Raw genomic sequence first — 54970 nt, forward strand, 5'->3', positions numbered from 1 at the left:
CGTCTGGCTCTCGGGCCATGGGCCGTTCGTCGCCACCATAGGCACGGGGGTCGCAGCCGCGATCCTGTCCTCGGTGATGAACAACATGCCGAGCGTGCTGGTTGGCGCGCTGTCGATCCAGCAGGCCCCGGACCTGTCGCCGCTGATGCGCGAGCTCATGGTCTACGCCAACGTCATCGGCTGCGACCTCGGCCCGAAGTTCACGCCCATCGGGAGTCTGGCGACCCTGCTGTGGCTGCATGTGCTCGACACCAAGGGCCAGCGCATCACCTGGGGCCAGTACATGCGGGTCGGCCTCGTCATCACGCCGCCGGTGCTACTCGTCACCCTGGCGGCCCTGGCGTTGTGGCTACCCATGATCGGGGCCCGGTAGCACGGCGATGACCCCGCCGCACCGCTGGCCAATGACCTCGGCCCTGGGCGTGATCCAAATCCTGACCTGGGGCTCATCGTTCTACCTCCTGTCGGTTCTGGCCACCCCGATGTCGAGGGATACGGGATGGCCCCTCGGCTGGGTCATCGGGGGCCTATCCCTCGGCCTCCTCGTCGCGGGCCTCGTCTCGCCGCGGGTGGGAGCCTTCATCGGGGAGCATGGCGGCCGGCCGATGCTGGCCTTCGCCGCCATCGCCCTGGCGCTGGGCCTCACGGGCCTTGCCCTGGCCCCGTACGTTACGGCTTACTTGGCGGCTTGGCTCCTCATCGGCCTCGGCATGGGCACCGGACTGTACGATCCCGCCTTCGCCACCCTCGGCCGGCTCTACGGTGCCGAGGCGAGGTCCGCCATCACGACGCTGACCCTGTGGGGCGGCTTCGCCAGCACGGTGTGCTGGCCGCTTTCCGCCTTCCTGCTCGAGCAGGTCGGCTGGCGCGGCACCTGCCTCGCCTATGCGGCGCTCCACCTTACGGTCACACTCCCCCTCGTGCTCGTCGTGATCCCGTCCCCTCCGCCGCCTACGGCTCGACGGCTTAAGGGATCAAACGCAAGCGCTCGGCTGGATGGGCGGGAGCGACGCGCCTTCCTCCTCATGGCCGGGGTGCTGACCCTCGGCGGCACGGTGATGGCCATGGTCTCGGTGCACCTCATCACCCTGCTACAGGCCCGTGGCGTGGCTCTCACCTCGGCCGTGGCCTACGGGGCGCTGATCGGACCCTCCCAGGTCGGCGCCCGCATCATCGAGATGGCCGGCAAGGGACGGCATCACCCCCTCTGGACCCTGACCGCCGCCATGGTCCTGGTGATCCTGGGGATCGCGATGCTGACGGCCGGCCTACCCTTGGTCGGGCTGGCGCTGGTCCTCTACGGGGCCGGGAACGGGATCTACTCGATTGCACGTGGTACGGTGCCCCTGGCCCTGTTCGGTCCCGAACGATACGCCGCGCTCGTCGGTCGCCTCGCCCGTCCGGGGCTGGTGGCGCAGGCGCTTGCACCCTCCGTCGGAGCCGTGGTCCTGACCCACGCGGGCGCGGACGCGACCTAGGCCCTGCTCAGCGTGCTCGCCGTGGCGAACGTCGCGCTCGCCCTATCGCTCTGGCGCGTCCGGCCGCGAAGCCAGGGAGCCGGCGGCCGCCTTCGACGGTCGCCGTGATCCAGTCCCGATCCGATCTTGCCTCCGACCCGTCGCGAGCCTACTGACGCTTAAACGATTCCATAACGGTTTAAGTGTCGTGCAAGAGAAACAAGCGCTCGACGGCTTCGCGGCCATCGCGCAGGAGACCCGCCTGCGCATCATCCGCCTGCTGGTCACGGCCGGGGCGAAGGGCATGGCGGCTGGTGCCATCACCGAGGCCATCGCAGGTGCCTCGGCGCCGCGCATCTCGTTCCACCTTAGCCACCTGGAGAACGCCGGCCTCGTCGAGAGCCGCCGCGAAGGTCGCTCGATCATCTACAGTGCGATCTTCCCGGCCCTGTCCGACCTCGTCGCCTTCCTCATGCGCGATTGCTGCGAGGGTCACTGCGAGGTCTGCGACCGCGCCATCGACCTGTTCGCCAAATGCACGGGCCGGCCCCAGCGGGTCGAGCAAGCCCCCAAGATCGCCTGCGAGGAAGCATGACCACCTTGCGCGACATCCTCGAAGGCCGGCAGATCCCGATCTACTTCGCCGCCATCGGCCTGGCCGTCGTCGTTGCGCTGATGGTCCCCGGAACCACGGCCCTGGACGTCGGGATCAACCCGGCCCTGGCGTTGATGCTGTTCGTCACCTTCCTCCAGGTACCCCTGCCCGAGTTGGGGAAAGCCTTTACGCGGGTCCGTTTCCTGGCGGCGCTCCTCGCCACGAACTTCGTCGCGCTGCCGATCCTGGTGGCCTGCCTGATCCAGTTCCTGCCCGCCAATCCGATGCTGCGGCTGGGCGTGCTCATGGTCCTGCTCACGCCGTGCATCGACTACGTCGTCACCTTCGCCCACCTCGGCCGCGCGGACGCCAAGGTGCTGCTGGCCTCCACCCCGGCGCTGCTGATCGCGCAGATGCTGCTGCTGCCGGTCTACCTCAACGTCTTCCTCGGCGAGGACGCCGCCAGGTTCGTCCAGGTCGGTCCGTTCGTGCACGCCTTCGTCTGGCTCATCGCGGTTCCCCTCGGACTTGCTGCGGCCGTGCAGATCTGGGCCGGACACAGCCGCGCCGGCCACCGGATCGCCACCGGGCTCGGACTTCTGCCGGTGCCGTCGACGGCCCTCGTCCTGTTCGTGGTGATCGCGTCCGTCCTGCCCCAACTCGGGCCGGCCCTAGACGACGCCCTGCGGGTGGTCCCCGTCTACGTCGCCTTCGCCGTGGCTGCCCCGCTGCTGGGTTGGGCGGTCGGGCGCGCGTTCCGCCTGGATGCCCCCACCGTCCGCACGCTGGCCTTCAGCGCCGCCACCCGAAACTCTATGGTGGTCCTGCCGCTGGCCTTCGCCGTTCCAGGCGCCGTCCCGCTCCTGCCCGCCGTCATCGTCACACAGACGCTGATCGAGCTCCTGAGCGAACTCGTTTACGTCCGCCTCGTGCCCAGGCTCGGCCCAACGGCGGCGTCGCCGGTCCCGGCCGTCTAAGTCGCCCCCGATGAGACGGCAGAGCGTACCCGTGATCCCGCATCGCCACCGTCTCGTGGTGATCTCGGCCCTTGGCTCGATCCAAATCCTGACCGGGGGGGCCTCGTTCTACCTGCTGTGTGTGCTCGCCAACCTGATATCGGAGTATACGGGGTGGCCTCTGAGATGGGTCATCGGGGGCCTGTCCCTCGGCTTCCTCGTCGCGGGTTTGCTATCTCCGCGGGTGGGGCTTTCGTCAGGTAGTGCCTATCCCTTCCGCGCCGACACGCGATGTGGCATCGTCCGTTCGTGACCTTTTGGCTCGCCCTTCGCAGGCTGCTCCCGCTCCTGGCGGTGATCGGCCTCGCCCTTGCGCCGGTGACCGCATCCGCGGCCGCCGCAGGCATGCGCGCGCCGACGGCCGTTCAGGGGCACGCCATGGCGATGCCCGACGAAGCCATGGCCGACATGGCCGGGATGGCCATGGACGAGATGCCGTGCTGTCCCAAGGAGCGGCCGGATATGCCCGACTGCTCCAAGGGCTGCCCCCTGATGGCGCTTTGCCTGGCGAAGGTCGCCACCGGGCTGCCGGTCGCCGTCGGACTTCCGGGCCGCGTCGGCGGCGTCGAGGGGCCGACCTGGGGCGTCACCGCCTCCTTCGACAGCCTGTCGCAAGGGCCGCCCACCGAGCCTCCCCGAGCCTGAACCCGATGCCGCCGGCGCCTGCGCCGGCAGATCCCGCGCGCCTGAAGGCCCGGGTCCCATCGTTTTCAGGAGATCATCGACCGTGTCCAACACATCGTTTTCGCGCGCGCTCACGGCTGCGCTGCTCGGCCTCGCCCTGACCGCCGCGGCCCGGGCCGACACCAAGGACTACGAGTTCCAACTGGTGAAGGACGAGGCCAAGCAGGGCGAGGCCATCCTCGACGTCCGCCTCGTTGACAAGCGCACGTCCAAGCCTGTGCCGAACGCCGTCATCTTCGCCAAGCGCATCGACATGGCGCCTGACAGCATGGAGGAGATGACCTCCAAGATCGAGCAGCTGCCGTCGCCGGAGCCGGGTCTCTACCGGTTCAAGGTGAAGCTGACGATGGCTGGCAGCTGGCGCCTCTCGCTCGGGGCCAAGGTCCAAGGCGAGACCGGCACCGTCGAGAACAAGCTGGTGTTCAAGGCCACCAAGTGAGCCGGAGAGCATGGCTGGCCGGGACCCTCGCCGCGCTCGCGGCGGGGGTTTTGGGGTATGGCGCGGGGCATGAGGGCAGCCCCGTGCCGGCGCTCGTCCAGCAGGCGCGGACCGGGTTCGTCCACTGGCTGCCGGGTGCCGAGACAAGGTCCGCTGTGCCCGCTCGGGTCCCGACCAAGGCGACCGGTCCCGTGGTCTACTACCGGGACCCGGACGGGAAGCCGGACTACTCCGCCGAGCCCAAGCGCACAGCGGACGGTCGAGACTATCGCGCCGTCCACGCAAGCGAGGACGTGCGCTTCGACGAACCCGACGAGCCCAAGGCGATGCCCGACCCCGGGCACGGCGACATGGCCATGGGTCAGACCACGATGCCGGCGACAGGTGCCCGAAAGGTGCGCTTCTACCGCAACCCGATGGGTTTGCCGGACACCTCGCCGATTCCGAAGAAAGATTCGATGGGGATGGACTACCTTCCCGTCTACTGGGGCGAGGACACCGACGACGGCACCGTGAGGATCTCGCCCGGCAAGCTCCAACGCACCGGGGTCCGGACGGCAATCGTCGAGCGACGGGTCCTGTCGATGCCGGTGCGCGCGCCCGGCGCCATCGAGGAGGACGAGCGCCGGATCTCGGTCATCGCGATGCGTACCGACGCCTTCATCGAGAAGGTCGAGCCCGTCACCACCGGCGACCACGTGCATAAGGGCCAGCCACTCCTCCGCCTGTTCTCGCCGGAGATGAACGCGGCCGCCGCGCAGTACCTTACCGGCATCGGCTACGAGGGCGCCCGCCGGCGCCTGGAGAACCTCGGCATCCCGCCCGAGGTCATCGACGAGATCGAGCGATCCCGGAAGGTGCCTTCCACCATCACGTGGTCGGCGCCCCGCGACGGGGTCGTGGTCGAGCGCAACGTCTCCGACGGCATGCGCGCCAAGTCCGGCGACACCCTCTTCAAGCTCGTCGACCATTCCAGGGTCTGGGTCCTGGCCGACGTGACCGAACGCGACTTGGCGGCCGTGGCGGAGGGCCAGACGGCGACCGTGCGCGCCCGGACGTTCCCGGACCGCGTCTTCACCGGCGCGGTGACCCGGATCTACCCGCACCTCGCCATGGCGACCCGGACCGCCCGCCTGCGGATCGAGTTGCCGAACCCGAACGGCGACCTGCGCCCGGGTATGTTCGCCGACGTGACGATCGCCACCGGCAGCGACAGGCCGGTGGTGGCGGTGCCCGACGACGCGGTCATCGACACCGGCATCAGGCAAGTCGTCCTGCTCGACAGGGGCGAGGGTCGCTTCGAACCGCGGCCGGTCAGGCTCGGCACCCGCGGCGACGGCTACGTCGAGATCCGCGACGGCATCGTCGCCGGGGACCGCGTGGTGACCTCGGCCAACTTCCTCATCGACGCCGAGAGCAACCTGAAGGCGGCCCTCCAAGGTCTTTCCGAGCCGAAGCCCGATCCCGGCCCGCAGGCCGCCGTCGAGGGGAAGGCGCCATGATCGCCCGCCTCATCGCCTGGTCGGCGAAGAATCTAGTGCTGGTGCTGATCGGGACCGTCTTCGCGGTGGGAGCCGGGCTCTACGCCCTGAGGACCCTGCCGCTCGACGCGATCCCGGACCTCTCGGACGTCCAGACCATCGTCTACACCGAGTACCCCGGGCAGGCGCCCCAGGTCATCGAGGACCAGGTCACCTACCCGCTGACCACCGCGATGCTGACGGTGCCCCGGTCGAAGGTCGTGCGCGGCTTCTCGTTCTTCGGGGTCTCGTTCGTCTACGTCATCTTCGAGGACGGCACCGACCCGTACTGGGCCCGGAGCCGGGTGCTCGAATACCTGAACACCGTGGCCAGGCGCCTGCCGGCCGGCGTGACCCCGAACCTGGGACCCGACGCGACCGGGGTCGGCTGGGTCTACCAGTACGTGGTGGTCGCCAAGGAACGCACGCTGGCCGAGCTCCGCTCGCTTCAGGACTGGGTCGTCCGCTTCGGGGCGTCGCGTGCCGAGGGCGTGGCCGAGGTCGCGGGCGTCGGCGGCTTCGTGAAGCAGTACAACGTGGTCGTCGATCCCAACCGGTTGCGGGCGCAGGGCATCACCCTGTCCAAGCTCCGGGAGGCCATCCGGGCGAGCAACGCCGACGCCGGCGGCCGTACCGTCGAGCTCTCCGAGTTCGAGTTCGTCGTCCGTGGCCGCGGCTACCTCAAGAGCGTCGCCGACATCGAGAGCATCGTCCTGAGGACGGAGGCGGGCACACCCCTGCGGGTGAAGGACGTGGCTCGGGTAGAGCTCGGTCCCGACGAGCGCCGCGGCATCACCGAGATGAACGGCGACGGCGAGGTCGCCGGCGGGATCGTCCTGCAACGGTTCGGTGCCAACGCCCTGAACGTCATCGAGAACGTGAAGGCCCGGCTTTCCGATGTCGCCGCCAGCCTGCCCAAGGGCACGGAGATCCTGCCGGTCTACGACCGCTCGCACCTCATCGAGGCGGCCATCGAGACCCTCAAGGGCACGCTGATCGAGGAAAGCGTCATCGTCGCCCTCGTCTGCGTCGTGTTCCTGCTTCACGTCCGCAGCGCGCTGGTCGCGATCCTGATGCTGCCGGTCGGCATCCTGATGGCGTTCGCGGGCATGAAGGCCCTCGGGCTCGGGGCCAACATCATGAGCCTGGGCGGCATCGCCATCGCGGTGGGCGCCATGATCGACGCCGCCATCGTGATGATCGAGAACGCCCACAAGCACCTGGAGCGGGCGGACCCCGGCAAGCGCCGGGTCGAGATCCTAATCGAGGCCGCAAGCGAGGTTGGGCCGTCGCTGTTCTTCTCGCTCCTCATCATCACGGTGAGCTTCCTGCCGATCTTCACGCTGGAGAGCCAGGAGGGCCGCCTGTTCGGTCCGCTGGCCTTCACCAAGACCTTCGCGATGGCCGCGGCGGCAGTCCTGTCCCTGACACTCGTCCCGGCGCTGATGGTCCTGTTCGTCCGCGGCCGGATCATCCCCGAGCACCGCAACCCGGTGAACAGGCTCCTGATCTGGATCTACCGCCCTCTCATCGCCGGCGTCCTGCGGGCGCGTGTGCTGACGATCCTGCTGGCCTTGGTCGTCCTGGCGGTGACGGCGTGGCCGGCGAGCCGGCTCGGCTCGGAGTTCATGCCCGACCTCGACGAGGGGACTTTGATGTACATGCCCACCACCCTGCCGGGCATTTCGGTGACCAAGGCCGGCGACCTGCTGGCGACCCAGGACAGGATCATCAAGTCGTTCCCCGAGGTCGCCTCGGTCTACGGCAAGGCCGGACGGGCCAACACCGCGACCGATCCGGCGCCGAGCGAGATGTTCGAGACCATCGTCAACCTGAAGCCGAAGGTGGATTGGCGTCCCGGGGTCACGACGGCGAGCCTGAAGGCCGAGATGGACGCCGCGCTCCAGTTCCCCGGGGTCTCGAACGCCTGGACCCAGCCGATCCGCGCCCGCATCGACATGCTCTCCACCGGCATCCGCACGCCGGTCGGGATCAAGGTGCTCGGGACGGACCTGACCGAGATGGAAAAGGTCGCCCGCCAGGTCGAGGCGGTGGTGAAGGTGGTGCCGGGCACGTCGAGCGCCTACGCCGAGCGCGTCCAGGGCGGCTACTTCCTCGACATCACCCCCAACCGCGAGGCGCTTGGCCGGTACGGGCTGACGGTCGGGGACGTGCAGGACGTGATCGGGATGGCGCTCGGCGGCGAGAGCGTCACCAACACCGTCGAGGGCAGGGAGCGCTACACCGTCAACGTGCGCTACCCCCGGGCCTTTCGGTCCGACCCGCGATCCATCGCCTCCGAGGTCCAGGTGCCGATCCCGGGCGGGGGGACCGTGCCGCTCGGCGAGGTCGCCAAGGTGCAGTTGAACCGCGGCCCGACGCAGATCCGGACGGAGAACGGGCAACTCGCGGTCTTCATTTACGTCGACGTCGCCGGTCGCGACCTCGGGGGCTACGTTGCTGAGGCTAGAGCGGCGGTGACCAACGAGGTCAGGCTTCCCCAGGGTACCCTCGTGCAGTGGAGCGGGCAGGTGGAGTACCTCGACCGGGCGACCGCCCGGCTCAAGATCGTGGTGCCCCTGACGCTGCTGATCGTGTTCCTGCTGCTCTACCTGAACTTCCGTAGGCTGACCGAGACGCTCATCGTCATGCTGTCGTTGCCCTTCGCCCTCGTCGGCGGGGTCTGGCTGATGTGGTGGATGGGCTTCAATCTGTCGGTGGCCGTGGCGGTGGGCTTCATCGCGCTGGCAGGCGTGGCCGCCGAGACCGGGGTGATCATGCTGGTTTACCTCGACCACGCGCTGGCCGAGATCCGGGCCGAGCGCGATAGGGCCGGGCTGACGTTCACCAGGGCCGACCTGCGGCGGGCGATCATGGTCGGCGCGGTCGAGCGGGTGCGCCCGAAGATGATGACGGTGGTGGCGATCATGGCCGGGCTCCTGCCGATCCTGTGGAGCACCGGCTCGGGCTCCGAGGTCATGCAACGGATCGCCGTGCCGATGATCGGCGGCATGGTCTCCTCGACCCTGCTGACCCTCCTGGTGATCCCGGCGGTCTACGGCTTCGTGAAAGGGTGGGGGCTGCCGCGGTCCGAACCGAATACCATCGACCCCGAGGCCCGACTTGTAACGTTATGAACAATCTGACGGATTGAAACCATGCCCTGGGCCGACTCCCGGCCCCTTGCCGACACTCCGAAGGTCCGCTCCCAGGCTGTCGAGGCAGAGGCCAACGACCGGGTTGGGTGGCAAGCAGCTTGGCTGCTTTCAGTCGCAAGACGTTCTAAAGCGGACCAAGGATGAATCACCGTCTCCGGACGGTCGGTCCAACTCATCTCAGGGTCGAATTTTGTTAAAGCCGGATGCCGAATTCATCAGAGGCGATGCCACCGGCGCGAAAGTGCTCTGCCTCGGGAGACAGCGTGATTCACGATTGCAAAGCCCCGGTCACGCGACGTCTCGTGCTGGTCCGGCATGGCCAGAGCGTAGCCAACCGATCCGGCCTGTTCACGGGATTGCTGGACTCGCCCTTGACCGAGCAGGGCCGGATGGAAGCCGAGGCAGCCGGCCGGCGTTTGGCCGAGCGCCGCTGGCGCTTTTCTGTTGCCTTCACCTCGACGCTGACGCGGGCCGTCGTGAGCGGCCGGCTTATCCTCGATGCGCTCGGGCAACCCGGATTAATCCCCCAACGCTTCGCCGCGCTCGACGAGCGAGACTACGGCGACCTCAGCGGGCTCGACAAGACCACCGCCGATGCGCGCTGGGGGGCGGTGCGGATTGAGACCTGGCGCCGCTCCTACGCTGATGCGCCGCCGAATGGTGAGAGCCTGCGCGACACTGTCGCGCGCATCGTGCCCTGCTACCTCCGATCCATCCTACCGGCGGTCATGGGCGGGGACGTGCTGGTCGTCGCCCACGGTAATTGCCTGCGGGCGCTTGTGATGGCGCTCGAAGACCTCAACCCGGCGGAGGTCGAGCACCTCGAACTCGCGACGGGCTCCGTCAGGATCTATGAGTTTGCCGCGGACACGACGATCAAGGCACGCTGGATTGACGGGTGAATGCGCTTGTCGGCCCCCCAGAATGGATCTCCGCAAGCCGCGAAGGGGCCCCTTTTCATCTATTCCGTTGATGGGAAACATCTGATCATTCCGTTGGAGTGAATGAAAGGGACATGGGATTCTCTGGCATCACATCGGAGCCATCCATGTCCATGCCCAGACTTTTCTCCCACCCTCGATCGATGGGCGCCTTGGCCGGCACGAAAGCCATCCTTCCGGGACTGGGCCTCTGCGTGGCGGTCACCGCCGCAGCGGTCGGCTTCGAGGCCGTCGAGGCGCATCTGTTCGGTCGCGCCTGGCTCGAAGCCCTGGTGCTGGCGATCCTGCTCGGCAGCGCGATCCGCACGGCCTGGACCCCGTCGCAACGTTTCTTTCCCGGCATCGCCTTCGGGGCCAAGACCGTACTGGAGATCGCGGTTGTTCTTCTCGGGGCCTCGCTCAGCCTCGCGACGATCTTGGCGGCCGGTCCGGGTCTGCTCTTCGGCATCGCGGGCGTCGTCACGGTGGCGATCCTGTCGAGTTACGGCATCGGTCGGGCGCTCGGGCTGCACCCGCGCATGGCGATCCTCGTCGCCTGCGGTAACTCGATCTGCGGCAACTCGGCCATCGCCGCCACGGCGCCGGTGATTGGTGCCGACGGCGAGGACGTCGCCGCCTCCATCGCCTTCACCGCGGTTCTAGGCGTGCTGGTGGTGCTCGGGCTGCCGCTACTGGTGCCCCTGCTCGGTCTCTCGCCGATGCAGTACGGGGTGCTCGCCGGCCTCACCGTCTACGCTGTTCCGCAGGTTCTCGCCGCCACCGCGCCGGTCGCGGCACTCAGCGTCCAGGTCGGAACCCTGGTGAAGCTCGTCCGGGTGCTGATGCTCGGCCCGGTCGTCCTGGTGCTCTCGCTCGGCGCGAGCCGGCTGGGCGAGAAGACCGACGAGGCCGCCCCCGGCGTCACAGCCGGCGACCGCCCGGCCCGCGCCAGCCTCGCGATCCACCGCCTGGTGCCGTGGTTCATCCTCGCATTCCTCGCGCTCGCGGGACTTCGCTCGGCCGGGCTGATCCCGCAGGTCGCGCTCGCGCCGATGTCGGAGACCGCCAACGTGCTGACCGTGGTCTCGATGGCGGCGCTCGGCCTCGGGGTCGACGTGCGCAGCGTCGCCAAGGCCGGGGCGCGGGTGACGCTGGCGGTAGTCGCCTCGCTCCTCGCGCTCGGCGCCGTCAGCCTCGGCCTGATCCACGTGCTGGGCCTTGTCTGATCCGGGTGTGGATCCGGCTCCACCACCGATCCAGGTTTTCATCCGGCGCGATGCCCCGAAGAAATCCGGATTAAGCGGGAGATTGAAAATTCTCGAATCATCGCACCGGGAGATCGTTCGCATCGCGAAAGACCGTTGGAGGGAATAAATCGCTTTCCGTAGCATCTCCCTTGTCGCGAGGAATCGCCACGAGGCCCGATGCGCTCGAACGCATCGACGCCGACATTCTTCAAGGGGAGAGACCATGCACGGATTGGACAGACCGACGAACCGCCGCCTCGTCCTGGGTGGACTCGGGCTCGGCAGCCTCGGCGCCGCGTTGCCGGCCTGGGCCGCGGGCTCGGTGAAGCTGCCGCTGCCCGGCGGCCCGGACGAGCGGGCGCTGACCACCGCCTTTCCGGGCAAGGGCGAGATGATCCTCCAGCGCACCCATCCGCCGCTGCTGGAGACGCCGTTCTCGGTGTTCGACGCGGGCGTGTTCACCCCCAACGACCGCTTCTACGTGCGCTGGCACTGGGCCTCGATCCCGACCGAGGTCGATGCCGGCACCTTCCGGCTCAAGGTCCACGGCCATGTGGAGAAGGAACTCTCGCTCTCCCTCGATGCCATCGCCGGCCTGCCGCGCTTCGAGATCGCCGCGGTCAACCAGTGCTCGGGCAATTCACGCGGGCTGTTCGAGCCGCGGGTGCCCGGCGCGCAATGGGCCAACGGCTCAATGGGCAACGCCCGCTGGACCGGGGTGCGCCTCAAGGACGTGCTCGAAAAGGCCGGGGTGAAGGCCGGTGCCGTGCAGGTGCGCTTCAACGGCCTCGACGAGCCCGTGGTCGACGACGCGCCGGACTTCAAGAAGTCCCTCGATCTCGACCACGCCAACAATGGTGAGGTGATGATCGCCTACGCGATGAACGGCGAGCAGCTCCCGCTGCTCAACGGTTTCCCGCTCCGGCTCGTGGTGCCGGGCTGGTACTCAACCTACTGGGTCAAGATGCTGTCCGACATCGAGGTGCTGGACAAGCCCGACGAACAATATTGGATGAAGACCGCCTACCGTATTCCCGACGTGCCGGGTGCTAACATCAAGCCCGGGCAGACAGGGTTCAAGACAGTGCCGATTAACAGGATGGTGCCGCGCTCGTTCGTCACCAACCTGACCGACGGCGCCAAGGTGGCGGCCGGAACGCCGGTGGCCATCCGCGGCATCGCGTTCGGCGGCGATTGTGGGGTGAAGGCGGTCGAGTTCTCCGGCGACGGCGGGGCGACGTGGTTCCCGGCGCAACTCGGTGCCGACGAGGGCCCCTACAGCTTCCGCCGCTTCGACGGCAGCCTGCCGGCGCTGGCCGCCGGGACCCACACGGTCAGGGTCCGCTGCACCAATACCAAGGGCGTCGCGCAAGGCATGGACCGGGTCTGGAACGCCAACGGCTTCATGCAGAACGGCATCGAGACCGTGTCCTTCCAGGCCGCTTGAGGAGAACAGCCATGAACACAATTCGCCCTGCGGCCCTCATCGCCGCGCTCATCCTGTCTCCCCTGGTGGCGCTCGCGGCGCCTGCTCCCGAGCCGATGCGCTTCAGTTCGCAATCGATCGAATTTCCGACGTCCGACCGGATCTTTCCGGACGGGCCGGGAGCCGAGGCGGTCAATAACAATTGCCTCGCCTGCCACTCGGCCGGGATGGTGCTGACCCAGCCCAAGCTCACGAAGGCGCAGTGGACCGAGACCGTGAACAAGATGGTCCACGTCTACAAAGCGCCGGTCGATCAGGCCGATGTGCAGACCATCGTCGATTACCTCACGGCGTTGAAGCCCACGCCCTGAACCCTCGAATCCCGAGGCCGCCGTGCTTTTTTCGCCGGCCTCGGGGAATAGACCGCCCTCGCTGGCATCTCCCTAAGGCGATGCACGGCCTGACCGGTCCCGCACGACGCAATCCGATTTCGAACTCGCCCGCACGGCCGGCCCCAGGCCGTCGAACGAGGGCGCATGCCCGAGAGACACGCTTCATGACCCACGTCCGTACCAGCCTCCGCGCCCTCCTCGCCGGAGCTGCCTTGCTCCTCACCCAGAACCAACCTGGATTCGCCGCCGGCTTCGACGGCGCAATCAAGAACAACGCGCTCGCCCTGAACGCCGCCGGCACGGTCGCCGCGGTGTCGAACAGCGAGGAGAGCGCCGTCATCGTCTACGACGTCGCCAAGGGCACGGTGCTCCGCCGCCTCGACGGCTTCGTCACGCCGCGCAACATCGTGTTCGCGCCGGACGGCGCCCGCTTCTACGTCTCCGACAGCGGCACGGGCCGGATCACGGTCTACGAGACCGGCACCGGCAAAGAAGCCGGCGTTCTTGCCGCGGGCCCCGGTGCGTTCGGCACGGTGCTCTCGGCCGACGGGACAAAGCTCTACGTCAACAACGAGGCCGCGAGCACGCTGACCGTGTTCGACACCAAGACCATGCTCGCAGTCGCCGTGATCCCCGGCTTTGCGCAGCCGCGCCAAGGCGTGAAGCTGTCGCCGGACGGCAAGACCGTGTTCGTGACGAACTTCCTCGGCGACAAGATCACGTTGGTCGACACCGCCACCAACAAGATCACCAGCGAGATCGCCGGGTTCGACAAGCTGCGCGCCATCTCGATCACCAAGGACGGCAAGACGCTGTTTGCCGCCAACAGCGGCCGCAACACCGTCAGTGTGGTCGATGTCGCCGCCCGCAAGGTCACGTCAGAAGTCGCGGTGGGCAAGGACCCCTACGGTGCCGCGCTGACCCCGGACGGGCGCTTCGTCTATTCGGGCAACCTCAAGGACAACTCGCTCTCGGTGATCGACACCGACACGCTCAAGGTCGTCGCCACGGTGACCGGGCTGAACGAGCCGCGCCAGGCGATCGCATTCTCCAGTGACAACGCCCACGCGTACGTCCTCAACCGCGACCTCAGCGTGGCCGTGGTCGACCGCGCGAAGAACGCGGTGGTTTCGACGATGAAGCCGTGAAGCGTCGCGCGCCGGGTGCCTTTCGGCGCCCGGCGCGTTCTCGATCTCGACACGTCGCGAACGCAGGACAAAGACCCCATGCTCGGCCTGTTCCAGCGCAAGGACCGCCTCATCGTCCACGGAAAGACGCCCTACAACGCCGAGCCGCCGCTCGATCGCCTGCGGGCCGCCTTCCTGACTGATCAAGCCGACTTCTACGTCCGCAGCCACGGCGACATCCCGGACCTCGACGCCGACGGCTACCGCCTGACCGTCGACGGGATGGTCGCGACGCCCCTCGACCTCTCCCTCGCCGATCTCAAAGAACGCTTCGCGCCCGTCACCGTGACGGCGGTGATGCAATGCGCCGGCAACCGCCGGGCCGACATGCTGGCGGTGGCCCCGGTCTCCGGCGACCCGTGGGCGCCCGGCGCCATCGGTAATGCGGAATGGACCGGCGTGCGGCTCGCCGACGTGCTGCGCGCGGCCGGCATCAAAGCGGATGATGAGCGCCACGTCGCCTTCGAGAGCCACGACCGGATCGCGGACACGGACACGCGCTTCGGCGCCTCGATCCCGCTCGCCAAGGCGCTGGCGCCCGAGACGCTGCTTGCCTTCGCGATGAACGGCGAGCCTCTCGCCCCCGAGCACGGCCATCCGTTACGCGTGGTGGTGCCGGGCTTTGCCGGCATCCGCAGCCCGAAATGGCTCGCCCGGATCACGGTGCAGGACCGGCCCTCCGACAACCCGATGCAGGCCGACGACTACAAGCTGTTTCCGCCCGACGTGACGGCCGAGACCGCCGACCCGGCCCACGGCATCACCATCGAGGCGATGCCGTTGAACAGCGCGATCTGCGAGCCCGCCCGCGGCGCTGCGTTGAAGGCCGGCCGGCACGCGATCCGCGGCTACGCCATCGCCAGCGACCGCGCGGTCGCCCGCGTCGACGTCTCGACGGATGGCGGCCGCAGCTGGGCGCAAGCCCGGATCGAGCGCGATGCCGACGCGCCCTACGCCTGGACGTTCTGGGAGATCGAGCGCGAACTGACCGCGGGCGAGCACGAGCTCGCGGTGCGGGCCTGGGATTCCGCCGGCCAGACCCAGCCGGCCGCCCCCGACGACACCTGGAACTACAAGGGTTACCTCAGCGCCGCCTGGCACCGGGTGCGAGTGACGGTGGCCTGACCCTCACGCCCAGAGCAGGGCGGTGGCCGCGAGGCCGGAGATCGCGATGAGCAGGGCCGCAATCCCGACGGTGAGGAGGCGCGGCATCATCGGGATCTCGGAATGGGCGAGCCGTGCCCGGATCGCCCGGTCCCGCCACACGGCGCCGGCGAATGAGGCGAGCGCGCAGCCGATCAGCGTCAGCGACAATACCTTCAGCGGCCAGACCGCGAGCACCTCCCGCAGGAAGCGCTGCGCGGCGAGGCCGACGCCTAGGAACGCGAGCCCGGTGCGAAGCCACGCCACGAAGGTGCGTTCGGCCGCTAGAACCGTCCGATCCTCGGCGAGTCTCACCCGGGGATCGTCGGGGGGCACGGGTTTCGCGAGCTCGCTCATCCGGCATTCGCTGTCGCGATCAGGTCGAGAAGCGCGTCGGCGGCCCGGCTGCGGTAGCGCTCCTTGTGGCGCAGCACCCGGAACGGCCGGCTCGGTAAGTCGAACGCCGCCCGGACCAGGGTCCCGGCCCGAAGCGCGGCGGCGACCACGGTCTCGGACAGGACGGCGGCCCCGCCCCCGGCCTCGACGGCGGCGCGGACCGCCTCGTTAGAGGGCAGTTCGAGCGTGACCCGAAGCTGGGCGGCTGCGAGGCCGGCCGCACCCAGGGCCGCCTCGAAGGCCGAGCGGGTTCCCGATCCCGCCTCGCGCAGCACCCAATCGACCCCGGCGAGGTTTTCGGGTTCGAGGTGGGTCGCCTCGGCGAAGGCATGGCCAGGGGCGACCACGAGGACCAGTTGGTCCTGCGCGATGGTCGTGCTCGCGAGCGTCGGGTCGTCCAGCGCCCCCTCGACAAAGCCGAGTTCGGCCTGCCCCGCGCGCACCGCGTCGGCGGCGTCGGTGGTGTTGCCCACCGCCAACCGGATGGCGATCTCAGGGTAGGCCCGGCGGAAGGCGACGAGGTGGCGCGGCAGCCAGTCGCTGGCGATGGTCTGGCTGGCATAGAGGGCCAGCGTCCCGCGTCGCATGCCACTGAGGTCGGCGAGCACCAGTTCGGCGGCCTCGGCCCGGGCGAGTACGGCGCGGGCCTCGACGAGGAACACGCGTCCCGCCTCGGTCAGCTCGATCCCGCGGCCGACCCGGTGAAACAGCTTGGTGGCGTGCCGCCCCTCGATGTTGGCGATCGCCGTGCTGACTGCCGACTGGACGAGGTTCAGCGCCTCTGCAGCCCGGGTCACGTGCTGCCGCTCCGCCACGGCCACGAAGATGCGGAGTTGGTCGAGGGTCATGGTTGCCGCGGCGGAACCGGCAATCCACGGACCTGCGCGTCAACCGCCTGCGCGACGGTCAACAGCCGCGCCTCGTCGGTGCGACCCGTCACGACGTAGGACATGCCGCCATCGACCCAGGAGAAGGCAGCGACATCGCCCTCGCGGGCGAAGCGGAACACCGTGCGGCCATCCGCATCGCCCACGCGGCTGTAGAGCGTCAGCCGGGTGCCGTGATCGTCATCGTACATCAGCATCGCGGCGGATTCGGAACCCGCCGGCAGCAGCCGGCCGCCCATCAGGCGGAAGCCGTAGGCCGTGAGGTCGGGGGTGGTCACCGCCCGGCCGAGGCGCTTCGAGAGCCACGTCACGAGGTGCGGCTTCTCGTCGGCGCGCACCTCCACCGGATGCACCGCCTCGACCACGTAGGTGCGGAAGGCCGCCACTGCGTCGTCGGTCGCCGGCTCGGTTCGCGCGAGCGTGACCGTGGGTACCTGCCGCACGGCATGGCCGAACCAGCCGGCGGCACCGCCGACCGCGAGGCAGAGCACGGCCGCAGCCGCGACCGGAAGCCAGCGCCCGGTTATCGGGCGATGTCGCGAGCGGATATTGGCGACCCTGAGCCGCGCCGGGATCGCCTCCTCGGCGATCGGCGCGAGGCGGGCACGCAAGCGCTCGCGCAAGGCGCGATCCGCCGAGACCTCGGCCGCCCGCGCGGGATTTCCCCTGAGCCATGCCTCGACCAGCGCCTGCCGCTCCGGTTCCAGACGACCGTCGATCAGGCCGTGCAGGTCGTCCTCGCCGACCGGGCGCGGATCCCCGCTCATTTTACCCTCCTCAACAAGCCGGTTCGGCCGGTTTCCAGAAAACTTCGCATCCGCTCCCGGGCTCGGCTTAACCGCGACATCACCGTGCCGAGCGGTACTCCGAGCACCTGGGCCGCTTCCGCATAAGACAGATCCTCAACCGCGACGAGCAGCAGCACCGAGCGCTGCTCCTCGGGCAGCGCATCGAGCCCGGTGAGCACGTCACGGGCTCCCATAGCGGTCTCGGGGTCGGCACCCGGATCAGGCACCTGCTCCAAAGCCTCCGCGCCGAGATCGACGCCGCGCCGGCCCCGGCGTCGAACAGTGCCGAGGAACAGGTTGCGCTCGATCGTGAACAGCCAGGCCCGCAGGTCGCCGTCGCGGCGGCGTCCGGACCAGCCGGACAACGCCCGCTCCAAAGTGTCCTGGACGAGGTCGTCCGCCGCTTCGCGGTCCCGTAACAGCGCGACGGCGTAGCGCCGCAACGCTGGGATCTGCGGTTCGATGAGGGCAGCGATCTCGTCCACGAGGCTTTACCGATCAGGGCTTGGCGATGTGCCATGCACCGTTGAGGAATCCGTCGCCGGTGATGTCGCCGGGCTTCGTATCCTTGGCGAAGGTGTAGAGCGGCTTGCCCTTATAGGCCCACTGCATCGTGCCGTCGTCCCGCGTCACCATCGTCCAGTCGCCACTAGCAGCCGAGCCGGGCGCCGCCATCAGGGCGGGCCAGTTGGCGGCGCAGGGGCCGTTGCACATCGACTTGCCGCCCATGTCCTTGTCGAAGGTGTAGAGGGTCATGCTCTTGGCATCGACGAGCGCCGGCCCCTTGGCAGTCTCGGCCGTCATCGCAGGCGCAGCGGCCTGGGCGGCGACGGCGGAGAAGGCGAAGGCCGCAAAGGCGGCGCGGATCAGCATGGTGCGCATGAGTGAGGTCTCCGGCGGTCGACCATGACCGCATTGGGAGAGATGCCGAACGGGCGCGTCTATTCCACTGACATTTGGAAAAGATCGATCACATCGGCAGGGCCGCGAATTCGTCCCCGGCCAGGGAATAAAACCGTTTCCCCGGCATCTCTCCCCTCGACAACGAACAGGGAGGACGGCTCATGCGCGGAGCATTGGGATTTGCGCTCACGGCCGCCGTGATGGCCGGCGGCCTCGTCGGCGGCCGGATGATGATGCCCCCGACGCTGGCCGCTGCCGAGCCGCCGGCCGTCGTCTCCGCGTCCTTCGACGCGGTGATGGCGCAGTCGATGACGCGGATGCATGCCGACATGATGGTCCCGCCCTCGGGCGATCCGGACCGCGACTTCGCCGCGATGATGATCCCGCACCACGAGGGCGCGATCGCGATGGCCCAGGCGGAGCTGCTCTACGGCAAGGATCCGGTCCTGCGCCGCCTCGCGCAGGGGATCATCGTCGAACAGGGCCAGGAGATCGCGGTGATGCGCCGGGCGCTCGCCGATCTCCCTCCCGCGCCGGATTCGTCCGCCGCAGCCGCCCACCTTCACCACCATGGCACGGCCCCTGCCGCCGAGATGCCTTCGGAGATCTGCCGATGAAGACCGCCCTCACCCTCCTCGCGCTCGCGCTGCTCTCCGGCTCGGCTCTCGCCGGGCAGGCCCCGGGCGCAGCCTCCGCACCGGACGTGCCGGTCAGCGGCAGGGACCGGTTCTACACCTCGGACCAGTTCTCCAACACGGTCTCGGTGGTCGATCCCGCCGCCAACGTCCTGCTCGGCGTGATCCGGCTCGGCGACCCGACGCCGATGAACCTGAGCCCGCTCTATCGCGGCCAGCTCCTCGTCCACGGCATGGGCTTCTCGCCCGACCACAGGACGCTGCTCGCGGTCTCGATCGGTTCGAACTCCGTGAGCTTCATCGACACGGCGACCAACACGGTCCGCCACACGGCCTATGTCGGCCGCGCGCCGCACGAGGCCTTCTTCACGCCGGACGGCCGGGAGGCCTGGGTGAGCGTGCGCGGCGAGGACTACATCGCCGTACTCGATGCCGCGACCGCCAAGGAGACGCGCCGGATCACCGTGCCGAACGGGCCCGGCATGACGATCTTCTCGCCGGACGGCGCCTACGGCTATGTCTGCTCCAGCTTCAGCCCCGAGACGGTGGTGATCGACACGAAGACCCACACCATCGTCGGGCGCGTGAAGCAGGAGAGCCCGTTCTGCCCCGACATCGCCGCGACACCGGACGGCAAGCAGGTGTGGTTGACCCTCAAGGATGTCGGCCGGACCCAGGTGTTCTCTGCGACGCCGCCCTTCGCGCCGCTGAAGACCATCGAGACCGGGCCGATCACCAACCACGTCAACATCGTCTCGACCAAGGCCGGCCAGTTCGCCTACGTGACGATCGGCGGCCTGAACCAGGTCAAGGTGTTCCGCACCGACGACTTCACCCAGGTCGCCACCATCCCGACCGGCGCCCTGCCGCACGGGCTCTGGCCCTCGGGCGACGGCAGCCGCGTCTATGTCGGCCTAGAGAACGCCGACAAGGCGGCGGTGATCGACACCGCATCGAACACCGTGATCGCCGAGGTTCCGATCGGCCAGGGGCCGCAGGGCGTGGCCTACGTCCCGAACGCCGTGCCGGAGGGGGACGGAAAGCAGAACCTCCAGCCGCTGGGCGCAGCCGGCAAGACCAGCGCGCTGACGCTCGCAGGCACCGATGGCAAGCCGGCGACGCAGGTGACCCTGTTCGACCAGGGCGTGCTGCAGACCCTGCAGGCCGCGGTCACGGGACTGGCGCCGAAGACGCCGTTCGTCCTGGCGCTCGCCGCCGATCCGAAGGGGGCCGCCGGCCTGGAGCCGCTCGCCGCCTTCATGACCAACCCGGCCGGCGCGGCCATCGTCAACGCCATCGGCCCGATCCGCCAGATCACCCGCACGGATGCCGGCGCGAGCCGGCGCTACCTCGTGGTGGTCTCGGGCAAGCCCGGTGAACTCGGCGGCGTCGTCCAGATGCAGACTGTGGATTGAACGGGCGGCCTCACGAGCGCGGGAAGCGGGAATCCGAGAGCATGCGTTCGCAGCGCGCGTCCGACTGCAACGTCTGCTTTCGAGGCCGCCGTTAGATTGCTCCTATGACCTAGTTGGGTCGGATACGGCACGTCCGCTCCAGCGCGAAAAGCCAAGGTCCGCTCCCCCTTCATCCCGGACGTTTGTGGCGGTACACAGCGTCAGATTTTCAACACTAGCGCTGCAAAGCGGGATGACGCTGGTCAACCTGTTACGCCCTCTTCGCCTGATAAAAGTTGAGTTTTGGAAGTACGGACCGCGCTTGGACTGCGAGGGCTCCTGTGTCAGGTCCCCGCCATCACGTCGCGACACCTGAGCCCGGGTGTCGTCGGATACGATAAGGGGCCCCGAAGGGCCCCTGCAGATCACATGCGATGGTGGCGATGGCCATGCCCGTGGCGCATCATGTGGCCACGGTGGTGATGATGGTGCCGCAGCATGTGCCCACGATGATGGTGATGGCGCATGCCATGGCCGCGATGACCGTGCATACCGTCCATCCGGACCTCAGTCACGGCGGTCGGGGCATCGACGGCGCCGATCATGCCGGGGGCGGCCGAGGCGGGGGCGACCGCAGCCGCACCCAGGGTTGCCAGGATGGCGGCGGCGAAAAGGGACTTTCTCATGGGCTTCCTCACGTCGTTGTCGGCAATGCGTCGAAAACGACGGCACCCGAGCCTTGGGAACGGCTCCGCTTCCAAGACCGTTCCGCGGGGTACGTTCTCCTCCCGCTCGCGTGCCTAACGGTACATTCGAATTCCACTGCGCTGGCCGGCCCGACCTTCGACTCAGCTGGCAATATCACCGAACGGCCTTCACCCAGCCCTGACCGGCCAACGATGATGCAGGTCGTCGATGACGAAGGCGTGGGCGTGATGGTGGCCTCCATGCAGGTGCGGGTGCCGGACGTCGAGGTCCGCGTGGGCATGCTCGATCACGTCGGGATCGTCCACCGGCCATAGTCGGGCAGCCGCGGCGACGCCTACAAGCGTCACGCCCCCGAGGATCGCCAGCGTGGCGGGCATCCCCATGGACGGGCCGAGCCAGCCGGCCAACGGATAGGTGAGCAACCACGCGGCATGGGACAGGGCGAATTGGGCGGCGAAGACGGCCGGCCGGTTCTCCGGGGTCGCCGAGCGGCGCAGGAGTCTGCCGGTGGGGGTCTGCACGGCGGAGTAGGCGACGCCGAGCACCAACCAGGTCCCGAGGAAAAGCGGCCAGCCGATGGTCCCACCCCAGGTCATGGCGGCGACACCCAGGAGAACCGCGCCGAGCAGGGCTGCCGCCGGGATCATCACGGCCCGGTCGGAGAGCCGGTCGAGGAGGCGGGGCAGCGTCAGGGCGGCGATCATGGAGCCGCCCCCGAACAGCCCGAGGGCGAGGGCCACGTCGGTCTGGGGGCGTCCTAGAAGGCCCTGCACGATCACCACGGTGTTGACGATGACCATGGCGCCGGCCGCGGCGACCGCAAGGTTCAGGGCGAGCAACCCGCGCAGGCGCGGCGTCGCGAGGTAGATCCGAAGGCCGCGCGTCGTCCGGTCGTAGACGCCGCCATGCGGGTCGGACCGGGTGGCGGTCGGCAAGGTCACGGACACCACCAGAGCCGCCGAGCACAGGAAGCCGACGACCGTGCCGCCGAACAGCGCGTTGTAGGGCACCACGGTCAGGAGAAGGGCCGCCAAGGTCGGGCTGAGCAGGTTCTCCAGGTCGTAGGCGAGGCGCGAGAGCGAGAGGGCCCGGGTGTAGTTCCGTTCGTCCGGCAGGATGTCCGGGATGGTGGCCTGGAAGGTCGGGGTGAACGCCGCCGAAGCCGATTGCAGGACGAAGATCAGGGCGTAGACCTGCCAGACCTGATCGACGAAGGGCAGCGTCAGGGCGATGGCGGCGCGGACAAGGTCCGTGCCCGCCAGGAAGGCGCGTCGTGGCAACCGGCTCGTGAAAGCCTGGGCCACCGGGGCGACGTGGACATAGGCGATCATCTTGATGGCCAGCGCCGTGCCCAGCACCATGCCGGCGCGGTCACCGGCGATCCGGAATGCCAGTAGCCCGAGGGCGACCGTGAGCAGGCCCGTGCCGAGCAGGGCGATGACCTGGGCCGCGAACAGATGGCGATAGGTGCGATGGGTGAGGACGCTCAGCATCGGGTCCTCAAAGGTACTTCGCCAGCGCCTTGAACTCGGCCAATGCCTCGGTCGCCCCCTTCGCGCCGTTCTCCATCCCGTGCCCGAGGCAGTGCTCCATGTGGTCCTGGATCAGGATGCGCTTGGCGTTGGTGATCGCGCTCTCGACCGCATGGAGTTGCTGGGCGAGGTCCACGCAGGGTCGTCCCTCCTCGATCATGGAAATGACGCCGGCGAGGTGACCGTGGGCTCGCTTGAGGCGCTTGACGATATCCGGATGCGAGGCGTGTTCCATCCGACGATCCTGTCCCCCTGGAGGGGATATTCCAAACGTCCGGGCACGTCTGCCGGGGCCTTCATCGCATCGTGGCGAGCCAGCCGAACAGCACCAGGACCCCGGCGATCAGGATCGTGGCCATCAGGAACGCACGTCCGGCGGCCTTGCGGATATGCGGCCTCACCTTGCGCCGTCGTCCGCCTCCGCCTCCCCAGGTCTCCATCCGGCGACCAAGCTTCTTGCCCGTCACGGCACCGGAAACCGATTCCGACGGACACGGCGATGAACGGTGGACCGTTCCTCCCCTTGCATCGTCGGCATGCTCATTGGACGCCTGCGCCGATCAGGTCCGCCACATGGGCGTCGGCGGAATGGCCGGTGGCGGCGCGGTGGCTTTCCGAGCAGGCCGCATAGCCCGGGCCGGAGGCCGACATCACCAATTCCCGGGTACCGTCCGGCATCGCGCGCGTCGCCAGGACAGTTCGGCCCAAGGGCCATTCGAGTGACCCGGTGACGGGCCCCGGCCGCGGCTCGCCGTAGCGGCGAACCCCCTCGCGCCGGACGGCGTCGCGGGCGGTGGCGTGGGCCGCGTCGTCGAGCGGTCGCCCGACCCAGACGACCTGCTGGAGACCCTCATTCCGGCAGATTACCAGCACCACCTCGGCCGTATCGGGACCGGAGGCGAGGGGTCGGTCGTGCAAGTAGTACAGCCCGGTCAGGTTGGCCTCGCGGTCGACCATCGAGGGCTTGTCGATCCGGTCGACAGGACCCCACGCCAATCCGAATGGCCCCTCTCCGACGGATGGGTCAGCCATGGCCGCTCCGCTCCACGCCAGCAACGCCATCGCAAGCGGTGAACGGACGCGACGTCGCTTCATGTCGCCTGCCCGCCCATCAACGCCGACCCTTCGGACTGGTCGGGCCTTCATGAGGCGAGGGAACGCCCTGTCCCTCCTCGCAGTGGACGGCTTCGTCCTCCAGCGGATTACGCGGCTTGGACGTGGTCGCCGGCGTGATCGGCATGCGCCTGACCTGGAGAGGTTGGTGGTCGTGCACCATGCATCCGCTACGAGCCGCGTCGGGAGTTCCGACGAGGGAGATGGCGGAGGCCAGGACGAGGGTGGCGACGTTCATGTCACGTCTCCGGAAGATGCGAGGGGGCTCATTCGGCGGGAACCGCGACCGCGTGACCGGTTGCGTCCGACTTGGCGGATTTCGCAGGGAGGACGTCCCCGGCGAAGCGGGCGTAGAGCGCCGGCAGGATGACCAGCGTCAGCAGGGTTGCCGAGATGAGGCCGCCGATCACCACGGTTGCCAGGGGCCGTTGGATCTCGGCCCCGGTCTCGGTGGCCAGCGCCATCGGCACGAAGCCGAGCGACGCCACGAGCGCGGTCATCGCCACCGGCCGGAGCCGGGTCATCGCCCCTTCGAGGATGGCCTCGCGGCGGGGTTTCCCTTCGGCGATCAGCTGCTTGATGTAGGTCAGCATCACCAGGCCGTTGAGCACCGCCACCCCGGACAGGGCGATGAACCCGACCGCCGCGGGCACCGAGAACGGCATCCCCCGCAGCCACAGGGCGGCGATGCCGCCGGTCAGGGCCAGAGGAACCGCGCTGAACACCAGCAACGCGTCCTTGGCCGAGTTCAGGGCTGAGAACAGCAGCAGGAAGATCAGGAAGAAGCACACCGGGACGACGACCATCAGGCGCTGCCGGGCCGAGGCCAGGTTCTCGAACTGCCCGCCCCAGGTCACGTAGTACCCGGCCGGAAGCTGCACCCCGGACGCGACCTTGGCCTGGGCCTCGGCCACGAGCGAGCCGATGTCGCGGCCGCGCACGTTGGCGGTCACCACGACCCGACGGCGGCCGTTCTCGCGCGAGATCTGGTTCGGGCCCTCGGTGACCGAGAAGCTTGCGACCTGCTTCAGGAGTACCGACGACGCCCGCCCGTTGACGCCAGGGGGCAGCGGCACGGGGATGTTCTCCAGGGCCTCGCGGTCCTCGCGGACCTTGTCGTTCAGGCGCACGACGATGGGGAAGCGGCGATCGCCCTCGAACACCATGCCGGCCTCCCGGCCGCCGATGGCCGCGCCGATGACGTCCTGGATCGCGGAGGTGCTCAGGCCGAGGCGCGCCGCCTCCGTCTTGTTGATCTTGATCTCCAGGAAAGGCAGGCCCGCCGTCTGCTCGACCTTGACGTCGTCGGCCCCCTCGGTCCCGCGCAGGATCGTGGCGACCTGGTTGGCCGCCTTGAGCATCGGTTCGAACTCCTCGCCGAACACCTTCACGGCGAGGTCGCCGCGGGTGCCGGCCAGGAGCTCGTTGAAGCGAAGCTGGATCGGCTGCGAGAACTCGTAGACGTTGCCGGCGAGTGCCCCGACCGCCTTCTCGATCTCCTCCTGAAGGTCTGCCTTGGAAAGGCTCGGGTCGGGCCACTCCTCCTGCGGCTTCAGGATGACGAAGGTGTCGGACGAGCTCGGCGGCATCGGGTCGGAAGCGACCTCCGCGGTGCCGGTCTTCGAGAAGACGTAGGCGACCTGGGGGAAGCGGCTGATCGCCTGCTCGACCTTCAGCTGCATCGCCTGCGACTGGGTCAGGGAGGTCGACGGGATGCGCTGCGCGTTGAGCGCGATGCTCTTCTCGTCGAGTTGGGGGATGAACTCCTGACCGAGCTTGGTGAACAGGAACCCGGCCCCGACGAGCAGCACCAGGGCGACCGCGACGAAGGTCATCGGAATCCTGAGCGCCGCGCCGAGGACCGGGCGGTAGGCGGCCTTGATCCCGCGGATGAGGACGTTGTCCTTCTCCGTGACCTTGCCGGTGATGACGATGGCGATCATCGCGGGCACGAAGGTCAGCGACAGCACGAAGGCCGAGACCAGCGCGATAATGACGGTGAGCGCCATCGGCTCGAACATCTTGCCCTCGACCCCGGTGAAGGTGAGGAGCGGCACGTAGACGAGGATGATGATGGCCTGCCCGTAGAGGGACGGCTTGATCATCTCCTCGGCCGAGGCGCGCACGGTGACCAGGCGCTCCTCCAGGTCGAGCTTGCGCCCGAGCTCGGTCTGGCGCTCGGCGAGATGGCGCAGGGCGTTCTCGGTGATGATGACCGCGCCGTCGACGATGAGGCCGAAGTCGAGGGCGCCGAGGCTCATCAGGTTCGCGCTGATGCGGCCCTGGACCATGCCGGTCATGGTCATCAGCATCGCCACCGGGATGACGAGCGCGGTGACGATGGCCGCCCGGATGTTGCCGAGCAGCAGGAACAGGATGACGATGACGAGGGCGGCGCCCTCGGCCAGGTTCTTGGCCACGGTCCTGATGGTGGCCTCGACCAGCACCGTGCGGTTGAGGACGGTCTGCACCTCGACGCCCGGGGGTAGCGAGCGGCGGATCTCGGTCATCTTGTTGTCGACTGTGGCCGCCACCGTGCGGCTGTTCTCGCCGATCAGCATCAGGGCGGTGCCGATGACGACCTCGCGCCCGTCCTCGCTGCCCGACCCGGTGCGCAGGTCGCGCCCGATCCGCACCTCGGAAATGTCGGAGATGCGGACCGGCACGCCGCCACGCGTGGTGACGACGACGTTGCCGATGTCCTCCATGGTCTCCAGGCGGCCGGCGGCACGGACGACGTAGCCCTCGCCGTTGTCCTCCAGGTAGCGGGCGCCCTGGTTGGCGTTGTTGGCCTCCAGCGCCCGTCCGATGTCGGCGAAGGACAGGTCGAGGGCGGTGAGCTTCATCGGGTCCGGCTGGACGTGGTACTGCTTGTCAAAGCCGCCGATGCTGTCGACGCCGGCGACCCCCGGCACGGTCTTCACCTGGGGTCGGATGATCCAATCCTGGACCGTGCGCAGGTAGGCGGTGCGTTCGAGCTCGGTCGTGAGCCGCTGGCCCTCGGGAGTCAGGTAGCTCCCGTCCGATTGCCATCCGGCCTTGCCGTCCGGGGAGACCTTGCGATCCTTCGGTTGGGCGTAGTGGATCGACCACATGTAGATCTCGCCCAGGCCCGTCGAGATCGGGCCCATGTGCGGCTCGGCCCCCGGCGGCAGGGTCGACTTCGCCTCGCCGATGCGCTCGGCAACCTGCTGGCGGGCAAAATAGATGTCCAACTTTTCGGAAAAGACCGCCGTGACCTGGGAGAAGCCGTTACGCGAGAGCGAGCGCGTGTATTCCAGGCCCTTGATCCCGGCGAGCGCGGTCTCGACCGGGTAGGTGACCTGCTTCTCGATATCGACCGGGGAGAGCGACGGCGCCGTGGTGTTGATCTGCACCTGGTTGTTGGTGATGTCCGGCACCGCGTCGATGGGGAGCTTGGTCAGCGAGAACACGCCGAAGCCCGCCGCGAGCAGCGACAGGAGCACCACGAGCCAGCGCTGGTGGACGGAGAAGTCGAGGATCTTGGAGATCATGATGGCCGCCCTCAGTGCGCGTGGTCGGCTTCGGCCTTGCCGAGCTCGGCCTTCAGGACGAAGGAGTTGGCCACCGCGACCTCGTCCCCGGGCTTGAGGCCGGACAGGATCTCGAAGGCGTCGTCGTCGGCCTTGCCGATGGTCACGTCCCGGCGCTCGAAGCCCTCCTGGGTGCGTACGAAAGCCACCTTCTCTCCGCCGATGGTCTGGATCGCGGACTTCGGCAACCGGACCCCGACCTTGTCCTGGGCGATCTCGACCTCGGTGGTCACGAAGGTGCCGGGCCGCCAGGCCATGTCCTTGTTCGGCAGGGAGACGATGACCCGGGCCGAGCGGGTCTCCGGGTTGAGGATCGGGCTGACGAACACGACCTTGCCCTCGGCGCGGGAGGCGTCGTCGCCGCCGACGATGGTCACCTTGGCGCCCTCGCGGACCTTCGACAGCTCGGTGGTCGGGACGGAAAGCTCGATCCACACCGAGGACAGGTCGGCGACGGTGTAGACGTCGGCCGGATCGCCTTCCTTGCCGACGGCGGTGCCGACGTCGACCTTGCGCTCGACCACCCGACCGGCCAGCGGCGACCGCAGTTCGTAGCGGCGCAGGCTCGACAGGTTCGGGGTGGTCTCGTCCTTCTTGGCGGAGGTGGCGACCTCGGCCGCGTTCAGCCCCAGGGCCGACAGCTTCTGCCGGGCGAGGTCGACGCGCAGGGTCGCCTCCGAGTAGGCGGCCTTGGCGTTCAGGAATGCCGACTCGGCCGAGATACGCTTGTCCCAGAGGGCCTGCTGGCGGTCGAAGTTCGTCTTCTCCAGGTCCGCCTTCACCGTCGCGGTGAGGAAGTCGCTCTTCGCCTCGGCGACCTCGCGGCTGTCGAGGACGGCGACGACCTCGCCCTTGGCCACCGCCTCGCCGAGGCGTTTGCGCATTTCGGACACGGTGCCGATCACCCGCACGGGCACCCGGGCGATCCGGTCGGCGTCCTGGGTGATGGTGCCCGGCACCAGCAGGTGGCGCGAGAGGATGCCGCCCTCGACCGTCGCCAGCTTGATGTCCTGCTCGGCGGCCTGCTCGGCCGTCATCTTGATCTTGCCCTCGCCCTCCTCGTCGTGGCCGTGCGCCTCGCCCTCGGCGTGTTTGTGGCCTCCGGCCTCCGGCTTGGCCTCGCCATCCGAATGCTTGTGCTCCCCGGCAGGCTTGGGCTCGCCCTCGGCATGCTCGTGGCCGTGCTCGCCGTGGCCGTCGTCGGCCTTCGGAGACGCAGGGGTGGTCATCGCCGCGTTGGTGGGCGGCGCCTTGGGGGCGGTCGACAGGCCGGCGGCGGCCAGCGCGCCCTGCACGGTCTCGGACACGCGGGGGAAGGCACCGCCGATGGCGATGCCGATGGCCAGGAAAGCCACGGACAGGAATGCACGCATGGGAGAAAGGCCGTTCGCCTGGGACCGGGTCCACCCCTCGGGCGGGGTCGCCGATCCTGTTCAAGTCACGCTCGATGAGGAGGCCGGTATCCGTCGGGATGTCCGGTCGGCATCGGCCACGGTCGTGGCGATGCGGCCTCAGGCGCGAGGGGGCCTGGGGAGGCGGTCGGGCGAGACGGAAGCGAGGGGGGAGGCCACGGTGGCGTAGGACGGGCGGCCGGTCACGCGCGAGGGCAGGACGGACGTTTCGTCGACGCTCAGGGCCTGATGGCAGCCGCAGTTCGCGTGGCAGGCCGGGCAGGCATGGGACGCTTCGGAGGCGGCGTTTCCATCCGGTGCCGAGAGCGCGAGCTCGTGGCTGGCGGGACGGTGGGCCTCGGCGGAATGGACGGTGCCGGGAACGACGAGCGCCAGAACCAGGACGAGCGATAGCACGCGGACTGCGGTCGCCCACCAGCCGCGCATCGTCTCGTAGGCCCTGATCCGGGGTCCCGTGGTCATGGTCGCCTTATGAACGATTCAGGGCCACCCGTACATGCCGGGTGGCCCGCGACGAGGTCCGAGCCTCAATAGTCGTCGTGATGGTGGTGGTGATGGTGGTCGCGGCGCTCGTAGTAGACCGGCCGCTCCTCGTAGTGGCGACGATGGCGATGCACGACGATGTCGTCGTGGTCACCATGGTGGTAGCGGTCGACATGGACGTCGCGGCCGCGCCGGTCGAAGTCGCCGCCGTAATACTGCGCCGACGCCGCGGCCGGGGCGAGGATCAGGGTCGCGGCGAGAAGGGCTGAAATTCGGGCGCGCATGGCTCGTTCCTCGGAAGATGATGCCGCCAGGATCGTCCCGGTGAGTTGAACGCCACCTGAAGTCGCCGTTCACGCATCCGGCGGAAGAGCTCGGGGTGCAGTCGTTCCAGGTCTGACCTCCCTTGGTGATGAACGGAAACGCCTCGATCAGTGGCGTTCGCTCATGCACTCGCCATGGTCTGCCAGCACCTCGATGATGCGGCACTCCCGGACGTCGCCGCCCGAGCACTGCTCGACCATGGCCTGCATCTCCTGCCGGAGGCCGGTCAGCCGCGCGATCCGGTCGTCGATGTCGGCGAGATGTTTTCGGGCGATGGCGTCCGCCTCCCCGCAGGGCCGGTCGGGATGGCCGGCGAGGTCGAGCAGGGCGCGGATGTCCTCGATCTCGAAGCCGAGCTCGCGGGCGTGCCGGATGAAACGCAGCGTCCGAACGTCGGCCTCGCCGTAAGTGCGCCGGTTGCCTTCCGTTCTCTCCGGCTTCGGCAGGAGTCCCCGCTCCTCGTAGAACCGGATCGTGGGGACCTTCACCGCGGCGCGCCGCGACAATTCCCCGATGGCGATGGGCTTCATGCCGCTTGCTCCTCTAGTCGCTGGAGGAAGTAGGGTCTTCCCGAGAGATGCGGAAGGCACCCGGCATGAGCGACGCAACGACCCTGGACCGAACCGAGAGCCCCCCGACGCGCCTGCGCGTGTCCGGGATGGACTGCGCCTCGTGCGCCGCCAAGGTCGAGAACGCCGTTCGGCGGTTGCCGGGCATCGAGGAGATCCAGGTCTCGGTGGCGACCGAGACGCTGACGGTGCGGCATGGACCCGCCACCGACGCCCGGGCCATCGCGGCGACGGTCCGCAGCCTGGGCTACGGCGCGGACGACACTTCCGCCGACGCGGTGTCGGATGCCGAACGACCTGAGCCGGTCTGGTGGCAGTCTCCGAAGGCGCTGCTGGCGTTCGCCTGCGCGGCGGCCCTGGTGCTGGCTTACGCGGTCGGCCAAGCCGCGCCGGCGATGGAGCGCTGGGCCTTTTTGGCGGCGATGGCGGTCGGACTGGTGCCGATTGCACGACGTGCCGTCGCGGCCGCCCGGCACGGGACGCCGTTCTCCATCGAGACCCTGATGTCCGTAGCCGCCATCGGCGCGACCGCCATCGGGGCGACCGAGGAAGCGGCCACGGTCGTCTTCCTGTTCCTGGTTGGCGAGGTGCTGGAAGGGGTGGCCGCAGGCCGGGCCAGGGCGAGCATCCGCGGCCTCACCGGCCTGGTGCCGGACACGGCCCTGCTGGAGGGCGACGGATCGACGGAGCGGGTGCCCGCGGCGAGCCTGCGGGTCGGGGCGACCGTCCTGGTGAGGCCGGGTGACCGGGTCCCGGCGGACGGGACCGTCCTCGACGGGGAGAGCGCGGTGGACGAGGCGCCGGTCACCGGCGAGAGCGTGCCGCGGCGCAAGGCACCGGGCGATGCGGTGTTCGCCGGGACCGTGAACGGGGACGGCGCGCTTCGGGTGCGGGTGACCGCGGCGGCGCGGGACAACACCATCGCCCGGGTCGTGCGGCTGGTGGAGGATGCCCAGGAGGCGAAGGCCCCGACCGAGCGCCTGATCGACCGATTCTCACGGGTCTACACACCGGCCGTGGTCGCGGTGGCCACGCTCGTCGCGATCCTGCCGCCGCTGCTGTTCGGGTGCTCGTGGAACGAGTGGGTCTACAAGGGGCTCGCCATCCTGCTGATCGGCTGCCCCTGCGCCCTGGTCATCTCGACGCCCGCCGCTATCGCGGCCGGGCTCTCGGCCGGCGCCCGCCGGGGCCTGCTCATCAAGGGCGGCGCCGTCCTGGAGCGGCTGGCCGCCGTTACCATGGTGGCCTTCGACAAGACCGGCACCCTGACCGAGGGCAAGCCCGTGGTCACCGACGTCCTAGCGTTCGGCCGGTCCGAACGGGAGGTCCTCTCCTTGGCTGCCGCGCTTGAGGCAGGCTCCTCGCATCCGCTCGCCAAGGCGGTGCTTGCCAAGGCCGCGGAAGCCGGCGCACCGATGCCTCCGGCATTCGGGTCGAAGGCGCTCGGCGGCAAGGGGATCACCGGCAATGTCGGCGGCCTCGACCTGTTCCTCGGATCGCCGCGGGAGGCGGCAGCGCGCGTGACCCTCGAGGCGGAGCAGGAGGCGCGGATCTCCACCCTGCAGGGCGAGGGTAAAACGGTCGCCGCCCTGCTGGCGAACGGGGCGTTGGCCGGGCTGTTGGGCATGCGCGACGAGCCCCGGTCCGACGCCAAGGCCGGGATCGACCGCCTCGCGGCGGAGGGCATCGGGTCGCTCATGCTGACCGGGGACAACGCCCGCACGGCCCAGGCGGTGGCGGGGATGCTCGGCATCGAGGCACGGGCGGGACTGCTGCCCGAGGACAAGCAGCGGATCGTACTTGAGCTCCAGGCCGCCGGGGCCGTCGTGGCGAAGGTCGGGGACGGCATCAACGACGCCCCGGCGCTCGCGGCCGCAGACGTCGGCATCGCGATGGGTGGCGGCACCGACGTCGCGCTGGAGACAGCCGATGCAGCGGTGCTACACGGGCGCGTCGCCGACGTGGCGCGGATGGTGGAACTGTCCCGCAGGACGCTGGCGAACATCCGCACGAACATCGGTGTGGCACTCGGCCTGAAGGCGGTGTTCCTTGTCACGACCATCGCCGGCATCACCGGCCTATGGCCGGCCATCCTCGCCGATACGGGGGCGACGGTCCTGGTAACGGCCAACGCCCTGAGGCTGCTGGGGGTCAGGCTGCGCTAGGACCGGTTGTCCCTGACCTTGCCGGGTGGCTGATCGGCCACTTGGATGGGGATGGCGCGGCGATGCGGCCCATTCCGAACGTACGCGCCACCCGGAGCCCGTCCGTTCTTGACGCGTCCCTGGTTCCTGGATCGTGCCGGGGCGATGTTACGGGTGGCGGATGACTCCCGCGTCGTGATGCAGGTCCGACTTGGTGCCGGGACGCGACCCGCCGTTCGACCATGATGCGAGGGACCCGTCGGGGGTGCCCTCCCAAGTGCGGGAGGAGTCCCCGGGGCATCCACCTAGGATCCACATCCCGGACGTTAAAGTCGAAGCTCAGTCCGGACACGGGGGCGCTCCTGGGTGGTCGGGCCCTTCGCCGTTTGTGGTGGCGCCCGATCACACCAGCCTAACAGACGCCGTCGATTCGTTCAGTCAGGCGTGGTGCTTGGGGGCAGGTGAGAGCTCCTGCAGCCTGTCGAAGACCCTCTTCTTGGCCTCCTTGAAGCGCTCCCTGCCACCGAGCTCGTAGGCGGCCCGGCCTACGACGAAGGCGATGTCCACCCGCTCGTTCCTGGCCATGAGACGGTGCTCGGGGGTGATGTAGGCGTCGACGTCCGCGAGCATGGCCTTCACGATTGCCGCATCGGTCTCGGCGGTCTCGCGCTGGGTCTCGCGCCAGCGTCGGGCGCGGTCGGCGGCATCGCGACGGACGCGGGCGGACCGGGCGGCGGGGTGCTCCTCGGGGAGCGCGGAGGCGGTTGCGGTGCTCATGACGGTAGAGTGCCAGGCCGTCCAGAAAGCCACCATGGGGGATCGCGCACGGTGTGAAGGACGGTCGATCCGGTCCTTCCGGTGGCGTTCCGATCACGCACGTTCCGTTACGGGGTATGGGGCCTTGGCTACGCCAATGTCGGGAAGCGGAAAAAAGATCTGGACCGTTCCCGCGTCAGTTCTCCTCGTCGGACGGCCACCACCGCCAGGGAAGGCCACCAGGGCATCGTGCCTGGCAGGATGTGTCCTTACCCACGCCACCCCCGACTGACCGCCACAGCCTACCTCCCTGTGCCTCACCGGCGGCCGATACCCCCTCGTCCCCGCGATTTTCCGATCCCCTTCCGCAAGTATTGCCCCGCGTAACGGAAGGTCAGGCCCCCGATTGACCTTATCCTCGGCGTACGTATCCTCGTCATGTTGATCCCGGCCTGAGTTGCGGACGTGCTGCCCCGCGACAGGCCCCAGTAGAGGACCGTCGTGACAACCTCCCTCATCTCCCCGACCGCCACGCGTTGGCCCCAGGCTGCTTCCCTGGTCCGTCCAGCCCCCGCCTACTGCTCCGAGCTCCGCCCCCTCGACTACGCCCGTCTCGTCCACCCCAAAGGCGGTGTCGGGTCCGCGATGTTCGGCGACCGCGTCCCTCCCAGGAAGCCCAGGAAGGACGGCAGCACCGAGCCGCGATGGTCCGACCTGCGGTACTCCTCCCACGCCCTCGCGAGCCGCGACGTCGATCTGCAGGGCCGGCGCTTCATGTCGTTCGCATCGTACCCGTACTCCAAGCCGGGCGAGCCCCGCGTCGCCAAGGACGCGATCAACATCGTGTCCCTCGGCGCCTCGTGGCTCGACCTCGACTACTACAACAAGCCGGACTGGAAGGACGTCCCCCCGCGCAAGGTCCTGGAAGCCGTCCGCAACATCTGCGAGGACCGCGGCTGGCCGTCGCCGTCCTACGCCACGTTCTCGGGGCGCGGGATTTTGGTGGTCTGGCTCTACACCGCCTCCCAGCCGGCCCAGCGTGTCATGGCCCGCCACCGTGCCTTGCAGCAGATCCTCCACGAGGAGTTCCTGCCGTTCGGGTCCGACTACACGGCCAAGGCTGCGACGAAGCAGTTTCGGATGCCGGGCACCTACAACGAAAAGAGCGGCCTCCCGGTGGTGGTGATCTTTCCCGACCTGACCGCCGAGATCGCCCGGATCGACTTCGACGAGCTCTGCCGCGTGGTCCTGCCGTTCCAGCGCCAGACCAAGGCCCAGCGGGAGGCCGCCAAGGCCGAGGCGAAGGCCAAGCGGACCGCCGCCCAACTCGCCAACCGGACCCCGCGGGAAGGCCACCACGGCGCCAAGCTGACCGGCTCGTCGTACTGGGACACCATCGCCGCGGACCTCGACCGGCTGTATGCCCTCCGGCACGGCAAGGCCGGCATCAAGGACACCGCGGCCCGCGAGGACACGGGAGCCGGCCGCAACTCCTGGCTTGTCGCCTTCGTCTACGTGGCCTCGTGGCGCCTCCCGGCCTCCGACCTCGACGCGTACGTCATCGAGACCGCCGACCGCCTCGGGCTCGACCACGCCTCCGCCAAGTCGAAGGCTTGCTCCATCGTCGGCAGGGCGAAGGAATCCGCCCGGGGCGTCCGCCGGACGTACCGCGGATTCACGGTCGACCCCCGCTACAAGCCGTCCCCCGCCCACCTCCGGGACCTGCTGGTCATCACCCCGAGGGAGATGCGCCGGGCCGACCTGCGCATCCTGATCGACCAGGCGCGCCGGTCCGAGAACGCCGTCTCGCGCGTCGTCGCCTCTCGCCGGGCCGCGGGCGTCAGGGACCGCTCGGTCCAACAGCAGCACCGCCTCGAAGTCGGGCAGCAGGCCGTCGAGTTCCTCGCCGAGGGCCTGACCGTGAAGGCGGTGGCCGAGCTCTACGGTGTCTCGCCGCGGTGGCTGGACAACGCCCTCCGGGACGCCCGCGCCGTCGCCGGCATCACCACCGCCAAGGCCGAGCCGGTGGTGGCTCCCGTGGTCACCGTCGACGACGTCGGCGACACCCTCGACCTGCCCGTCGGCACCCCCGCCGTGATCGCGCACGAAGTGTTACGGGATATCAGAGAGACCGCGCGCGAGGCTGTTGTCGCAGGCCGCCGTACGCAGTATGTTCCTCGGGTCACGACGAAGGGCAGCACTCTTCTAGGACAGACGCCCGCTGCGCGCCCCACGGCCCGGCGGGCGTCGACGTGTCCGGCCTCCGAGATGGAGGTGGCGTGACATGAAGTGGCGCCTCACACCCGAAGAGCAGCAACTTCAGGACACCTTGCGGGCCGCCGCGGCGAGGCTGCACGCCGTCTGGTACCGCTACCCGGTCGGCGACAAGGAAGCGGCCCGCCGGGCCGAGCGCGAGCCGGTGGGCCGACGTCGGTACGTGGGTGGCGGGATCTGGCACAGCATTTCGGGAGCGGCCCCGATCCCCGTGCCCCCGCGCCACGACGTCGGCCAAGCCCTGCTTCGCGAGGTGCTTCAGGCGTGGCGGACGCCGGCATGGTCGGACATCTCCGTCTGGGACGACTCGCGCCGTGGGCCGATCCGACGACTCCTCAAGGCCGCCGGCCTCGCCCTGCAGGACCCGGACGAGGATGGGGTCGAGCGCGCCGACCTCCTCGTCCGGGTGGCCATCTCGGCGATCCGCTCCCAGTCAGAAAATCCTGACGGGCGCATCGAGCGGTTGGCGGCCCTGCCCAAGGGCGTCTGGCGCGTCGACCTGTCGGGCCTCATGGGCCTGCGCGAAGACCCGCCCGTCAGAAAAGTCTGACACCTGCAAGAACGGCTTGGCCCATCCTTGTCAGCGCCGGGAAAATGACCGGCTAAGCGACGTCAAAATCGCTTAGCCCCCTGATTACCCTTGTCGAATCCAGGTGCGAGGCATTCCATCCTTTTCGATGGAACCAAACCTCGCCCCGCGCGTTTCGGACGCCCCCAACTCGACGCTGGTCCATGCGTCCGGAGCCAGCCGGCAGTGCCGCGGCTCCTACCGGGTCTCGCCCCAAGGGGCGGCGCTCAACTCCTCCCTGATGAAGGGCCTCGCCGCGGTCATCAAGGACCGCCGGCTGACGGCCCCCCAGCTTCGGGTGTTGCTCGGGCAGCTCGAGAGCCGGGACAGCGACCTCCGCGACGAGCTCGCGGCGATCCGGTCCCACGACGGCGACCGCATCACCTGGAAGCGCCTGCTGGTGTTCTGCGACGCCATGAAGGTCGAGGCCGGCGAGCTCATCGCCTCAGTCTACCTCGCCCGCACCGCCGGCCCGAGGGTCCACTGATGGGCACCCGGCTCGACTTCTCCATGGTCCGCATCCTCGGCGAGGATTGCCGGGCCGTCGACGGCGGGCACGAGCTCGCGCTGACCGCCTACGTGGCCCAGGTCGACGGCGACCGTCTCGTCGAGCACGCCGCGGTCGCCCGGGTCACCGAGACCTTCGCCGGCTGGGACCCCCAGGACTACCAGCGCGCCAACCTGAAGCTCCACCGGGCCCTGGCTGCCCGCGTCGCCGAGCTCGCCCTCGCCGCCCGCCGGGAAGAGGGCTGACCATGTCCCGCAGGCGCAACCCCATCGCCATGGCCGCCGGCCTCGCCGCGGTCGCCGCCGCCATGGCCCTCGTCATCCGCGAGGCTCAGCCCTCGTCGCCGCCGGCACCACCACCGCCCCCCCGGAAGCGCCGGTCGAAGCGCATCCCCCGCGAGGTCGTCATCGAGGGCCTGATCGGGACCTACCCCGGCCTGTCCGTCGAGGACGCCGCGCGGATCGCGACGGCGTGGCCGGGCAACTTCATCGACGCACCCGCAAGGAGAGACCAGTGAGCGCCGACCGCTATCAGGACGCGATCACCCGCGTGCTCGTCCACGAGGGGGGCTACGTCAACGACCCGCGCGATCCGGGCGGCGCCACCATGAAGGGTGTCACCCAGCGCACGTTCGACGGCTACCTCAAGCGGAACGGCAAGCCGTCCCGCCCGGTCCGCTCGATCACCCAGGCCGAGCTCGGGGCCGTCTACCGCCGCCAGTATTGGGATGCCGTGAAGGGCGACGAGCTCCCCGAGGGGATCGACTACGTCCTGTTCGACGGCGCCGTGAACTCGGGCCCGGGCCAGTCCATCAAGTGGCTGCAGCGCGCCCTCGGCGTCCGCGTCGACGGTGTGATCGGCGAGGCGACCGTCCAAGCCGCGGAAGCCTACCCCGACCACGACGCCCTGGTCGCCGCGATCCTGGAGCGGCGCCTCGCGTTCCTCAAGTCGCTCCGGACCTGGAAGGCGTTCGGCAAGGGCTGGGGCCGCCGCGTCGTCGAGGTCCGCCAGATCGGGCAGGCGTGGGCCTCCGGTTCGGTCGGGCCCCAGCCGACCTACTTCGCCGGCATGGAGCGCCGCGGCCTCCTGTCCGACGCCAAGGGCGCGCCGTCCCCGGCCATCGCCGACGCGCTCACCGGTGGTGGAATCGTCGGCACGGTCGTCGACCAGACCGTCTCGGCGCTGACCCCGCTCCAGGATGCCCTGCCGTCCATCGGCAAGGTCGAGCGACGCCTCGCGGATCGGCCAGTCATCGATCATGAAGGACGGCCCGGCGAAGGGGTCGAACGAGACCCTCATCGAGGACGCCTGCAGGGGCGCGTCGATCAAGCGGCCGCGGGCCCACGCCATCACGGCGCGCTGTCCCTTGCGTAGCGCCCGCTGCCGGGCGGCCTCGCTGACGACGAACGTCACGTCGTAGAGGGCGACTGCGTGCACGTGCGCGACGACGATCCCGGATTCCCGCACACTCCAGACCCGGCGAACTCTGTTGCGGTAGACGTCTGTCACTGCTGCCTCCTCTGGACGGCGTCGCGGATTGCCTGGCAGGGCATCAGCCGCCCGGGCGCCGCGAGGACGGCTCTGAGGGCTAGGTCGACGAGGAGCCCCTGCACGGGCCCGGGGCGCCGGCCGGGAACGGGGGCAAACGAGAAGCTCACCGCCTCGGCCTCGGCCGCGAGAGCCGCTGCCCGGTCGAGGGGAAGCTGCCCCGCCTGCCACGCCCGCTCGGCCTCGGAGACCCGGGCGGCGAGACCGCGGGACACGAGGCGGCAAGTCCGGCCGGCCTGCCAGCCGGACTTGATGCGCCTGCGGGAGGCGGCGAAATCAAACGTCGTCATGATCACCCCTCCCTCAGTTCCGCGTCGCCAGGTGCTCGCGCGAGGCGAGTACGGTTTCGATCAGCCGGCGCAGGACGCGGACGGACCCGCCGGGCCAGTTCTCCGCCAGGACGCCGGCTTCCTCCTCGTCGAGGTCCGGGAGCCACGTCGCATCGAGGCCGCGCTCGCGGCGAACGTCGGCAAGGATGCCCTTCGTCAGCGAAGGCAGCGACGCCGCCGTCCGGGGGCCCAGCGTCAGGACGCGGAACCGGGACAGCAGGGCCGGATCGAGGCCGGCGACGCTGTTCGCCGTGGCGAGCCAGCTCACCGCCGAGAGGTCGGTCGGGCACTCCAGGAAGGGATCCTGGTACCGCCTCGACGTCTCCGCCTCCGTGAGGGCCAGGACGCCGTCGACGAGCCTGCCGTTGTCCGCCCTGGTCCCCGCGCGGGAGAGCTCATCGAGGACGACGAGCACGCTCGCCGCGCCGGCCTGCTTGATCGCCTGCAGGGGCACCGTCGCCCGGCCGGTGCTCCACTGGCGGGACGTCCCGATCAGGCTGGAATCCGCGACGCCCCCGCACGAGTAGACCGTCACGGCCAGCCCCAGGATCTCGCCCAACCGCCGCGTCAGGCGCGACTTGCCCGTGCCCGGGGGGCCGAGCAGGAGGGTCGGTGGCAGGTGCACGAAGCTCCGCCCGGCCAGCGGGACGAGGATCGCGTCGATGACCGCGGCGTCGTCCGGGAACTCGGACACGAGCACCCGCCGCGCCTCGGCCAGGTCGGGGACGACGGCCAGCGGCAACGCCTTTCCGGCGAGGGGCGCCCACTCCGTCCGGGCAGTGCTGCCCGTGCTCCTACCGGCGCGCGCGCCGTTCTCGGCGCTGCCGGGCAGGTGCTCGACGGACGCCAAGACGACCAGGCTCGGCCCTGCGGCACGCTCCCGATCCGCCTTCTCGCGGGCCGCCTTCGCCCGGGCCTCGGCGGCCCACGACGGCTCGGGCTCTTCATCCTCGGGCGCGGCCGCCCGGGTTGCATCGTGGATCGTGGCGTCCCCGGATTGCAGGGCGCTCGCCAAGGCGCCAAGGCCGGGATTCCCCGGACGCCAGGCGTACCGCACGTCCGCCGACAGCCCGACCAACGCCGAGGCGTACTTGTGCCCCTCCTGGCCGTGCTCGACCAACCAGGCAGCCCTCTCCCGGCAGTAATCTCGGCCGGCGCGGTCGCCACACTCGGCGAGGCAGCCGGCCGCCGCTCCGGCAAGCTGCTCCAACTCGACGCGAAGGACGACTGCATCGTCGAGGTCCTCGGGGTCGAGGTCGAGCCGCTCGTCGAGCTCCTGCAACCTGCGCTCGCACGTCTCCAGGAGGGCGAGGAGGCGGACGTAGCCCGTGTGGGCGCGCCTGGGATCAGTCCAGCCCTTGTCGCGGACGTCCTCGGCTGTGCTCCACGCGGCCTGCCAAAGCCCCAGCACGCCGTCATCGTCGCCGAAGCGCAGCAAGTCGCGGCGCCGCGGCCGGTCCCGCGGGCAGCGGACGGTCAGGAGGAGTTCCAACAGCCGGAACGGCGAGTCGTGTCGGAAGGGAGGAGGCAGGGTGCCGTTCAGGACGGCGTCGAGCGTCACAGCGGACGCGGCCTCGCGCGAGGTGCGATTGTTCTGCATGTTCGGTTTCCTTCGACCAAGAGCTCGGGTGAAAACCGCAAGCTCACGTGAGTTTGACTATAGGAGGAAGGTGTTACTGATCTCCTTCCTGGGTCTTCAAAAAACGGAAATGTTCACGCTCGGCGCGGGCATGATCTATTTCCGCATAGGCTTTCTCCATCTCGACGCGGGCCATCCCGCCGAGATACGCACGCTCCCGCATGCTGGGGCCCTGGTCGACGCCCTTTCCTTTGGAGTAAGGCCCCCGGTCGCAGAGCTCGGCCGAGGCCAGCAGCATGTACCCAAACGCCCTTGGGCAACTGGACGTCGCGGCCCGACCGAGGAGCGTGTAGACCCACGCCGCCACGCCGAAGCGTTCGATCCTGTCGCGGGTCACCGTGCGCCGGTTTAGGCCCGTCACCCGCCCCAAATCGGTGCTCCACTCGTTGCCGAAAATGACCACGGCGGCCTCCTCGACGGCATCGGACAGGTCGCGTCCGATCTCATCGAACGGAACGGCCTCGCCGTCGATGTGCGGGGTCTTGTCGACGAAGGAGAGGACCTGCCCGTCGATTGTGCCGACGGGGACGCCAACGTCGGCCTTGGCTCCGGGGTGGAGGATGATGCGCGCCATGGGGGGAGGCCCTCGAATCAATAGGGCGGCCCCTTCTGGACCGCCCTTGGACAACGTGGATGGGTGGGGTTTTAGGCGCGGTTCTTGTTGAAATGCGCCACAGCTTCGAACAGGCGCTTCTTCGAGTAAGCCGCGTACTGCTGCGCCTGCTCCAGCGACAGCTGCGAGGTCGCGAGCGCGAGCTCCTCCTTCCCCTTCTCAAGCTTCCACACGACCCGGATCGCATGGGGGAAGAGCTTGCTCGCGGGGACTTGGACGAGGCTCTCGACGTACCGGGCGTACTCCCAGGCAGTCCTGAAGAGGACGGGGCGGTCGTAGCGCTTCTGCTTGTTGGATTCCGTTGTCATTACTTCCCTCCAGGGAGTCTCTAAGCGGCGGAGTAGATCTCACCGCGGGGCGGCCGGTCGGCGCTCCCCGATCCCCCAGCACGCCGGGGGAGAAGGGAGGGCCGCTCAGGCGGCTAGGGGCTGGGTGTGCCGGACCTCTTCCGCCAGGGCGGTGGCGAGGGCGGCCTGGAGGACCTGCTGCTGCTCCTGCAGTTTGAGCCAGATCTGGGCCAAGGCGAACCCGTTCTTGCTGCGCCCGGTGAGGATGATCTCGCGGATGTCGGCGAGGGCCTCATCAGTGCGGGCGAGGTTCGCGCGGATGCCCTCGATGCTCGTGGGGATCGGATCGGGGCGGCGCTGGAGGTACCGATCCTCGAACGTCCACACGAACAGCACGGGCCACACGAGGACGCGCCACGCGAAGCGGAGGATGATGGACAGACGGATTCTGGCAGTGGACTTGAGCTTCATTTCTGGTCGGCCTCTAGAGATGAGGAGTTCGAAAGCTGGGCGGGCATCGGCCACACCGCACTGGGAAGAATACGGACGGCGGGATCGCCGTCAAGCTGCGAGGTGCACTATCCACAACGAGAAAGGGCCCCCGGTGAAGGGAGCCCTGCTCGTAGTCCGCACCCCAGATGGAGTGAACCGTGGTCGAATGACCAGCGGGGGTCTTCGTAGGGTCTGTCCTCCCTAGACTGGGAGGGATCGTGAACCAGAGGCTAAGAAAGTCGCGTTGGTTGGTTTGCCCGACAACGTGCCGGCTGACCTCAAGATAGCCAGCCCGCCGCCCCCGTCAATCGCCTCGTGCCGCCTCGGTTAACGCCGGGCTGGATCATCGCCTGGTCGCTGCGGAGACTTCTCGAAGGATCGATTCGAGGGGACCCCAGTGGGCACAGGTTGGCACGTACCGGAGCAAGGCGGCCCGCCCGGGATCGAGCCCGGCTTCTACGCCGAGGATCAGGCGGCCCTCGACGCGCTGCTGGCCGATCCGACGACCGAGCACGCCTTGGTCGCCCCGGGCGCGCCGTCGCCGCTCGTCCACGGGCAGCGCGCCCGCGTGGCGACGCCCGAGCAGGCTGAGGTCCTCCGGGCGCACGAATCGCGGCCTGCGCCCGCCGGCATCCATCCTGCCCGTACGATCCCGTTCAACGACCTGATCAGGGGTCTGGAGCGCGCTCGGTCCGCCGGCCTCGTCAGTCGGAAGACCTGTCAGGACACGGGGCTGATCCTCTACTGCTACACGCAGCGCTGCGTGTACGACCACGGCTGGGATGCCTTCACGCTGCTGGCCCGCGGGCTGATCATCGACCCATTCCGTGGCGCCGTGGTTGCGACGCCCTTCCCGAAATTCTTCAATCAGGCCGACGAACAACCTGCTCGACGGCTACGGCTCGTCCGCCGCCCTCGGCCGCGTGATGGAGGCCGCCTGATATGGCCGACCTGTCGATCTTCAAGCCGGACCTCAAGGGCCTGCTCTCCCTCGAAAAGCGCGAGCTCGCCCGCCGCGTCCTGGAGCTCCACGACGAGCTCGTCCGGGAGCGCGCCCGGCGGGAGGAGGCGGAAGCTCAGATCCGCGTGCCCTCATGGGAGAGGGGCTTCGTCAAGGACACCGGCCGCGCCCGGGACGCCGACCTGCCGGCCGTGGGGTCCTTCCATGGCTGAGAAGCACACCACAACGTCCGGCATCATCATCGGAAGCGCGACCTGGGAGGCGTTCGTCGTCGGCCCCATGGCGCGCGATGCCCTCGGCGCCATCGGTCATCGGTCCGACGTGGAGGCGATCCGCATCGAGGCGGCGGGCGGCGAGTACACGCTCAATCGGGAGCCAGTCTCCAAGTCCGACGCGGACCTCGTCTTCAACGCCTGGCGCTGCGACCCGAAGCGGTTCTCCGAGGACGCGAGCGAGAAGCTGATCGAGCACATGCGCAGGGCCATCACGGTCAGGCGGTTGCTGGGAGGGACGGCGGCATGACCGAGGCTTGGGCTGGGCGCACCTTCCGCAACGCGGCGCCCCTGACGCTGCGAGGGGACAACCCCGTCGACGGCTACTCCGCGGAGGACCTGCGTGGGCATGGGTGGGCGCCGGGCGGGTACATGGGCACCTGCCAGGACTGTGTGGAAGTCCACGTCGGTGGCGACAAGCGGTGCCGGCGATGCCGGGCGTGCGCGATCAAGGCCCTGGAGGCTTCCCGCAACCGTCCGAGATGGCAGAGCGGGCACAAGGGGATCCCGACCGACCGTCCGGTGTGGGCGTACTTCTACTGGAGCGGCAGCAGCGAAGACGAGGACATCATGCTGCTGCACGGCATCTCGGACGAGGGCGGTGAGGTGTTCACCGTCCAGCACGAGAGGGTCCGCGACTGGGACCGGTACGGCCACGTCATCTGCTGGATCGACGTCGAGGAGCGCCCGGCGCTCTCCGTCGAGGCGGTCGACGCCATCGTGGCTGCCTTGGCCGACCAGCGGAGCATCCACTGGTCCTGCGCCGACCACATCGTCGAAGACTGGCTGCACCAGACGGCCCTGCAGGCGGTCGTCGACGGGCACCGGGACGCCACGCGAATCGCGGCGGCCGCGCTCAAGAGCCGCGAGCTCGACTTCTCCCGGTACTACGGCTGAGGGCGACGACCATGTTCTCATCGAAGCTCGAAACCGCCGCGGTCGCTTGGCGCGAGGCCCGCATGAAGGCATGCGCGGCGCCCGTCGAAGGGTTCGTGAAGGACAAGAAGGGCGACAGCATCGCGGTGCCGAACCTGCAGGTCTGGACCGACCTCGGCGCCGCGGAGACCACCCTGAGCGAGGCGGTGGTGGCCCATTTGGCGAAGGAGGCCGAGTTCGCCCGGCTGGAAGCGCGCCCCAAGCTGTTCGTCATCCATGGCTGGATGCATCACGCCCCGCACGAGGAGGAGGCGTGCACCCTGGAGGAGGCAGTCCAAAGCGCCAAGGCGGCGAACGACTGGGGGTATTGGTTCCCGGAGAAGATCTGCACGGTCGCCGGCGAACTCGTGCTTGCCGAGGCAGAGCTCTACGAGCGCATCTGGGCTGAGGACGCGGCATGACCGAGTGTGGGTTCTGGTGGGCCTCGGTCGAGAGACGCGAGCCGCAGGTCGTCGAGGTCTCGGAGAGCCACGGCATCAAGTTCGTGTTCGCGACCGGGAACGACGTCGACCTCAGCGAGGCTGACGTGCGCCTGATCGAGCGGGTGCTCCCGGCCGGGCGCGCTGCGGCCGCCGTCGATAGGCTGGACGAGATCGCCGGCGAGTTGTGGCCATGGCGCGTGGTGGAGGAGATCTCCGCCATCCTGCTGATCGAGGAGAGTGGGGCATGACGACCGATGCGGCCGCGCTGGCCAAGATCGAGGGATGGACGTCCATCTGTGGCGACAAGCCGGAGGTCCTCGTCCATGAGCTCGCTGAACTCGGGTTCGTGATCATGCGCCGGTCCGAGATCGATGCCCTGGCTGATGCCATGTGGCAGTGCCTCGACGACATGGGCGCACAAGGCCAGGGCGTGTGCCTCGCCTCGAAGGCCAAGGCCCGGGTCGCCTACGAGCCATTCCGGGTCGACGCCGATGGCGAGGAGGCGCCCGTCGACTACCCGCTTGAGGAGGCCGAGCGCACCCTGGAGTGGATACGGGATGGACTTCGGCACGAGCTCATCCGGCCCGTGACGGTCCTGCCGTGGTCGGACGAGGCCGTCTCGCCGCTGATCAAGATCGATGGAGGCAAGGCATGACCAAGTCATCCGACGTCGCCGACTGGATCTCGGAGAACGTGGCGCTGTCCCCGCCGGGCGCCTCGGTGCGCCTGTCCGGCTACCAGCGCGCCATCGTCGAGGCCATAGCGGACCCGGCGGTGAAGGTGCGATTCCCGACGCCGGCGGAGATGTGGCGGGCAGGCCAGCGCACGGAGGCGGCCCACCTTATGCTGTGGGCGGCCCTGCAAGGGCGAGGACGTCTTGCTCTGCGAGCGGACGCCGGTTGCCTCGGCCTATGAGTGGAGGGTTCGGCCTTCGCCGAACACCTGCCATGCCGCATGCGCCTCGGCCTTCTCGCGGAACATGACCGGGACGCTCACGAGATCGATTTCCTCGCCGGGCTCCCTGCGCTTGTCGAGGATCGCCTGACCCTTCAGGACGGCCACGCCGTAGCCGCCGATGTTGTGCTTGGTCGGGTCCGGTTCGGGCCAGTAGCCGTACACGACGTCCCCGTTGGCCATGAGGATGTTCAGCGCGTCGGCCGGGATGGGCTCCTGGGCGATCATGCCGATGTTCGCCTTGGCCGGCTCGATCATCTCGGCGAGGTACGAGATGAGCTCGGGGCTCTCAGGGGTATAGCGCTTCATGATGGTGTCCTCCGGTGATGGGGACACCATGCAGGCCGACCCGTCGCCTTTGATTGAATCCAATCGATCAAATACGACGCATCAGGCCGCTTTTGCCTCGCGTTCGGCGGCGGCCTTGGCCTTCTCCTCGGCTTCCTTCGCAGCCTTCAGCGCAGCCGTTTTGGCCTTGCCGGCGGCCTCGTTCTCGCGGCGCCGGCGCGTGATGTCCGCCCGGAGCGTCGACAGGTCCGGGAGCACCGTCGCCGCGACCTGCTCGTCGACCCAGGCGCACCACTGCTCCATCACGGGCGCCTTCTGGTCGAGGCGGTCGTCAGCCGTGTAGTGCCGCTCCAAGACGTCGTCGCTCCTGATGCCCTCGTTGTGATCGAGCACGAGTTTCACCGTGTCGCGGGACACCCGGAACTCGTGCTGCAGGGTCGTTGACAGGCAACGCCGCAGGTCGTGCGGGGACGCCTTGATCCCCAGGTCGATGAGCCTGTGGTTGATGGCGGCGTCGGACATGTGGCCGAACGCATCGCCGCCCGCCTTCTTCGGGCGGATCTGGGGGAACAGGTACGGCGAGCCGCCGGTCCGGCGTAGCTGCTCCTGGATGCGGGCCCACAGCGCCGGCGGAAGCGGAACGACGTGCCGGTGCTTGTCCTGGCGCTTCGCCGCGGTCTTGCGGTGGCTCGGGCCCATCGACCACACGCCCCAGCCCGGCATCTCGATCCAGTCGACGAAATCGACGGTCAGGGCGCCGGCGACGGGACGACGGCGCTGGCCGGTCGCGATGAGGAGCTCCAGCGACATCGAGACCGAGCGGTCGAGGATGCCGGATCGCGCGACCGCGACCGCGGTCCCGACCTCGGCCGGCGTCGCGATGTAGGTCCCCGGCTCCTTTCCGTTCGAGCGGACCTTGGCCTCGGTCGAGCGCTCGGGCGCCTTCAGGCCCGCCATCGTCGTCGTGACGCCGGAGAGGTGCTGCCGCCGGTCCTCGGCCATGTACCCCCAGAAGGGGCGCAGGACGCTGGCCAGGTGCTCGGCATGCCGCTCCCGACCGCTCGCGTGGATCTTGTCGACGATGACCGCGAGCTCCGACCGGGTGATGCCGCGGACCTGGCGATTGGCGAGGACCGCGAGCTCGGGTTGCCCGAGCATCACCCGGTAGTCGTTCCAGGTGTCGTGGCGGCGGATGCGCTTCACCTCCGCGAGGTACGATTCCCGCGCCTCCTCCCAGCGCCAGTTCAACAGGTGCGGGATCTCGGCCTCGAACGCCGCGACCAGGGCGGGGTCGCGCTGCGGCCGGGCATGCGCCATGCCGAGACCGACGTACTGGTCACGGAGCCACTCCTCACCGAGCTCGGCATGGGGCGAGTTGAGGGCCTTGCGCGCCGCCCCGGCGATGCTCCGGGCCTGCTCCAGATCGAGGATCCCCGGCACGCCGATCTTCAACCGCATCGTCCGGTCGCCCCTCTCGAACTTGAGGCCCCAGCTTGGGCCCCGCGGCTTGATGCGGAGGATGAGGCCGGGCGCCCCCTTGTCGATGACGTCGTAGGGGGTCACGCCCGCCTTCGCCTTCGCCACGTGCTTGTCGACGGATTGCTGGGTGAGGGTGACGGCCACGGGCTACTCCGACGAACAGGGGCGGAACTGGGGCGGGGACTCTGGGGCGGGGTTCGGCCTGGTCGCAAGAGGGGAAACGGTGTCATGGTGAAGACCGGCAGCGCCATCAGGGGGTTATGGCGGGGTCGTCAGGGCCTGAAAACGGGGGCGGAGTGCCTAGACACTTGGAATCATAATCCTCGTGTCGGGGGTTCGAGTCCCTCTCCCGCTACCATTCGTTTCAACCCGCCCGTTCAGTGACGTGGCGGGTTTTCTTATGGCTCGGTGGCGGATGCGGAGCTCGCTGGCGCCCGTCAGGGTCGTGAGCAGCTAAACCCTGTTGGCGGCAGGCTTCCAGGCCGGGCGATCGAGGCCGAGATGGTCCCGGAGCGTCACGCCGCCATACTCCCTCCGAAACAGACCGCGCCGTTGCAGGATTGGTACGACAGCGTCCACGAAGGTTTCGAGGCCTTCCGGCAGGACGTCCGGCATCAGGTTGAACCCGTCGGCGGCGCCCGCCCGGAACCAGGCCTCGATGTCGTCGGCGATCTGCTCTGGCGTGCCCACGACGATGCGGTGCCCGACGCCGCCGCCGAGGGCGCGGAGCAACGCACGCACCGTCAGATTGTCCCGTCGGGCCAGCGCGACGGTGCCGGCGAACATCGTGTGGTTGGCATCGGGCGGCAGCGGCAGCGGATCGGGCAGCGGCTTGTCGAGGTGGAGTCGCTCTGGGTCGATCCGGAGCGTCCCGGCGAGGCGCGCCACGCTGTATTCCAGCGGAACCAGCTCCCACAGCGCGTCCTGGCGCCGACGCGCCTCGGCCTCCGTGGCGCCGATCACCGTGGCGAGGCCGGGGAGCACCACGATGGCGGCCGGATCGCGGCCGTACCGTGCGGCCCGGGCACGCAAGTCGGCCGCATAGGCCGCGCCCTCCGGGATGGTCTGGGCGAGGGAGAACACCGCGTCCGCGGTGGCGGCGGCCAGTGCGCGGCCGTCCTCCGAGCCGCCGGCCTGGACAGTCACGGGGCGTCCCTGAGGCGAGCGCGGCACTGTGAGCGGGCCGGCGACTTTGTAATGGACGCCGCGATGGTCGATCGCGTGGACCTTGTCGCCGTCGGCGAAGCGCCCGCTCGCCTTGTCGCCCACCAGGGCGTCGTCCTCCCAGCTGTCCCAGAGGGCGTGGACGACCTCCGTGAACTCGCGGGCGCGGGCGTAGCGCGCCCCGTGCTCGGAAACCCCGGCGAAGCCGAAATTACGGCCCGCGGCGGCATCCGCCGTGGTCACCACGTTCCACCCGACCCGGCCGCGGCTGACGAGGTCGAGCGTCGCGAAGCGCCGGGCCAGGTTGTAGGGCTCGTTGTAGCTGGTCGAAGCAGTGGCGATCAGCCCGACATGGGTGGTCGCAGCGGCCACGCTCGCCAGAACGATGGTCGGTTCGAGCGCCATGAACGGCCGGTAGTCGATCCGGTCGTTGATCGCCGGCGTGTCGGCCAGGAAGATCGCATCGAACTTGCCCCGCTCCGCGATGCGGGCGACGCGCACGTAGTGGTCGATGTCGATGAAGGCGTCCGGCCGGCTGTCCGGCAATCGCCAGGCCGAGGGATAGACGCCGGAATGCAGCAGGTTGACGTTGAGGTGAAGCTGGCGCTGCGCGGTCATCGAAGGTCCCGGATCAGCGGACGCGCGGCAGGACGTGCTCGGCGAACCGGCGCATCTCGGCCTCGAACGGCTGGAACTGCAGCATGAACAGGGCGATGCCGGCCTCGTGGAAGGCGCGGATGCGGGCCGCCACCGTCTCGTAGCTGCCCACCAGCCCGGCCGCGGTGCCGCCGTTGGTGCCGACATGGCGGCTCGCCGCCGCGTCGGTCTTGGCGAACATCACGCTCGCCGTATCGGTCCGGGCGCGGGTGTCGGCGCGCAACGCCGCGTCGCGCTGCGCCAGGGCGAGGAGGCGGTCCTGCTCGGCTTGTGCCGCCGCGTCGGTCTCGCGGGCGATGACGAAGGCCGAGAGGCCGTAGCGCAAAGGCCCGTTGGCCGCGTGCCGGCGGTGCATGTCGGCGATCAATTCACGGACGTCATCCAGCGGCTGGCCGTTGATGAACCAGACGTCGGCATGGTCGGCCGCCAGCGCCCGGGCGGGTTCGGATTCGCCGCCGACATAGATCCGAGGCCGCGGCCGATGGGTGCCCGCCGGGCGAAGCTGGTAGTCCTGGACCTGGAAATGCGCGTCCGACGCGGTGACGCGCTCACCCCGCATCAGGCGGTCCACGAGGCTGATCCACGCGCGGCCGTAGGCATAGCGGTCGTCATGGGCCGGGAACGGTAGGCCGGCCCGCTCGAACTCGGCCCGGTTCCAGGCATTCACGAGGTTCAGTGCGAAGCGACCGCCGCTGATATGCTCGATCTGGAGGGCCATCTTGGCCAGCACCACCGGGTGGTACAGGCCCGGCTTGATCGCCGCGATGATCTCGATGCGCCGGGTCAGGGCCGCCAAGGCCGCCGTGGCGGTCCAGGCTTCGAGCTGGTCGCGCTGCTCGTCGTAGGGGTTCATCGTGTGCTGCGCGACCAGCACGGAATCGAAGCCCAGGGCTTCGGCCGCGAGCACCAGGGCGCGGTTGCGCTCCCAGCTCGCGTCGTCCGGCTCGTCGGGATCGTGGTGGGCGGCCCGGGAGCCGTGGACGGCGGCCCAGATGCCGAAACGGGGTGCGTCGGCCATCGAGTCAGCCCCTCACCGCGGGCGGCGTCCAAATCGGGACGGCGGTGGCGTCGATCCGGCGCGGGATCAGCTTGGCGTCGAGGAAGGTGTCGGCGATCGCCTGCTGCTCGCCGAGCTGGACCCGCTCCACCGGCTCCACCCGGTAGGTACGCCGGGTATTGGCCGCGGCCACGACGGCGGGGGGCAGGTCGCCCCAGACGGGGGCCAGCAGCGCCACCGCCGCATCCGGGTTGGCCTTCGCCCACTGGCCCGCTTCGACCAGCGCCCGGTACACGATGGCCACCACCTCCGGATGGGCGGCGACGAAGCTGTCATTCACGAGGTAATAGCGGTGGTAGCTGGTCAGGCCTGATCCGTCGGCGATGGTGCGCACCGGCCGCTTGGCCTCGGCGAAGGCCAGGAACGGGTCCCAGATCGACCAGGCATCGAGGCTGCCCTGCTCGAACGCGGCGGCCCCCTCGGGCGCCTGGAGATAGGCCGGCCGGATGTCGTCGAAGCCGAGGCCGGCCCTTTTCAGCGCCGCGGCCAGGACGTAATGGCTGCCGGACCCGCGCGAGACGCCCACCGTCCGGCCCTTGAGGTCGGCGACGGTGCGGATCGATGAGTTCGCCGGCACGATGATCGCCTCGGCGGCCGGCGCGCCGCGCTCGCGGGCGTAGAAGGTCAGCGGCGCCCGCGCAGACTGCGTGAAGATCGGCACCGCGTCGGCGACGTCGGCGTGGATGTCGACCGCGCCGGCATTCATCGGTTCGAGGACGTTTGTGAACAGGTGCCAGGTCGGCGTGAAGCCCAGCGGCGCCAAGCGCTCGGCCAGGGTGCCCTTCACCTTGAGGATCGTGAACAGCACCGAGGAGCGCTGTATGCTGATCTTTACCTCGCGCGCCGCTGCAAGCACCGCGGGCGACGCGAGGGGCAACGCCGCCGCGCCCAGACCGGCCAAGAGGAGGCTTCGGCGGGACGGGGACCGTCCAGCGGGCATATCGTCGGTCATGGTGGTCTCCGGTCGGCCAGCGCCCGTCCGCGTGCGTGCCGGAACCGAAAGGGCCGGTTCGACGGTGGCTGAAGTGCGCGATCACTATTGAAACCCGCGGGCGGGATGCGATCAATGAAACAAGGTTTCGAATGCGCAGCGCTTCGAAGAGCAGACGTTCTCCATGATCCGCAAGACGGGGGACGGAGATTTCTGAAGACAGAGTTTTCGGCGGACCTGTTCGCTGCTCTCTCGGCCGCGAGTGCAGTCGCCCGCCGATGCGAGATGGAATAATTCTCTGCCGTCTAGCAGGATTGTGAAAAAATAGTCTCTGCCGGCGGCGAACTATGTACCCGGCTTTCCTTGACCCCGCTCGGCGTCGAACGTCATACAGCTTGCTCTCAGATCACCCGATCATATTGCGGACCCGCGGGTCCCGCTCGAGGAGCACCCACAGGCTGTGTCCACCCTGCCGTCGCCCCGCGAACCCGCCGACGTGCCGCTGATCCGGTTCGAGAACGTCTCGAAGACCTATCCGGCGCGGAAGGGCGCGGCGCTGGTCACGGCGCTGTCCGGGATCGACCTGTCCGTTCCGGCCGGGACCATCCTCGGGGTGATCGGGCGCTCCGGTGCGGGCAAGTCGACGCTGATCCGCCTGATCAACGGCCTCGAACGGCCGAGCGCAGGGCGGGTGATGGTCGGCGACGCGGAGGTGTCGAGCCTGCCCGAGCGGGAGTTGCGGACCGTGCGGGCGCGGGTCGGCATGATCTTCCAGCACTTCAACCTGCTGTCCTCGCGGAATGTGGCCGACAACGTCGCCCTCCCCCTGGAACTCGCGGGCTGGAAACGCGCGGCGATCCGCGCCCGCGTGGCGGAACTGCTCGCCCGCGTCGGGCTGGAGGCCCAGGCCGGGCGATACCCGGCGGAGCTATCGGGCGGGCAGAAGCAGCGCGTGGGCATCGCGCGGGCGCTCGCGACCGAGCCGGAGGTGCTGCTCTCGGACGAGGCCACCTCCGCCCTCGACCCGGAGACGACCCGCGCGATCCTGGCGCTGCTGAAGCGGATCAATCGCGACCTCGGCCTGACCATCGTGCTCATCACCCACGAGATGTCGGTGATCCGGGCGGTGGCGGACGACGTCGCGGTGATCGACCACGGCGCGATCGTGGAGCGCGGCACGGTCTACGAGGTGTTCACCCGGCCGCAGGCCGAGGTGACCCGCAGCCTCCTCGCCGGCGAGGTCGGCCTCGACCTGCCGGCCGCGCTGGCCGAACGGATCTCCGCCGATCCGCGCCCCGGCGGCGTGCCGGTGCTGCGCCTCGCGCTGCGGGGGGCGCAGGCCGACACCGCGATCATCGCCCGGCTCGCCCGCGAGACCGGGATCGAGGCGGTGATCCTGGCCGGCGCGGTGGACGAGATCGCCGGCCGGCGCTTCGGCTCCCTGGCGCTCGGCCTGTCGCCGGGGCCGGACGTCACCGCGCGGGCCCAGGCCTATCTCGCCGCGCTCGGCATCCCGGCCGAATTCCTCGGCTATCTCCCGCCGGCCCAGGACGTCGCCCAAGACGTCGCGCAGGGAGCCGCCCGTGTCGCCTGAACTCATCGCCCTCCTGGTCCAGGCCACCGCCGACACGCTGACCATGGTGGCGCTCGCGTCCGCCATCGGCACGCTGTTCGGCCTGCCGCTGGGGGTGTTCCTGGCGACGAGCCAGCGCGGCGAGCTGCTGGCGGCGCCCGCGCTGAACGCCGCCCTCGGGGTGATCGTTAACGCGACGCGCTCGACGCCCTTCATCATCCTGGTCGTGGCGATCATTCCGTTCACCCGCCTGGTGGCGGGCACCTCGATCGGTACCTATGCCGCCAGCGTGCCGCTGACGGTGGCGGCCACGCCCTACATCGCGCGACTGGTCGAGGCGGCGATCCGCGAGGTCGATCACGGCCTGGTCGAGGCCGCCCGGGCGTTCGGGGCGAGCCCGGCGCAGATCATCCGCAAGGTGCTGATCCCGGAGGCGCTGCCCGGCATCGTCCTGGGGCTGACCCTCGCGGTGGTGTCTCTGGTCGGCTACTCGGCCATGGCCGGCGCGGTCGGCGGCGGCGGGCTCGGCGACCTCGGCATCCGCTACGGCTACCAGCGCTTCCGGCCCGACATGATGCTGGCGGTCGTGGTCGTCCTGATCGTGCTCGTCCAGGTGTTCCAGAGTGCGGGCGAGCGCTTGGCGCGCCGGCTCAACCGGCGCCACCGCCAGAGCTGATCCGCATAAGACGTCGGCCCCGAAATCGCGAGATCGTCCGCCATGTTGCGTCGCCTGGTGCTTGCCGCCCTCCTCATGATGCCCGGTATCGGGCACGCGGAGGCCCTGAAGCGTGTCCGCATCGGCGCGACGCCGGGGCCGCACGGGCAGATCCTCGAGGCGGCGAAACCCGTCGCGGCGCGCAACGGCCTCGACCTGCAGATCATCGAGTTCTCGGATTACGTGGTGCCGAACGAGGCGCTCTCGGCCGGCGAGATCGAGGCGAACTCGTTCCAGAACCAGCCCTTCCTCGATAATCAGAAGGCCGACCGCGGCTACAAGATCGTCGCCGCAGCCACGACGGTGAACTTCCCGCTCGGGATCTACTCGAAGCGCCACAAGACCTTCGACGCGGTGCCGACCGGCGGCACGGTGGCGATCCAGAACGACCCGACCAATGGCGGCCGCTCGCTGCTGCTCCTGCAGGACAAGGGCGTGATCAAGCTGAAAGCCGGCACCGGGTTCAAGCCGACGGTGGCCGACATCGTCGAGAACCCGCGCAAGCTCCGGTTCATCGAGGTCGACGCGGCGCAGACGCCCCGGTCCCTGGACGATGTCGACGCCGCCGCGGTGAACACCAACTTCGCCACGCCCGCCGGCCTGAAGCCCTCGGACGCGATCCTGAAGGAGGAGCCGAAGGGCCCCTACGTCAACCTCCTGGCGGTCCGCGAGGCCGACCGCGACCAGCCCTGGGTGAAGGCGCTCGTGGAGAGCTACCGCAGCCCCGAGGTCAAGGCCTTCATCGAGAAGACGTTCGGCAGCACAGTGCTGCCGAGCTGGTAGCGGACGCACCGCCCCGCGCACTCCCGGCCGTGGTTCGCGACGCGATTCGTCCGGCGGCACCGCTGAGCGTTTTCCGGGCGCGGGGCCTCGATAAGTCCGGACTGGGCCGAGCGTGCCGCTTTCCGGCTCGAACGATGTTCCGCCGAAGAGCGCGCCGCGAGAACCGCGCGTTCATGCAGTCGTTCGTCAGGAGATCGAGGTTCCAAATCGATCGACGACGGTCGTTTTTCCCGCGATCCGGCTTGAGATCGTGGCTCGACTTGGCGAATCCATAGGTCCCGCCCCGAAGGCCTGCAGGTTTTCGGCAGCGTCGATCAACGTGGAAAGCTTCAGGCGATGGCGCAGTGGGATGCGGGTTGGGGCGCTGGCCCGAGCGAGCGCTACGAGGATTTGGCCGCGCGCTTCCGGCCCACCTTCGCCGGGATCCGCGCCACCGCGGTTGAGCGCGACCGCACGCACCGCCTGCCGCATGCCGAGATCGGGTGGCTGAAGGAGGTCGGCTTCACCACGTTGCGCCTGCCGTCCGAGGCCGGTGGCCACGGGGCCAGCCTGCCCGAGCTGTTCAACCTGCTGATCGAGCTGTCGCAGGCCGATTCCAATGTCACCAACGCCCTGCGCGCCCATTTCGGCTTCACCGAGGACGTGCTTGGCTCGACCGCGCCGGACTGGCGGACCCGCTGGATCGCCAGGATCGCCGCCGGCGAGACCGTGGGCAGCGGTGTCTCCGAGACCGGATCCGCCAAGGTCGGCCAGTTCGATACCGTGGTCCGTCGGCGGGGTGCCGAGCGGGTCGTGTCGGGCAGAAAATTCTACACCACCGGCTCCCTGTTCGCGGACTACATCCACCTCTCGGCCGATGACGAGGACGGGGCGGCCCTGGTGGCGGCTGTCCCGACCGGGGCGCCCGGCGTCGCGATCGTCGACGACTGGGACGGGTTCGGCCAGGCGCTCACCGCGAGCGGCACGATCCGGTTCGACGACGTCGTCCTGCCGCCCGACCTGATCAAGCCCGATCCGGCCCGCTTCCCCTACGCGATGGCGTTCTTCCAGCTCGTCCACCTCGCGACGCTCGCCGGCATCGGGCGTGCCGCCGCCGAGGATGTCGGGCGCCTGGTGGCCGAGCGGACCCGTGTCTACAGCCACGGCAATGCCGGGCGGAATGCCGAGGATCCGCAGATCCTGGCCGTGGTCGGCCGGGTGCGCGGCAACGCCTACGCGGCCGGCGCCGTGGCGCTGAAGGCGGCCGAGGCCCTGCAGCGCGCCTATGAGCTGCACCGCGACGCGGGTGGCCGGGGGACCGAGGCGCAGGCGGTGCGCGCCACGGCGCTCGCCGTTGTCGAGGTCAACCAGGCGGTCACGGTGGTCACCAACCTCGTGCTGGAGGCGACCACGATCCTGTTCGACGCGCTGGGCGCTTCGGCGGTGAAGCAGGGGCTCGGCCTCGACCGCTACTGGCGCAACGCCCGCACCATCGCGTCGCACAACCCACGGATCTACCGGGACCGGATCGTCGGCGCCTTCGCGGTGAACGGCACCGAGCCGCCACGCCAATATCGCGTCGGCACCGCCTGAAGTGATCCGCCGCCGGGGGCGGCGCTGGAGATCATCCGCGTCTTTTGGGCAAGCAAGCGAAAAACGTTTCCGAGTCCACGAAAAGATCAGAAGACGCTTTCATTGACTCGGCGTCGGCCTGACTGAATATTGGATCCGTTGATCCCTCGACGGATCATTCACTCGA

At 69.2% G+C, this 54970-nt stretch carries 58 protein-coding genes, 1 tRNA gene and 3 pseudogenes (1 of these 62 only partly in view); 36 read left to right on the forward strand and 26 right to left on the reverse strand.

The features are described 5' to 3' along the window. The 15 genes and pseudogenes from AC0IY0_RS10980 to AC0IY0_RS11050 form a co-directional block, all read left to right on the forward strand. On the forward strand, positions 1–373 hold the 3' portion of the coding sequence (locus tag AC0IY0_RS10980) for an arsenic transporter (protein ID WP_056097017.1). It extends 923 nt beyond the left edge of the window; 373 of the gene's 1296 nt are visible here — the last part of the coding sequence; its start codon lies beyond the left edge, outside the window; it ends in the stop codon at positions 371–373. 7 nt (positions 374–380) lie between these two features. Further along, positions 381–1586 (forward strand): annotated as a pseudogene (locus tag AC0IY0_RS10985) (MFS transporter). Between the two features lie 79 nt (positions 1587–1665). Beyond that, positions 1666–2052: an ArsR/SmtB family transcription factor gene (locus tag AC0IY0_RS10990; RefSeq protein ID WP_056097011.1), complete on the forward strand. Its 387-nt coding sequence runs from the start codon at positions 1666–1668 to the stop codon at positions 2050–2052. Next, positions 2049–3029, forward strand: a complete 981-nt coding sequence (locus tag AC0IY0_RS10995) for an arsenic resistance protein (RefSeq protein WP_056097008.1) — start codon at positions 2049–2051, stop codon at positions 3027–3029. The genes AC0IY0_RS10990 and AC0IY0_RS10995 overlap by 4 nt, the downstream gene beginning before the upstream one ends. Positions 3030–3039: 10 nt before the next feature. Next, a pseudogene (locus tag AC0IY0_RS11000) lies at positions 3040–3264 on the forward strand (MFS transporter); the annotation flags it as partial. Between the two features lie 53 nt (positions 3265–3317). Beyond that, the gene (locus tag AC0IY0_RS11005) at positions 3318–3713 is read left to right on the forward strand and encodes a hypothetical protein (RefSeq protein WP_056097130.1); all 396 of its coding nucleotides are present in this window, start codon (positions 3318–3320) and stop codon (positions 3711–3713) included. An 82-nt stretch (positions 3714–3795) separates the two neighbouring features. Further along, complete coding sequence (locus AC0IY0_RS11010) at positions 3796–4191, forward strand: FixH family protein (protein ID WP_056097005.1); 396 nt, start codon at positions 3796–3798, stop codon at positions 4189–4191. Next, positions 4188–5693, forward strand: coding sequence for an efflux RND transporter periplasmic adaptor subunit (locus AC0IY0_RS11015; protein ID WP_056097001.1), 1506 nt, complete (start codon positions 4188–4190; stop codon positions 5691–5693). Before AC0IY0_RS11010 ends, AC0IY0_RS11015 begins: the two co-directional genes overlap by 4 nt. Further along, positions 5690–8848, forward strand: a complete 3159-nt coding sequence (locus tag AC0IY0_RS11020) for an efflux RND transporter permease subunit (RefSeq protein ID WP_056096999.1) — start codon at positions 5690–5692, stop codon at positions 8846–8848. Before AC0IY0_RS11015 ends, AC0IY0_RS11020 begins: the two co-directional genes overlap by 4 nt. Positions 8849–9132: 284 nt before the next feature. After that, positions 9133–9771: a 2,3-bisphosphoglycerate-dependent phosphoglycerate mutase gene (locus AC0IY0_RS11025; protein WP_055958948.1), complete on the forward strand. Its 639-nt coding sequence runs from the start codon at positions 9133–9135 to the stop codon at positions 9769–9771. Positions 9772–9953: 182 nt separating this feature from the next. Then, positions 9954–11015, forward strand: coding sequence for a YeiH family protein (locus AC0IY0_RS11030; RefSeq protein ID WP_055958946.1), 1062 nt, complete (start codon positions 9954–9956; stop codon positions 11013–11015). A gap of 244 nt (positions 11016–11259) precedes the next feature. Then, the gene (locus AC0IY0_RS11035) at positions 11260–12483 is read left to right on the forward strand and encodes a molybdopterin-dependent oxidoreductase (protein ID WP_055958942.1); all 1224 of its coding nucleotides are present in this window, start codon (positions 11260–11262) and stop codon (positions 12481–12483) included. A gap of 11 nt (positions 12484–12494) precedes the next feature. Then, entirely contained in the window at positions 12495–12833 is a 339-nt protein-coding gene (locus tag AC0IY0_RS11040) for a c-type cytochrome (RefSeq protein WP_055958939.1), read from the forward strand. Between the two features lie 185 nt (positions 12834–13018). Then, positions 13019–14002, forward strand: coding sequence for a beta-propeller fold lactonase family protein (locus AC0IY0_RS11045; RefSeq protein ID WP_055958936.1), 984 nt, complete (start codon positions 13019–13021; stop codon positions 14000–14002). A 78-nt stretch (positions 14003–14080) separates the two neighbouring features. Continuing rightward, positions 14081–15166 (forward strand): molybdopterin-dependent oxidoreductase, encoded by a 1086-nt coding sequence (locus AC0IY0_RS11050; protein ID WP_056096995.1) that lies wholly within the window; start codon positions 14081–14083, stop codon positions 15164–15166. Positions 15167–15169: 3 nt separating this feature from the next. Here AC0IY0_RS11050 and AC0IY0_RS11055 read toward each other — a convergent pair whose 3' ends face one another. Genes AC0IY0_RS11055 through AC0IY0_RS11075 form a run of 5 tightly spaced genes read right to left on the reverse strand, consistent with a single transcriptional unit; the run spans position 15170 to position 18137 of the window. Continuing rightward, the gene (locus tag AC0IY0_RS11055) at positions 15170–15541 is read right to left on the reverse strand and encodes a YidH family protein (protein WP_055958930.1); all 372 of its coding nucleotides are present in this window, start codon (positions 15539–15541) and stop codon (positions 15170–15172) included. Then, positions 15538–16428 carry a LysR family transcriptional regulator gene (locus tag AC0IY0_RS11060; RefSeq protein WP_055958927.1) on the reverse strand — a complete coding sequence of 297 codons (891 nt, stop codon included), beginning with the start codon at positions 16426–16428 and terminating at the stop codon, positions 15538–15540. The genes AC0IY0_RS11055 and AC0IY0_RS11060 overlap by 4 nt, the downstream gene beginning before the upstream one ends. Further along, on the reverse strand, positions 16425–17234 hold the full coding sequence (locus AC0IY0_RS11065) for an anti-sigma factor family protein (RefSeq protein ID WP_055958925.1): 810 nt from the start codon (positions 17232–17234) through the stop codon (positions 16425–16427). The genes AC0IY0_RS11060 and AC0IY0_RS11065 overlap by 4 nt, the downstream gene beginning before the upstream one ends. Then, positions 17231–17740, reverse strand: coding sequence for an RNA polymerase sigma factor (locus AC0IY0_RS11070; protein ID WP_055958922.1), 510 nt, complete (start codon positions 17738–17740; stop codon positions 17231–17233). Before AC0IY0_RS11070 ends, AC0IY0_RS11065 begins: the two co-directional genes overlap by 4 nt. Before the next feature lie 13 nt (positions 17741–17753). Continuing rightward, positions 17754–18137, reverse strand: a complete 384-nt coding sequence (locus AC0IY0_RS11075; RefSeq protein ID WP_055958920.1) for a COG4315 family predicted lipoprotein — start codon at positions 18135–18137, stop codon at positions 17754–17756. Positions 18138–18319: 182 nt separating this feature from the next. Here AC0IY0_RS11075 and copM point away from each other — a divergent pair, with 182 nt between their 5' ends. Together copM and AC0IY0_RS11085 are read left to right on the forward strand one after the other, a co-directional pair. Then, the gene (copM, locus tag AC0IY0_RS11080; protein ID WP_055958917.1) at positions 18320–18775 is read left to right on the forward strand and encodes a CopM family metallochaperone; all 456 of its coding nucleotides are present in this window, start codon (positions 18320–18322) and stop codon (positions 18773–18775) included. After that, complete coding sequence (locus tag AC0IY0_RS11085) at positions 18772–20208, forward strand: YncE family protein (protein WP_055958914.1); 1437 nt, start codon at positions 18772–18774, stop codon at positions 20206–20208. Before copM ends, AC0IY0_RS11085 begins: the two co-directional genes overlap by 4 nt. 404 nt (positions 20209–20612) lie before the next feature. On the opposite strand, the gene AC0IY0_RS11090 is transcribed toward AC0IY0_RS11085, so the two are convergent. From AC0IY0_RS11090 to AC0IY0_RS11130, 9 genes are all read right to left on the reverse strand, one after another. After that, positions 20613–20873, reverse strand: a complete 261-nt coding sequence (locus tag AC0IY0_RS11090; RefSeq protein ID WP_056096991.1) for a hypothetical protein — start codon at positions 20871–20873, stop codon at positions 20613–20615. A 189-nt stretch (positions 20874–21062) separates the two neighbouring features. After that, positions 21063–22388, reverse strand: a complete 1326-nt coding sequence (locus tag AC0IY0_RS11095) for an MFS transporter (RefSeq protein ID WP_471763788.1) — start codon at positions 22386–22388, stop codon at positions 21063–21065. Between the two features lie 7 nt (positions 22389–22395). After that, a complete protein-coding gene (locus AC0IY0_RS11100; RefSeq protein WP_056096985.1) occupies positions 22396–22662 on the reverse strand; it encodes a metal-sensing transcriptional repressor in 267 nt (88 codons plus the stop codon). A gap of 305 nt (positions 22663–22967) precedes the next feature. Then, positions 22968–23459, reverse strand: coding sequence for a threonyl-trna synthetase (locus AC0IY0_RS11105; RefSeq protein ID WP_238282120.1), 492 nt, complete (start codon positions 23457–23459; stop codon positions 22968–22970). Positions 23460–23806: 347 nt separating this feature from the next. Then, complete coding sequence (locus tag AC0IY0_RS11110) at positions 23807–27055, reverse strand: efflux RND transporter permease subunit (RefSeq protein WP_056096979.1); 3249 nt, start codon at positions 27053–27055, stop codon at positions 23807–23809. A gap of 11 nt (positions 27056–27066) precedes the next feature. After that, complete coding sequence (locus tag AC0IY0_RS11115) at positions 27067–28467, reverse strand: efflux RND transporter periplasmic adaptor subunit (protein ID WP_471763789.1); 1401 nt, start codon at positions 28465–28467, stop codon at positions 27067–27069. Positions 28468–28605: 138 nt separating this feature from the next. After that, on the reverse strand, positions 28606–28968 hold the full coding sequence (locus AC0IY0_RS11120) for a hypothetical protein (protein ID WP_245439034.1): 363 nt from the start codon (positions 28966–28968) through the stop codon (positions 28606–28608). 65 nt (positions 28969–29033) lie between these two features. Further along, positions 29034–29273, reverse strand: a complete 240-nt coding sequence (locus AC0IY0_RS11125; RefSeq protein WP_471763790.1) for a hypothetical protein — start codon at positions 29271–29273, stop codon at positions 29034–29036. 147 nt (positions 29274–29420) lie between these two features. Next, positions 29421–29843 (reverse strand): MerR family transcriptional regulator, encoded by a 423-nt coding sequence (locus AC0IY0_RS11130; protein ID WP_471763792.1) that lies wholly within the window; start codon positions 29841–29843, stop codon positions 29421–29423. Between the two features lie 65 nt (positions 29844–29908). Here AC0IY0_RS11130 and AC0IY0_RS11135 point away from each other — a divergent pair, with 65 nt between their 5' ends. Beyond that, positions 29909–32047: a heavy metal translocating P-type ATPase gene (locus AC0IY0_RS11135; protein ID WP_471763793.1), complete on the forward strand. Its 2139-nt coding sequence runs from the start codon at positions 29909–29911 to the stop codon at positions 32045–32047. A gap of 417 nt (positions 32048–32464) precedes the next feature. Here AC0IY0_RS11135 and AC0IY0_RS11140 read toward each other — a convergent pair whose 3' ends face one another. Beyond that, positions 32465–32803: a hypothetical protein gene (locus tag AC0IY0_RS11140; protein ID WP_156384035.1), complete on the reverse strand. Its 339-nt coding sequence runs from the start codon at positions 32801–32803 to the stop codon at positions 32465–32467. Between the two features lie 480 nt (positions 32804–33283). Here AC0IY0_RS11140 and AC0IY0_RS11145 point away from each other — a divergent pair, with 480 nt between their 5' ends. The 6 genes from AC0IY0_RS11145 to AC0IY0_RS11170 all read left to right on the forward strand — a co-directional run bounded on the left by AC0IY0_RS11145 (position 33284) and on the right by AC0IY0_RS11170 (position 37506). Continuing rightward, positions 33284–35065, forward strand: coding sequence for a hypothetical protein (locus AC0IY0_RS11145; protein ID WP_157085674.1), 1782 nt, complete (start codon positions 33284–33286; stop codon positions 35063–35065). Position 35066: 1 nt separating this feature from the next. Then, positions 35067–35606 carry a hypothetical protein gene (locus tag AC0IY0_RS11150; protein WP_056096942.1) on the forward strand — a complete coding sequence of 180 codons (540 nt, stop codon included), beginning with the start codon at positions 35067–35069 and terminating at the stop codon, positions 35604–35606. Positions 35607–35733: 127 nt separating this feature from the next. Next, positions 35734–36111, forward strand: a complete 378-nt coding sequence (locus AC0IY0_RS11155) for a hypothetical protein (RefSeq protein ID WP_056246680.1) — start codon at positions 35734–35736, stop codon at positions 36109–36111. Then, positions 36111–36377: a hypothetical protein gene (locus AC0IY0_RS11160; RefSeq protein WP_056096937.1), complete on the forward strand. Its 267-nt coding sequence runs from the start codon at positions 36111–36113 to the stop codon at positions 36375–36377. The genes AC0IY0_RS11155 and AC0IY0_RS11160 overlap by 1 nt, the downstream gene beginning before the upstream one ends. Positions 36378–36379: 2 nt before the next feature. Further along, positions 36380–36649, forward strand: coding sequence for a hypothetical protein (locus AC0IY0_RS11165; protein WP_056096935.1), 270 nt, complete (start codon positions 36380–36382; stop codon positions 36647–36649). Positions 36650–36681: 32 nt separating this feature from the next. Continuing rightward, a complete protein-coding gene (locus tag AC0IY0_RS11170; RefSeq protein WP_444543512.1) occupies positions 36682–37506 on the forward strand; it encodes a glycoside hydrolase family 108 protein in 825 nt (274 codons plus the stop codon). On the opposite strand, the pseudogene AC0IY0_RS11175 reads toward AC0IY0_RS11170, so the two are convergent. The 6 genes and pseudogenes from AC0IY0_RS11175 to AC0IY0_RS11200 all read right to left on the reverse strand — a co-directional run. Next, a pseudogene (locus AC0IY0_RS11175) lies at positions 37426–37641 on the reverse strand (hypothetical protein); the annotation flags it as partial. The gene AC0IY0_RS11170 and the pseudogene AC0IY0_RS11175 overlap by 81 nt on opposite strands. Next, positions 37638–37970, reverse strand: coding sequence for a hypothetical protein (locus AC0IY0_RS11180; protein WP_156384033.1), 333 nt, complete (start codon positions 37968–37970; stop codon positions 37638–37640). The pseudogene AC0IY0_RS11175 and the gene AC0IY0_RS11180, both read right to left, overlap by 4 nt. 13 nt (positions 37971–37983) lie before the next feature. Next, the gene (locus AC0IY0_RS11185; protein WP_056096926.1) at positions 37984–39609 is read right to left on the reverse strand and encodes an AAA family ATPase; all 1626 of its coding nucleotides are present in this window, start codon (positions 39607–39609) and stop codon (positions 37984–37986) included. A 73-nt stretch (positions 39610–39682) separates the two neighbouring features. Further along, complete coding sequence (locus AC0IY0_RS11190; protein ID WP_056096924.1) at positions 39683–40222, reverse strand: hypothetical protein; 540 nt, start codon at positions 40220–40222, stop codon at positions 39683–39685. A gap of 71 nt (positions 40223–40293) precedes the next feature. Continuing rightward, positions 40294–40569, reverse strand: coding sequence for a hypothetical protein (locus tag AC0IY0_RS11195; RefSeq protein ID WP_056096921.1), 276 nt, complete (start codon positions 40567–40569; stop codon positions 40294–40296). Between the two features lie 105 nt (positions 40570–40674). Then, positions 40675–41019 carry a hypothetical protein gene (locus tag AC0IY0_RS11200; RefSeq protein ID WP_056096918.1) on the reverse strand — a complete coding sequence of 115 codons (345 nt, stop codon included), beginning with the start codon at positions 41017–41019 and terminating at the stop codon, positions 40675–40677. A gap of 963 nt (positions 41020–41982) precedes the next feature. Between AC0IY0_RS11200 and AC0IY0_RS11205 the strand changes: the two genes are divergently transcribed. Genes AC0IY0_RS11205 through AC0IY0_RS11235 form a run of 7 tightly spaced genes read left to right on the forward strand, consistent with a single transcriptional unit; the run spans position 41983 to position 44546 of the window. Continuing rightward, positions 41983–42213 carry a hypothetical protein gene (locus AC0IY0_RS11205; RefSeq protein WP_056096912.1) on the forward strand — a complete coding sequence of 77 codons (231 nt, stop codon included), beginning with the start codon at positions 41983–41985 and terminating at the stop codon, positions 42211–42213. After that, complete coding sequence (locus tag AC0IY0_RS11210) at positions 42206–42523, forward strand: hypothetical protein (RefSeq protein WP_056096909.1); 318 nt, start codon at positions 42206–42208, stop codon at positions 42521–42523. The genes AC0IY0_RS11205 and AC0IY0_RS11210 overlap by 8 nt, the downstream gene beginning before the upstream one ends. Next, complete coding sequence (locus tag AC0IY0_RS11215) at positions 42520–43170, forward strand: ACT domain-containing protein (protein WP_056096907.1); 651 nt, start codon at positions 42520–42522, stop codon at positions 43168–43170. Before AC0IY0_RS11210 ends, AC0IY0_RS11215 begins: the two co-directional genes overlap by 4 nt. 11 nt (positions 43171–43181) lie before the next feature. After that, positions 43182–43610 carry a hypothetical protein gene (locus tag AC0IY0_RS11220; RefSeq protein WP_056096904.1) on the forward strand — a complete coding sequence of 143 codons (429 nt, stop codon included), beginning with the start codon at positions 43182–43184 and terminating at the stop codon, positions 43608–43610. Further along, entirely contained in the window at positions 43607–43879 is a 273-nt protein-coding gene (locus tag AC0IY0_RS11225) for a hypothetical protein (protein ID WP_056096901.1), read from the forward strand. Before AC0IY0_RS11220 ends, AC0IY0_RS11225 begins: the two co-directional genes overlap by 4 nt. Beyond that, entirely contained in the window at positions 43876–44286 is a 411-nt protein-coding gene (locus AC0IY0_RS11230; RefSeq protein WP_056096899.1) for a hypothetical protein, read from the forward strand. Before AC0IY0_RS11225 ends, AC0IY0_RS11230 begins: the two co-directional genes overlap by 4 nt. Further along, positions 44283–44546, forward strand: coding sequence for a hypothetical protein (locus tag AC0IY0_RS11235; RefSeq protein WP_056096896.1), 264 nt, complete (start codon positions 44283–44285; stop codon positions 44544–44546). Before AC0IY0_RS11230 ends, AC0IY0_RS11235 begins: the two co-directional genes overlap by 4 nt. On the opposite strand, the gene AC0IY0_RS11240 is transcribed toward AC0IY0_RS11235, so the two are convergent. Together AC0IY0_RS11240 and AC0IY0_RS11245 are read right to left on the reverse strand one after the other, a co-directional pair. Next, positions 44541–44894: a hypothetical protein gene (locus AC0IY0_RS11240; protein ID WP_056096895.1), complete on the reverse strand. Its 354-nt coding sequence runs from the start codon at positions 44892–44894 to the stop codon at positions 44541–44543. The genes AC0IY0_RS11235 and AC0IY0_RS11240 overlap by 6 nt on opposite strands. Positions 44895–44975: 81 nt before the next feature. Beyond that, positions 44976–46496, reverse strand: coding sequence for a tyrosine-type recombinase/integrase (locus AC0IY0_RS11245; RefSeq protein ID WP_056246677.1), 1521 nt, complete (start codon positions 46494–46496; stop codon positions 44976–44978). Positions 46497–46614: 118 nt separating this feature from the next. Between AC0IY0_RS11245 and AC0IY0_RS11250 the strand changes: the two genes are divergently transcribed. Next, a tRNA-Met gene (locus tag AC0IY0_RS11250) sits at positions 46615–46710 on the forward strand. 95 nt (positions 46711–46805) lie between these two features. On the opposite strand, the gene AC0IY0_RS11255 is transcribed toward AC0IY0_RS11250, so the two are convergent. Genes AC0IY0_RS11255 through AC0IY0_RS11265 form a run of 3 tightly spaced genes read right to left on the reverse strand, consistent with a single transcriptional unit; the run spans position 46806 to position 50182 of the window. After that, positions 46806–48134, reverse strand: a complete 1329-nt coding sequence (locus AC0IY0_RS11255) for an LLM class flavin-dependent oxidoreductase (RefSeq protein ID WP_471763798.1) — start codon at positions 48132–48134, stop codon at positions 46806–46808. A gap of 13 nt (positions 48135–48147) precedes the next feature. Next, positions 48148–49191: an LLM class flavin-dependent oxidoreductase gene (locus AC0IY0_RS11260; RefSeq protein ID WP_471763800.1), complete on the reverse strand. Its 1044-nt coding sequence runs from the start codon at positions 49189–49191 to the stop codon at positions 48148–48150. A 4-nt stretch (positions 49192–49195) separates the two neighbouring features. Then, complete coding sequence (locus AC0IY0_RS11265; protein ID WP_471763801.1) at positions 49196–50182, reverse strand: ABC transporter substrate-binding protein; 987 nt, start codon at positions 50180–50182, stop codon at positions 49196–49198. Between the two features lie 439 nt (positions 50183–50621). On the opposite strand from AC0IY0_RS11265, the gene AC0IY0_RS11270 reads away from it, so the two are divergent. From AC0IY0_RS11270 to AC0IY0_RS11285, 4 genes are all read left to right on the forward strand, one after another. Continuing rightward, positions 50622–51755: a methionine ABC transporter ATP-binding protein gene (locus AC0IY0_RS11270; protein ID WP_471763802.1), complete on the forward strand. Its 1134-nt coding sequence runs from the start codon at positions 50622–50624 to the stop codon at positions 51753–51755. Beyond that, a complete protein-coding gene (locus tag AC0IY0_RS11275; protein WP_419830439.1) occupies positions 51745–52410 on the forward strand; it encodes a methionine ABC transporter permease in 666 nt (221 codons plus the stop codon). Before AC0IY0_RS11270 ends, AC0IY0_RS11275 begins: the two co-directional genes overlap by 11 nt. A gap of 42 nt (positions 52411–52452) precedes the next feature. After that, entirely contained in the window at positions 52453–53232 is a 780-nt protein-coding gene (locus AC0IY0_RS11280) for a MetQ/NlpA family ABC transporter substrate-binding protein (protein WP_471763804.1), read from the forward strand. A gap of 336 nt (positions 53233–53568) precedes the next feature. After that, positions 53569–54804 (forward strand): acyl-CoA dehydrogenase family protein, encoded by a 1236-nt coding sequence (locus AC0IY0_RS11285; protein WP_471763806.1) that lies wholly within the window; start codon positions 53569–53571, stop codon positions 54802–54804. The last annotated feature ends 166 nt before the right edge of the window (positions 54805–54970 follow it).

It is taken from the genome of Methylobacterium sp. AC315 (assembly GCF_979253755.1).

Bases quoted from the DNA above. Each gene is read 5' to 3' on its own strand.
- AC0IY0_RS10995 (WP_056097008.1), top strand. From the start codon at position 2,049: ATGACCACCTTGCGCGACATCCTCGAAGGCCGGCAGATCCCGATCTAC.
- AC0IY0_RS11020 (WP_056096999.1), top strand. From the start codon at position 5,690: ATGATCGCCCGCCTCATCGCCTGGTCGGCGAAGAATCTAGTGCTGGTG.
- AC0IY0_RS11030 (WP_055958946.1), top strand. From the start codon at position 9,954: ATGGGCGCCTTGGCCGGCACGAAAGCCATCCTTCCGGGACTGGGCCTC.
- AC0IY0_RS11035 (WP_055958942.1), top strand. From the start codon at position 11,260: ATGCACGGATTGGACAGACCGACGAACCGCCGCCTCGTCCTGGGTGGA.
- AC0IY0_RS11040 (WP_055958939.1), top strand. From the start codon at position 12,495: ATGAACACAATTCGCCCTGCGGCCCTCATCGCCGCGCTCATCCTGTCT.
- AC0IY0_RS11045 (WP_055958936.1), top strand. From the start codon at position 13,019: ATGACCCACGTCCGTACCAGCCTCCGCGCCCTCCTCGCCGGAGCTGCC.
- AC0IY0_RS11050 (WP_056096995.1), top strand. From the start codon at position 14,081: ATGCTCGGCCTGTTCCAGCGCAAGGACCGCCTCATCGTCCACGGAAAG.
- AC0IY0_RS11055 (WP_055958930.1), bottom strand. From the start codon at position 15,541: ATGAGCGAGCTCGCGAAACCCGTGCCCCCCGACGATCCCCGGGTGAGA.
- AC0IY0_RS11060 (WP_055958927.1), bottom strand. From the start codon at position 16,428: ATGACCCTCGACCAACTCCGCATCTTCGTGGCCGTGGCGGAGCGGCAG.
- AC0IY0_RS11065 (WP_055958925.1), bottom strand. From the start codon at position 17,234: ATGAGCGGGGATCCGCGCCCGGTCGGCGAGGACGACCTGCACGGCCTG.
- AC0IY0_RS11075 (WP_055958920.1), bottom strand. From the start codon at position 18,137: ATGCGCACCATGCTGATCCGCGCCGCCTTTGCGGCCTTCGCCTTCTCC.
- copM (WP_055958917.1), top strand. From the start codon at position 18,320: ATGCGCGGAGCATTGGGATTTGCGCTCACGGCCGCCGTGATGGCCGGC.
- AC0IY0_RS11085 (WP_055958914.1), top strand. From the start codon at position 18,772: ATGAAGACCGCCCTCACCCTCCTCGCGCTCGCGCTGCTCTCCGGCTCG.
- AC0IY0_RS11090 (WP_056096991.1), bottom strand. From the start codon at position 20,873: ATGAGAAAGTCCCTTTTCGCCGCCGCCATCCTGGCAACCCTGGGTGCG.
- AC0IY0_RS11095 (WP_471763788.1), bottom strand. From the start codon at position 22,388: ATGCTGAGCGTCCTCACCCATCGCACCTATCGCCATCTGTTCGCGGCC.
- AC0IY0_RS11100 (WP_056096985.1), bottom strand. From the start codon at position 22,662: ATGGAACACGCCTCGCATCCGGATATCGTCAAGCGCCTCAAGCGAGCC.
- AC0IY0_RS11105 (WP_238282120.1), bottom strand. From the start codon at position 23,459: ATGGCTGACCCATCCGTCGGAGAGGGGCCATTCGGATTGGCGTGGGGT.
- AC0IY0_RS11110 (WP_056096979.1), bottom strand. From the start codon at position 27,055: ATGATCTCCAAGATCCTCGACTTCTCCGTCCACCAGCGCTGGCTCGTG.
- AC0IY0_RS11115 (WP_471763789.1), bottom strand. From the start codon at position 28,467: ATGCGTGCATTCCTGTCCGTGGCTTTCCTGGCCATCGGCATCGCCATC.
- AC0IY0_RS11120 (WP_245439034.1), bottom strand. From the start codon at position 28,968: ATGACCACGGGACCCCGGATCAGGGCCTACGAGACGATGCGCGGCTGG.
- AC0IY0_RS11125 (WP_471763790.1), bottom strand. From the start codon at position 29,273: ATGCGCGCCCGAATTTCAGCCCTTCTCGCCGCGACCCTGATCCTCGCC.
- AC0IY0_RS11130 (WP_471763792.1), bottom strand. From the start codon at position 29,843: ATGAAGCCCATCGCCATCGGGGAATTGTCGCGGCGCGCCGCGGTGAAG.
- AC0IY0_RS11135 (WP_471763793.1), top strand. From the start codon at position 29,909: ATGAGCGACGCAACGACCCTGGACCGAACCGAGAGCCCCCCGACGCGC.
- AC0IY0_RS11140 (WP_156384035.1), bottom strand. From the start codon at position 32,803: ATGAGCACCGCAACCGCCTCCGCGCTCCCCGAGGAGCACCCCGCCGCC.
- AC0IY0_RS11150 (WP_056096942.1), top strand. From the start codon at position 35,067: ATGAAGTGGCGCCTCACACCCGAAGAGCAGCAACTTCAGGACACCTTG.
- AC0IY0_RS11155 (WP_056246680.1), top strand. From the start codon at position 35,734: ATGGAACCAAACCTCGCCCCGCGCGTTTCGGACGCCCCCAACTCGACG.
- AC0IY0_RS11160 (WP_056096937.1), top strand. From the start codon at position 36,111: ATGGGCACCCGGCTCGACTTCTCCATGGTCCGCATCCTCGGCGAGGAT.
- AC0IY0_RS11165 (WP_056096935.1), top strand. From the start codon at position 36,380: ATGTCCCGCAGGCGCAACCCCATCGCCATGGCCGCCGGCCTCGCCGCG.
- AC0IY0_RS11180 (WP_156384033.1), bottom strand. From the start codon at position 37,970: ATGACGACGTTTGATTTCGCCGCCTCCCGCAGGCGCATCAAGTCCGGC.
- AC0IY0_RS11185 (WP_056096926.1), bottom strand. From the start codon at position 39,609: ATGCAGAACAATCGCACCTCGCGCGAGGCCGCGTCCGCTGTGACGCTC.
- AC0IY0_RS11190 (WP_056096924.1), bottom strand. From the start codon at position 40,222: ATGGCGCGCATCATCCTCCACCCCGGAGCCAAGGCCGACGTTGGCGTC.
- AC0IY0_RS11195 (WP_056096921.1), bottom strand. From the start codon at position 40,569: ATGACAACGGAATCCAACAAGCAGAAGCGCTACGACCGCCCCGTCCTC.
- AC0IY0_RS11200 (WP_056096918.1), bottom strand. From the start codon at position 41,019: ATGAAGCTCAAGTCCACTGCCAGAATCCGTCTGTCCATCATCCTCCGC.
- AC0IY0_RS11205 (WP_056096912.1), top strand. From the start codon at position 41,983: ATGGCCGACCTGTCGATCTTCAAGCCGGACCTCAAGGGCCTGCTCTCC.
- AC0IY0_RS11210 (WP_056096909.1), top strand. From the start codon at position 42,206: ATGGCTGAGAAGCACACCACAACGTCCGGCATCATCATCGGAAGCGCG.
- AC0IY0_RS11215 (WP_056096907.1), top strand. From the start codon at position 42,520: ATGACCGAGGCTTGGGCTGGGCGCACCTTCCGCAACGCGGCGCCCCTG.
- AC0IY0_RS11220 (WP_056096904.1), top strand. From the start codon at position 43,182: ATGTTCTCATCGAAGCTCGAAACCGCCGCGGTCGCTTGGCGCGAGGCC.
- AC0IY0_RS11225 (WP_056096901.1), top strand. From the start codon at position 43,607: ATGACCGAGTGTGGGTTCTGGTGGGCCTCGGTCGAGAGACGCGAGCCG.
- AC0IY0_RS11230 (WP_056096899.1), top strand. From the start codon at position 43,876: ATGACGACCGATGCGGCCGCGCTGGCCAAGATCGAGGGATGGACGTCC.
- AC0IY0_RS11235 (WP_056096896.1), top strand. From the start codon at position 44,283: ATGACCAAGTCATCCGACGTCGCCGACTGGATCTCGGAGAACGTGGCG.
- AC0IY0_RS11240 (WP_056096895.1), bottom strand. From the start codon at position 44,894: ATGAAGCGCTATACCCCTGAGAGCCCCGAGCTCATCTCGTACCTCGCC.
- AC0IY0_RS11255 (WP_471763798.1), bottom strand. From the start codon at position 48,134: ATGACCGCGCAGCGCCAGCTTCACCTCAACGTCAACCTGCTGCATTCC.
- AC0IY0_RS11260 (WP_471763800.1), bottom strand. From the start codon at position 49,191: ATGGCCGACGCACCCCGTTTCGGCATCTGGGCCGCCGTCCACGGCTCC.
- AC0IY0_RS11265 (WP_471763801.1), bottom strand. From the start codon at position 50,182: ATGACCGACGATATGCCCGCTGGACGGTCCCCGTCCCGCCGAAGCCTC.
- AC0IY0_RS11280 (WP_471763804.1), top strand. From the start codon at position 52,453: ATGTTGCGTCGCCTGGTGCTTGCCGCCCTCCTCATGATGCCCGGTATC.
- AC0IY0_RS11285 (WP_471763806.1), top strand. From the start codon at position 53,569: ATGGCGCAGTGGGATGCGGGTTGGGGCGCTGGCCCGAGCGAGCGCTAC.